We start from the raw sequence: 57,671 nt of genomic DNA on the forward strand, positions 1-57,671 counted from the left end.
ACGACGGGCTATTTGCAATCCGTCGAGCAGATTCAGAACATCCCACTGAAGACCGTCAGCAGCGTTCCCGTACGCGTGGCCGACGTGGCCACGGTACAGATGACGGGGGAAACCCGGCTGGGTATTTTTGATCTGAACGGGCAGGGCGAAGCAGTAGGCGGGATCGTGGTGATGCGCTACGGTGAAAACGCCGACGAGGTCATTGGCAACGTCAAAAAGAAGATGGAAGAGGTCGCGAAAGGCCTGCCTGAAGGGGTGAAATTCAACATTGTCTACGACCGTAGCGGGCTGATTCAGGAGTCGGTCGCGTCCATTCAGCACACACTGATTGAAGAAATGCTTGTCGTCTCGCTGGTTGTCATTCTGTTTCTGCTACACTGGCGGTCGGCCGTCAGTATCATCATTCAAATTCCCATTACCATCGCCACGAGCTTTATTCTGCTCAACGCCTTCGACATTTCCTCAAACATCATGTCGCTGACAGGCATTGCGCTGGCAATTGGTGTGATTGTCGATAACGGCATCATCATGGCCGAGAATGCTTACAAGAATTTAGCCGTTCGGCAGGCTGAACTAACGGCTGATCGTACCGGGAAGCAGGCAGATACGCCAACAGGCCCGGTCAACGACACGACATCGGCCACAAACGGCAATGGGCAAAGTGACTACATCAATGGACAGTCGGCCCCTGAACCCACCCCACAAACGCGCTAATATCATGTGGAAAAAGATAAAAAGTTGGTTCGGTTACGGCCCTAAAAACTATGTAGAGATCCCTGACGAAGAACGGCTGGCAATTATTGAACGGTCGAGCATTCAGGTGTCAAGGGGCGTATTTTATTCGACCATCATCATCATTACCTCATTTTTACCAGTATTTCTCCTGACCGGCCAGGAAGGCAAGTTGTTTCACCCGCTGGCCTGGACGAAGACGTTTATCCTGCTTGTTGATGCGTTTTTAGTCGTTACACTGGCCCCTGTGATGCTGTCGCTGTTCATGAAAGGCCGTTTCAAAGATGACCATGCCAACCCCATTAACCGCTTTCTGGAACGGATTTATGAGCCCATTATCCGCTGGGTAATGCGCTGGCGCAAGACGACCATCGGTATTAACCTGCTGGCACTGGCCATCAGCATACCCATGTTGATGAGCCTCGGCTCGGAGTTCATGCCGCCCCTGGATGAGCAGTCGATTCTATTTATGCCCGTGACCCTGCCCGACGTATCGAACGCCGAAGCCAAGCGGATTTTGCAGGTGCAGGACAAACTCATCAAATCGGTCCCGGAAGTGGCTAAAGTGCTGGGCAAGGCGGGGCGGGCCTCGACAGCGACCGATAACTCACCCATCAGCATGATTGAAACCATTATCATGCTTAAGCCCAAGGCCCAATGGCGGGAAGGCATTACTAAGAAAGACCTCATTAACGAACTGGACGCCAAACTCCAGATTCCGGGCGTGGTCAACGGCTGGACGCAGCCTATCATCAACCGGATCAATATGCTGTCCACAGGTATCCGTACCGACGTAGGCATTAAGGTACACGGGCAGTCACTCGACAGTATCTATGCTGTTTCGGAACAGGTTAAAGCTGCTTTGAACGGAGTGCCCGGCGTAAAAGACCTGTACGTTGAGCCCGTGACGGGCGGCAAGTACTTAACCGTTGATGTGAACCGGGAGGCTCTGGGCCGCTACGGGCTGAATGTGGATGACGTCAATAACGTGGTCGAATCGGCCATCGGCGGTTCTCCCATCGGGCAGACTATCGAAGGTCGTCGCCGGTTTTCCATCAATGTACGGCTGGCGCAGGATTACCGGAACAGCGTCGAGCGCATCCGGCGCATTCCAATTGCCACGGCAGCTTTTGGTACGGTTCCACTTTCGGCGGTAGCCACGGTCAAGTTTGAGAACGGCCCACCAATGATTACGTCGGATAACGCGCTGCTTAGGGGTGCGGTCATGTTCAACGTGCGCGACCGCGATCTGGGCGGCACCGTTGAGGAAGCTATTGCCAAAGTGAACCGTGAATTGAAGTTACCTAATGGTTATTTTCTGGAGTGGAGCGGGCAATATGAAAACCTCATTCGGGGCCGACAAACCCTGCTGCTCATTGCGCCCATCGTACTGGTAGTCATATTTCTTTCCCTGTACTTAGCCTTTGGCTCAGCGCGGGAAGCGTTTCTGAGTCTCATTACCATTCCCTTCGCGCTGATCGGCGGGGCCTACATGGTGTACTTCTACGGCGTAAATCTATCGGTAGCCGTAGCGGTGGGATTCATTGCCCTGTTTGGCATTGCGGTTGAAACGGGCGTAGTGATGGTTATTTACCTCAATGACGCCATGAAACAACTTGTAGCCAAGCGGGGAAACTCCCGCGAAACCATCAGTCGGGAGGAACTTCGGGAGTACGTGATCAATGGTGCAGCCAAGCGGTTAAGGCCCAAAATCATGACCGTTTCGGTAGCCCTGTTTGGTCTGGTGCCGGTGCTGTGGGCGGCTGGTGTGGGCAGCGACGTAATGTTACCGATTGTCCTGCCGATGATTGGAGGGGTACTGACCTCTTCCACACATATACTGCTCGTCACCCCCCTCATCTTCTTGATGACCAAGGAGTATGAATTACGCAAATTTGGTAAACTCGACGTATTAGATGCATCGCATTAACCCCATACCGATTCTTTGTCTATTGCTGGCGGGTCAGGGCTACGCTCAGACAGTCGTGCAACCGGTACCGGCTCCCCGAAGGGGCCAGAATGAGACCGACCCCGCCGTGCGACGGACCGTGCCGGTGCTGCCGCTGGATAGTGTGCTGATCCGCATTGACCAGCGTAACCCCCTGCTGAAACCTTTCGGAAGCCGGGCCGCTGCTGCCCGTGCCTACGCCGAGGGAGCCCGTAGCTGGATGGCCCCGATGGTCGGCGTAGGTACGTTCATGGCCCCTTATCCGGCGCAGATGATTATGGACGAGCGCGACAAAGGCTTTGGCATGGTCTCCGTCGAGCAGGACATTCCAAACCGGGCCAAGCAGCGGGCCACACAGGTCTTTCAGCAGTCGAAAGCCGCCGTTGAGGAAGCTGGACGGGGCGTAACGCTCAACCGGCTGCGCTCGGATGCCAAACAACTCTACTTCGATTGGCTCATACTGGAAAAACGGCGGACTGTACTGACCGAAAACCGGCATATTCTGCAACTGATGAAAAAGCTGGCCGACATCCGCTACCCCTACCAGCAGGGCAGCTTAGGTAACATCTACAAAGCGGAAGGACGGCTCTACGAGCTGGACAACATGGTGACGATGACCTTGGCCGACATCGAGCGCAAACGCATTGGGTTGAACACGTTGATGAACCGGCCCACAACCGAGGCATTCCGACCGGATACCACCCTTCGGCCGACTGAACCGCAGCAGGCCCTGCCCACCACGGAAGACATTGGCCAGGTACGTTCCGACATCCGGCGCATGGACCGGCAGATTTTGAGTATGCAGGCGGGCATCGAAGCGCAGAAGGCGCAGGCCCGCCCCGACTTTCGCATCCGCTTCGATCACATGCAGCCCTTCGCCGGGGTCAAGAGCATGATGCCCACCCAGTTTACGCTGATGGGTATGATTTCGATTCCGGTTGTGCCTTGGGCCTCACGGATGTACAAAGCCGAAATTAAAGGCATGCAGCAGGATATCGAAGCTATGCGCTATGAGCGGGTAGGAATGCTCAACGAAACGCAGGGCATGGTCGCCCAGATGCTGAATGACATACGGAACATGCGAACGCAGGTAGACACCTACGAACGACGGGTAATTCCCACCCTGCGCAAAAATTACGACACCCAGCTGATTGCCTACGAACAGAACAAAGGCGAATTACCCGTCGTCATTGATGCCTGGGAAACACTAAATATGACGCAGATGGATTACTTGACGCGCCTACAGGACTATTACCGAATGATTGTGAGCTATGAACGGGAACTGGAGAAATAACAGGCAATTGGGGTCAATGGCCCGGTTACTGGTGCTAGCATTAATACTCCTTGCGAGCTGCAAAACCGGCAATGACAAGAACGAATCCTACCGCTCCGGCGGACCGGCAACCGGTGGGCACACGGGGCACAACCAGGCTGCTGAAGAAATTGCTTATACCTGTCCGATGCACCCGCAAATAGTGCGGGACCAACCCGGTACCTGCCCGATTTGCGGCATGGATTTGGTCAAAAAGGTGAGCGCGGGGGGTGATAGCCTGGTCGTTGATGCCGACCTGAACGCGTTGCTGCAATCAACCGACTCGGTCGTAGTCGCCAACATCGCCACGGTTCATCCCGAACGGCGTGATGAAGCCGTTTCGGTGCAGGCCAACGGGATCGTGACGTATGATACGCGTCGACTCTACACCATTCCTGCCCGGTTTGGTGGGCGGGTGGAGAAGCTGTACGTACGTTTCAATTACCAGCCGATTCGCAAAGGGCAAAAACTGCTCGAACTCTATAGTCCCGATATTGTAACGGCTCAGCGCGAACTGCTTTACCTGCTCGATGCCGACGCGGATAACGCGCCATTGATTGCGTCAGCGAAGCAAAAACTTCGGCTACTGGGTGTCACAGACGGGCAAATTACCGACCTCGTCCGTACGCGCAAGCCCAGTTACTCACTGGCCGTGTTTAGCCCTTACGACGGCTACGTCGTAGAGGAGTCAACCGGTTCACCATCGGCAGCCACGCCCGCATCGGGTGGCATGGCAACTGGCGGGTCGAGTACAGGCATGGGCAGCGGTGGGGGCATGAACGGCGGAGGAGCTACGGCGGGAACGGATGAAGTCACGTTCTCCACACCGAATCAGGCACCGGTTAGTGGTGCTGTCGCTGGGTCGCTGTTGCTTCGGGAAGGACAGTACGTCCAAACCGGTCAAACTCTGTTCCGGGTGGTCAATGCCAGCCGCCTGTGGGCTGAGTTCCGGCTATATGCCCGCGATGCTGCCGGAATCAAACCCGGCGATGCGTTGACCATCTCGTTTGATCAAACGGGCCAGCCACCATACCCGGCGCGGGTAAGTTTCGTAGTCCCCTTCGTGGAAAAAGGGACCCCCTTTGTTACCGTGCGGGCTTACCTGCCGGGTAGTAATTCGGTACGGGTAGGTCAACTGGCCCGGGCAGACATCCGTCGGGGTACCACGGGGCGGCATGCCGGCGATGAGCTTTGGTTACCCGCAACGGCCGTGCTTGATCTAGGCAATGAGCAGGTTGCGTTCGTGCAGCAGGAAAGGCTGGGAGTTTTTAGACCCATCCGTGTCCAGACAGGGGCTCAGGCAGGTGGGTTCGTGGCCATCAGAAGTGGCGTGACGAAAGAACAGGCCGTGGCCCGGAATGCCCAGTTTTTAATTGATAGTGAAAGCTTCGTTAACGTAGCGCAGGCTACCCAATAATATGATACGACGATGGCTGTATGGTTCGGCGGGGCTATTGATACTGCTCAATGCTTCCTGCAAGTCGGGAGGTACGTCCTCGACTAAAGGGGATGATTCGACGCAAATTGCCGCCAGCGACCCTGATCATTCAGGACATAATCACGGCCCTGACGGGGAGGTAGGTACAACCTATACCTGCCCCATGCACCCACAAATTGTGCAGTCGGCACCGGGTACGTGTCCTATTTGCAGCATGGACCTGGTCGCTGTGGGTAAAACGGGTACAAAAGCCGGTGAGCGGTCCGACGCATCGGTTATGCTTAGCCCCAGTCAGATGCAGTTGGCCAATGTGACGGTGCAACCGGTATCGTCGGGCAGCATCGGTAACAGCACCGTCCTGAACGCCCGGTTAGCGGCCGATCAGCAGCAAACGGATGTCATCAGCAGCCGCGTGGCTGGCCGAATTGAGAAGCTGTACATAAAGGAAACCGGCCAGACCATCCGTAAGGGTCAGGTACTGTACGAAATCTACAGCGAACCCCTGCTTACCCAGCAGCAGGAATATTTGATCGCTTTGCAACAGGAGCAGGAAATAGGCAACGGCGAAGCGTCGAACGCATCCGGGCGGTATAGTCAGTTTCGCCAGGCCGCCGAGCAGAAGCTCCGGCTCTACGGCATGACCGCTGAACAGATTGCCGTATTAGGCCGAACCAGGAAGGTCCAGCCCCGTATTCCGTTCGTGGCTCCGGCAGGGGGTACTGTTACCGAGATTGCGGCTACTGAAGGGCAATACGTCGGTGAAGGGGCCTTGCTCTACCGGCTGGTTAATCTCGGCCAGCTCTGGGTCGAGGCTGAGTTATACGCCGGTGAAGCGAAGTACGTTAAAGTCGGCGACCGGGTATCCGTTCAGGTAGTGGGTTACGAAGGGGATTTGACGGCACGGGTTGCGTTCATTAACCCCGAATACCAGGCGGGTAGTCAGGTGCTTATCATGCGAGCTGTCCTGGCAAATCCGGGCGGGCGGTATCAACCCGGTCAACAGGCTCAGGTGCTGCTCCGGCATGGCGTACAGCGCGGGCTGACGCTGCCCGTAGATGCGGTCGTGCGGGGGGGTGAGGGCGCGGTCGTGTTTGTGAAGACCGGGCCGGGTACATTTCAGCCGCGCCGGGTGCAAACCGGCACTGAAACGGATCAACGCGTGGCCATCACCAAAGGTCTAAACGGCGACGAGACCATAGCTATGTCAGGGGCCTACCTGCTCTATAGTGAGTTGATTCTTAAAAAAGGAGTGAACCCGTTTACAAAACAGGCAGACGAAGCGGGCGTTAAATCGACACCAAACGCCGAGACAAACCCAGCACCGGTTGCCAGTCGCCGGGCGGAATCAACCTCAGTCAGCCAGTCCGGAGAGCCGGTACCAGATCCCTCGTCTGGCAAACCAACGGGTAGTGGTGCACCTGACGCCTTCAAAAAGCAGTTAACGGGTGTGTATGAAGCCTCGTTAAAATTGACTGAAGCGTTGATAGTCTCTAATAGTGGAAGCACAAAAGTTGCAGCAACCGGGGTCGAAAAGGCCCTTTCAGGGGTGGACATGAAGCAGATAACCGGTCAGGCCCATACCGACTGGATGACGTACCTGAATGCCATGAACGCGGCTCTGAAAACGATTCGTGGTACGGGCGATCTAGGCAAGCAACGCACGGCCTATGCTCAGTTTGAGGACGGTTTGTACCGAAGCGTGAAGACGTTTGGCATTACGGATAAACCAGTGTACCGCCAATACTGCCCGATGGCTCTGAATAACAAGGGCAGTTACTGGCTCAGCGACAAGAAGCCCATCCGCAACCCCTATTTCGGTGATCAGATGCTGACCTGCGGAGAAACGAAGGAAGAAATTAATTAATCAGTTACGTCAGACCACTTGCTTAAAAGCAATTTCTATGGCTCTACCTCTATCCATCCGTGCATCCCGGTTTCAGTCACTAAACAGGAAACTCAGACGCTTTCCCGCCAAACTGGTCAAGCTGGTAATAGGCAAAGGGGCCCGATGGTATTATCGCCGATTGGGGTGTCAGTTTTTAGATAAACCACAAACAGCCTATCAGCTTGAACCGTATCAACGTCTTACTTACCCTGCTAACACACTGTCCCTGTCGGAGATCACTGACTTGAGCAATCCTGCGAAGGTGTATTTCACTGCCATTCAGTCAGCAACAGAATCCGTCTCTGTGTGGCTTTTAGGACAGTTCAACGGAGCGCTTCGGCAACTTCCGTATGGTGGCATCCGCAGTCGGAAGTTTATTTTTTGTACGGATATCGACACGGATGACTTCTTTCGAAACGTCCTTCACCGAAAAAAGCGCCAACAAGTCAGCACTACGACCTTGATTGCTCCCTGGAGTCATTACTTGGATGGTATTGTCTGGGGCGGCTATTTTGACTTCGTGATGTTAGTGGCGGGAAAGTTATGCCGGATAAAAGAAGCCATTCCTGAAACTACGTTTAATGAAGCAATCGTAGCTTACCCATTATTTAACACCGCCTACGAGCGTGAGTATCTTTCCTTAATGGGTATAGATCCGGCCCGTATCGTGGACACCCGCACGACGCAGGTACGTTTTGAGCAATGTGTGCTGGCGAATACCGGCCACTGGTTTTATCCAAACAAGGCAGACATCGACGCGCTCCGCAAACACATCTTATCAAAACTCCCTGCACCAACTGGAAAACGCAGTCGGGTGTACATTAGCCGCACGGGTCGTCGCCGGGTGATCAACGAGCCTGATTTGATAGACTTGCTGCGACGCTATAACATTGAGGTGATCGAAGACAAGCCACGTTCAGTAGCTGAACAAGTAGCTATCTACCAAAACGCCGAATTTATAATTGGCCCTCACGGGGCCTCGTTTGTCAATATCCTCTGGTGCCAACCTGGTACTCATCTGTTCGAGTTGTTCGCTCCGACCTATTTCCCCGATTTTTACCGAAACATAGCTGAGCAACTTGGCCTATACTATTCGGCCTACTTTCAAGGCTCGGCAGCAACGGGGGGTTGGGCTGAAGGATTAGAAGACGATATGTATGTGCCGATGGATGAGCTGGAGCGGTGTTTGGAAAAACTTTTACTCACCAAATAGCTTTCGCTCATCACGTAACGATGACCGCTCAATCGGCGCTGGTTATTCAATTCAGAAAAGTGTGTAATTAAGAGCAAGAATTCTGCAATGCCTCTATGCTAGAGAATACGGCTTAATCAGTTTTATACCCCCTGTAACACAAAAGTAGCAATTAGACTGACAATTTGCTTTTAAACTGCATTTTTGCTTCATTTGTGTAAAATATAGCCTTTAAAGCCATGCTAATTGAATTCAAGGTCTCGAACTTCCGTTCGATCAGATCTGAACAAGTCTTCACAATGTTGGCAGAGAGCGGCAAGAGTAAATCTGACAATACATTTACCATAGCGTTGGCTGATGGTACCGAAGAGCGGCTACTACGGTCAGCCGTAATTTATGGTGCAAATGCATCGGGGAAGTCCAACTTCATTAGAGCGTTCCATGCCCTAAGCTACTTTGTCAGTAAATCATCAAGTTTTAAAATTGACAAATCAATCGAATGCTACGAGCCCTTTGAACTTGATTTAGTGTATCAAAATGCACCAGTTGAGTTTGAAATCAGTTTCGTAAATAAAGACTTAGTTAAATATAAATACGCTTTAAAGTATGATCGCAAAATGGTCTTATTTGAAAAGTTAGATTTTTACCCAAATGGTAGACAATCAAATTTATTTGAACGAAATAGTAGCCCCGATGAATACGATGAAGTAGAGCTTGGCAAAAGCTTGAAAGAGAAAAGAATATCAAGAAAGGTATTTAAGAATCAATCTTTTTTGTCGCGGTTTGGCTCGAATGAACCACACAGCCAATTAACCCCTATTTATCGTTATTTGGCAGATATGAATGTTTGGAATGCAACAAATAAATTAAGACTTGAAACGCTAAAAAAAGAGATTGCTGAATATCTTCATGAGCCAGGTCACGAAGCATTCGCTAAGAGGTTAAGTAAATTGATAATGATTGCTGACACGAAAATTGAGCAGGTTTCGGTAAAAGTAGCGACCGAAAGTGATTTCGATTTTCCTGAATTTTTACCTGATAACTTAAAGCAAAAAATTGTAGAAGATAATAGAATAAAGGCGTTTGCTACACATCTATTATATAATGGAGCAAAAGAAGTAGGCAAAAAGGAATTACCCTTTGAAGAAGAATCACAAGGCACAAATGTATTATTCGCTTTGGGTGGGTTAATTCTTCAAACCCTTGAAAAAGGTGGCTTGATAATCGTGGATGAGCTGGATAATAGCTTACATCCAAAATTATCTAAGTTTCTTGTTCGCTTATTTAATAGTCCTATCACGAATACACTTAATGCTCAATTAGTATTTGCCTCTCATGAGGTAACCTTATTAGACAAAGACAATCTTCGCAAAGATCAGATTTGGTTTACAGCTAAAGATAAATACGGGGAAACAGAATTGTACTCTGCCAATGATTTTGAGGGAGTTAGAGACGATACTCCATTTGACAAGTGGTATAATAGTGGCAAGTTTGGTGGTGATCCAAAAATAAAAGAAGTTGAATTTATCTTCGGCAATGACTAAGAAAAAACGGACTCTTGCCACATCTATATTCATTGCTTGCGAGGGCAGAAACACAGAACCTATTTATTTTGAACGTATTAAAGAGCAAGTTGAGGAGGATGGAATTCTTGCAATAACTATATATCCTGATCGTGAAGAAGAGAATCCTAAAACTGACGCTATCGGATTAATTAAAGAGGCTCAAAGTCGGCTTGACGACTTTGATGAAGTCTGGGCTGTTTTTGACAAAGACGGTTATACAAAGCATAAAGAAGCATTTGAAGAAGCTAATAAAATAATAAATGGCAAAAAAATCAACGTAGCTTTTTCTAGTATCGCTTTTGAGCAGTGGGTTTTATTACACTTCGAAAAATGTTCAACTGCTTTCGGTAAATCTGAGAATATTGTCCATAAGCTTAATGCTGACAATTATTTTCAGGATTATAGCAAGAAGGCTAATGTGGATATATATCCAGTGATAAAGGATAAAACAAACTCAGCTATAGAAAATACTGCTTGGTTAAGAAATGAGCTGCACGATCAACTATCAGTGAATTCGCTTTACGAGCTTACATGCTACACTGACGTAGATGTACTTGTAAAGAGATTACTTGGGATTGAAACATCTATCATTTGGGCTTCGTTGAATTCAACAATAACCGTCGATACTCTGTCAATTTCACCGAGATTGAATAATAACAGCTTAATTCTTGAAATTACAAACACAGGTCAGTCTTCCTACTTGATTAATCCAAACAATCTGGCAGATATTATTCATGCTTTTGACAATTACAATAATAGAGTTAATTTAAATATTATTGCCACTGTCTTGATTGTACCTGGAGCAACCGAGGAATGCACAGTTTTGCTTCCAACAGATAACAGCGCCGAACACTGTTATTTCAATCACTGTCAGTGCAAACTCCGATTACCATTGAGTTAGTAAAGAGCACCAATTATTCTTTATCAGTAGAAAGACTCCGTTTCAGTAACTGCGCGTTCAGGGCCACAATCACCGTACTAGCACTCATTAATACGGCACCGAGGGCCGGACTAAGTACGAAATTGGGATATAGTACCCCAGCCGCTAACGGAACTGCAATCACATTGTAGCCCGTCGCCCAGAAAAGGTTCTGAATCATCTTGCGGTAAGTAGCCTTTCCAAAATCAACCAGGTTAGTAATGTCAGTGGGTTTGCTATTGACTAAGATAATATCAGCGGTTTCGGCGGCTACGTCGGTGCCGGAACCTACGGCAATGCCTACGTTGGCCTGCGCCAAGGCAGGAGCATCATTGACACCGTCGCCGGTCATGGCTACGAACTGGCCCTTTGCCTGTAAGTCCTTCACGATGGTTACTTTCTGGTCAGGCAACACCTCGGCAAATACTCCGTCCAATCCCAGTTCTTTGGCAACAGCATCGGCTACTTTCTGATTATCGCCGGTGGCCATATAGACCTTGATACCCGACTCCTGCAAGCGTCGAACGGCTTCTTTAGAATCATCGCGTATACGATCAGCTAAGGCTACGTATCCCGTAAGTTGATCGTTTATCAGAACGAAGATTACCGTTTCGGCTTCGCTGCCAGTGGCATCCGGGGGCAGTTTGATACCTTTCTCCTTCAGATAGCCAGGGCTGACAACCACAACCGATTTTCCGTTCACTGAAGCCGTAACGCCCTTACCCGTAATGGATTGAAAGTTGCTGATGGATGGCAAATCCAATTTCCTTTTCTGAGCCTCACGAACAATGCCTTGGGCAATCGGGTGTTGTGACTGTTGTTCCAGAGCGGCTGTCATACCTAACAAGGTTGTCTCGTCCATGTCTGCCGACAACACCTTGACGCGTGTAACGCCAAATTCGCCTTCGGTCAGCGTACCGGTTTTGTCGAAAACCATCGCGGTAATTTTGCGGGCTTCCTCAAAGGCAGTCCGGTTGCGAATAAGTAGTCCCTTTTGGGCTGAAATGGATGTGGAGATGGCAACTATCAGCGGAATAGCCACGCCCAAGGCATGGGGGCAGGCTGTCACCATTACCGTAACCATCCGCTCGACAGCAAAAGCTACGTCTTTACCCAGCAAAAGCCAGGTTACAAGGGTAATTATCCCCACCGACAGGGATACAATGGTTAGCCAGCCCGCTGCGCGGTCAGCCAGTGTCTGGGTTTGTGATTTGGCATTCTGAGCCTCCTCAACCATTTTAACCACTTTGTTGAGGTAGCTGTCTTCCCCCCGATGGGTGACCTTAATTTTGAGCGACCCTTCTCCGTTGACCGCCCCGGCGATAACCGTATCGCGCAGCGCTTTCTGTACGGGTACACTTTCACCCGTTAACATACTCTCATTGACCGCACTATCCCCCTCAACTACCTCACCATCAGTCGGAATACGTTCTCCGGGTCGAACCAGCACTACGTCGCCAATAGCCAGTGACGTGACGTTTACGTCGCTGATGGCATCTCCATTCACCTTGTGGGCATCAGAAGGCAACATCTGTACAATCAACTCCAATGAGTGTGAGGCTCCGGCTACCGATTTCATCTCGAAATAATGTCCCAGCAGCATGATATCAATCAGCGTGGCCAGCTCAAAGAAGAAATCCATACCACTCAACCACCCCATCGATACTACGACGCTATAGACATAGGCCGTGGTGATGGCTACGGCAACGAGCGTCATCATGCCCAACTGCCGATTCCTCAATTCGCCTATCATACCCGTTAGGAATGGCCAGCCGCCGTAGCCATAAATGATGGACGCAAGCAACAGCACCACCCCATTCCGAAAGGGGAAGTCAAGGGTGTAACCAGTCAGGTCGCGAAACATCATTGACAGGAGGACAACCGGCACCGATAAGGCGAGACAAATCCAGAACCGGCGTAAAAAATCGGCGATCATGGCTCCATGATCATGCCCCCGCATCGGCGGACCGACGTGTCCACCATGACCGCCCTGCTTACCATGTCCCATCTTAGAATGATCCATCTGGGCGTGATCCATCGACTCATGTTCCATCCCTATGCCGCCCTGATGTTGTTCAGGACTGTCGGGTCCACTCTGGCCATCGTGCCCAATATGTTGCAGTGCTTTCTGTTCAGCGGGTGATTCGGCAGCAGACGCTACGGGGTTTGTTGCCGGTACGTGGTCATGCGTGGGATTGGCAGGCGACCCACTTGCCTGATGGTCGATAGCTATGGGGGCTGGTTCATCATGGGCTTTCATTACATGAAATGAACCGACCAGCGAAACTAATTGCTGTATGTCGGCAACAGAAAGATGTTGTTCAGCCGTAAGCAAAGCTTCGGGTGGGTCAACGGTTAGCCGGGCGTCGATGATACCGGGCTGACCAATCAAACGGTTTTGGATGGCTTCGGCCTGCTCGTTGGTCGTTAATCCGTGTATCATATACCGGTGCTGATGCGTCATATTCCTGTTTCCGTTAGCATTCGTTGTGTATTCTGAAAGCGCAAAACACGCAAGCTCATCAACTTAACTCGCTGTAAGCTAAAAAGGGCCGTACTACAAAAATTCTGCAAGGCAAGTCCCGAATTTTGCAAGCCCTGGCATCATTCATACCCATAGCTTTGTTTGTTAGTGTATAGAGTATAGTACGTTTATTTCCAGGAGTGCGGTGACAGGGTAAGTAGTCAGACCGGTATTTAATCGTTCGACGGACCTGTGAGATATAGCCCGATAGAGATGGAGCCAACAATAATAAAAGCGATTCAACCCGACGACCAGAACGCCGGTAACGCGGAACACCAGACAAGTTTGCTACGAATTCGGGGCATGGTGTGCGCCCGTTGCATTGATGTCGTTCAAAGCCAACTAACTCATGCTGGTTTCGATGTCCTTACTGTTCAGTTAGGAAAGGTCACACTTCGAGACGCTTTGACGTCGAATGACATTGAGCGCATCCAGACTGTTTTATCGAAGCAGGGATTTAGTCTTCTGGAGGATCAACAGAAAATGACCGTTCACCAGCGAGCCAAAACCTTTGTTGATTCTTATTTCGCACAGGCGACTGACCTTAGCGAAAGCAACATCGGATCCGCACCGGCGGACCGGCCGAACCGCCGTCTATCAACCCAGATTCAGGACGCGCTGGGTCTGGATTATGACACCATCAGCGGTCAGTTTACAAAAACAGAGGGCATCACGCTGGAACGGTATATTATCCTCCGGCGAATCGACAAGGTGAAAGAATGGCTGGTGTACTCAGATGAGACCCTCACTGAGATTGCCCACCGCACGGGTTACAGCAGTGTGCAACACCTTTCCAACCAGTTTCGGCAGCAGACCGGCTTGACTCCTTCCTATTTCCGTCAGGTACGTCAACAGAAGCAAGTATTGCAGCAGGGGACTCTGTAAGCAGCAACCGATAGGCCGGTGGTTGTTCATCTTTAGGTATCTCCTAAAATCTCACAAGCGGTCGGGGTAATTGTATAACGTAATGGGTGGTAAGCCTGGCGACCTTTGTCCTATAAATTGACGAAACGATGATGACCCAACCCATTACTGCCCATGCAAAATCCGTAACTACGGGTGAGCTAACTCGCCAAACGTTTCCAGTGCTGGAGATGACCTGTGCAGCTTGTGCCGTCAGTGTCGAGTCCATGCTTAGCAATACACCCGGCATTGCAAAAGCGGCCGTCAACTACGCCAACCAGTTGGCTTCGGTCGAGTATGATGCTAAACTGATTACCCCAGCCGGGATGCAGCAGGTACTGCAATCTATTGGCTACGATTTAGTGGTGGATGTGGATGATCCTCAGCAGGTACAACAGGAAGCGCAACAGCGACAGTACGAATCACTGAAAAAACGAACCTTATGGGCCGGAATTCTATCCGTTCCAGTGGTTGTGCTGGGCATGTTCTTTATGGACTTACCGTACGTCAACTGGGTCATGATGGCCCTTTCGGCTCCGGTCGTGTTTTGGCTTGGTCGGTCCTACTTTGTGAATGCCTGGAAGCAGGCCCGTTATGGCAAAACAAACATGGATACGCTGGTAGCGCTGTCAACAGGCATCGCCTTTCTGTTTAGTGCCTTCAATACATTAAATCCTCAGTTCTGGCATAGCCGGGGTTTGCACCCGCACGTTTATTTTGAAGCTGCTGCAGTGGTGATCGCTTTCATCTCGCTGGGCAAGCTGCTTGAAGAACGGGCCAAATCGAATACCTCGTCGGCTATCAAGAAGCTGATGGGTCTCCAACCAAAGACAGTGCGAATCGTCGAGGACGGGGCCGGGCCGGATTCGGTCGAACGCGATATCCCCATCGTACAAGTGCGCGTCGGTCAGCTCATCGTCGTGCGACCGGGTGAGCGGATTCCGGTAGATGGGGTTGTTGAGTCCGGGGAATCGTATGTAGATGAAAGTATGATTTCGGGTGAAGCGGTTCCGGTAGTAAAACGAACCGGGGAACCCGTTTTTGCCGGGACTATCAATCAAAAAGGGGCATTCCGCTTCACAGCTCAAAAGGTGGGTGGTGAAACCGTGCTGGCGCAAATTATCCGCATGGTGCAGGAAGCACAGGGGAGCAAGGCCCCGGTGCAAAAATTAGTCGATAAGATTGCCGGTATCTTCGTGCCCGTAGTGATCGGCATCGCTCTACTAACATTCGGAGCCTGGATGCTCTTTGGTGGTGAAAACGCCTTCACCCACGCGCTGTTAACCTCTGTGACAGTACTGGTCATTGCATGTCCCTGTGCGCTGGGGCTGGCTACTCCTACAGCCATCATGGTCGGTGTTGGTAAAGGGGCCGATAACAACATCCTCATCAAAGACGCGGAAAGTCTGGAACTCGGCTACAAAGTCAACGCCGTTGTGCTGGACAAAACCGGCACCATTACCGAGGGTAAACCGACCGTAACGGATCTGGCCTGGCAGATAAGCGACGATGAGATAGCCAATGTAATGTCGGTGCTCTACGCCCTGGAAGCACAGTCTGAACACCCGCTGGCCGATGCAGTAGTTGAACGGTTACGCAGCGGTAAGGTAACCGGAACAACCCTGAACGAATTTGAGAGTTTGACCGGTAGGGGAGTTGTAGGCCGGGTTGAAGCCATAACCTACATGGTCGGCAACGCCCGACTGCTGGCAGAACGGGCGGTTACGGTGAGCCCCGCCATTAAACAGGTAGCCGAGAGCTGGCAGGAAGCGGCCAAAACGGTGGTGTATTTCGCTGACCAAACACGCATTCTGGCCGTGTTAGCCATTGCCGATCCGGTCAAAGAAACCGCCCGCGAAGCGATTCATACCCTCAAAAAGCAAGGCATTGCTGTTTACATGATGACCGGCGATAACAAACAGACAGCCGGGGCGGTTGCCAAAGCGGTTGGGCTTAAGGACTTTCGAGCGGAGGCTCTACCCGCCGATAAAGCTGAATTCGTCAAACAACTACAGGCACAGGGTAAAGTCGTCGCCATGATCGGCGATGGTATCAACGATTCACAGGCACTGGCGCAGGCTGATGTCAGCATCGCGATGGGACGCGGTTCTGATATCGCGATGAATGTAGCCAAGATGACGCTTATTACCTCCGACCTGAATAGTGTACCCAAGGCTTTGCAACTATCCCGTAAAACCGTGCAGACCATCCGGCAAAATTTATTCTGGGCCTTCATCTATAACCTGATTGGGATTCCCATTGCAGCCGGGCTGTTATACCCAGTGAACGGCTTTCTGTTGAACCCAATGATTGCCGGGGCAGCCATGGCGCTCAGCTCCGTGTCAGTGGTTACCAACAGCCTGCGGCTTCGGGCGACTAAGCTGTAATGAACGAAAGGAACAGTTTATTGATCTGTGCATTAGTCTGTAATGAAAGCGATTTCCTTTTTGTTGAAGAAGGCCTGCACTAGCTTTGGATCGCTTTTCAGGTATTCGACTTCGTCAAGAACTGCTACCGACAAGTCTTTAAGATTTTTGAAGACTTGATTCTTCAAACCACGCTTTAACTGACTCCAGACTAGCTCGACGGGGTTGAGTTGGGGGCTATAAGCCGGTAAACGTTCCAGATGAATCCGTCCTGGACGTTCTTTCAAAAAGGCTTTTACCACTGCACTCCGATGGATCGCTGCCCCATCCCAGATAATAATCATGTCCCGTTTCCGATAACGCCCGCACAGTTTTTTAAGGAACCACACGATGTCTTCACTGGTGAAGGCCTGGTCTTGACCCGCTACATAGATACGACCGTTAGGAGCAATTGCAGCAATCAAACTCAAATGAGCACGACCTGCTTGCTCAACTAATACCGGGGTCTGCCCACAAGGGGCCCACGTGTGGGCTAGTAAAGGCAGTAAATAGCATGCTGACTCATCGACATATAAAATAACTCGCTCTTCCTCTTTAGCTTTTTTTGAGTTCGGGCAAGCGCTCGTCTCGCCATTAAGTCACGGCTTGCGGGTCTTGCTGCTGAGCTTTCCGCTGCGGCTTTTGTCGACTCCAACCGACCTTCTTTAAAATACGGCCTATCTGGGAAGGATCATAACTGACGCCAAAGAGCTTTTTAACTACTTCATTGACCCGGGGACGTGTCCAGACGGCCCCGCTAAAACCGTGATGCTCGGCTCCTTTATGGAGTTCGGTTACGAGTTGGCTGAGCTGTTCGACCGATAAACGGGTTGGGGCTCCTGTTCGTTTACCTTCCTGTAGGGCTGTCACTCCTTGCTCTCGGTATTTTTTCAGGGTTCGACTTACCCAGGGCTGCGTTAGACCAAATGCCTGAGCAATTGCTAGTTGCTGCCAACCCGCCTGGCTGAGTTCAACACAGCGTCGGCGAAGTAGTTCGTAATCGGATTGTTTGTAGTTCGCCATACCAGCAAAAGTACCTTACATAACGAACTTACTCACGCATCAATAACAAGACATATACCAATTAATAACAACGAATATGGAAACGCTGAATTTTAAGACAAACATTAAGTGTAGTGGTTGCGTGGCAACGGTAACGCCTTTTCTCAACGACATCGAACAACTCGATGGATGGAATGTAGACACCGGCAGCCCGGATAAGATTCTAACCGTGCAGACAACGGACAACCGCATTGGTGAGGAGGTTCGAAAAGCAGTCGAACGGGCAGGCTATAAAGCAGAACCAATACCACGGCCCTGATTTCCAAAAGTTTTGCAAGCACATAGACTGAATTTTGTAAGCTGTCTGGCCATCCGGTCAGACAGCTTATGTGTTTACTAGGTAACTGATCCAATGCGGACAAGCCATAGTAAATTAAAATTAACGTTATGAAATTTTTTGTATGTCTATTCCTGAGTTGCTGGGCAGTTCTGCCTGCTCGATCTCAGCATCATCAGTCAATGCCTGGTATGCCCGGCACATCTGATACCATCAAATCCACCTCCACCGTCTCCCCGTCAAAAGCGTCTGCGGCCCGACAAATGGACCATAGCCAAATGAATCATGGTACCATGAAAAACATGGTCGGCATGAACCAGGCCATGGGTGATTCGACCCCGATGGCTGGCATGATGACCCATTCGTTTTCGCGGAATTTGCCCATGAACCGTAATGGGTCGGGTACGTCCTGGCACCCGGACAACACGCCCATGTACGCCTACATGAGTCACGGCAAAAAGTGGAGCTATATGGCTCACTACAGCCTGTTTTTGCGCTATAACAGTCAGAACACGAATAATCGGGATAAGCGAGGTAGTGGTCGGCAGTTCGATGCGCCAAACTGGTTTATGGGTATGGCACAACGGCAAGTTGGTCAGCACGGTCTACTGCTGATTCGAGTTATGGTGTCATTGGATGCCCTGACAGTCGGTAATAGTGGCTATCCCCTTCTGTTCCAGTCGGGCGAATCCTACAAAGGGCAACCCCTGATTGACCGGCAGCATCCTCATGATTTATTCTCTGAGTTATCTGTTGGCTATACCCATGCCTTCAATCGGGACGTCGACCTGTACGGATACGTAGGTTACCCGGGCGAACCAGCTTTGGGACCACCGGCCTTTATGCACCGGATCTCCACATTCAACAACCCCGATGCACCTTTAGGACATCACTGGGAAGATGCCACCCACATTCTCTTTGGCGTAGCTACAGTGGGTTTCCGCTATAAATGGGTGAAGCTGGAAACGTCCCGATTCACAGGCCGTGAACCGGATGAACAACGGCTTAACTTTGATAAACCCCGATTTGACAGCTACTCCTACCGCCTGTCGGTAAACCCGTCTCCTGCCTTAGCGCTACAATTTTCCCAGGGCTACATTAAAAGCCCGGAAGATCTGCATCCTGAAGATAACACTACCCGTACAACAGCGTCAATACTGCACAGTGTACCACTGGGAAGCCGGGCAGATCATTACATTAGCTCAGCCTTTGTGTGGGGGCTAAACAAGTCGCATGGCAACGGGGAACAAGCCTTCCTGGCTGAAAGTAGTTTGCAAATGGGCCGCACCGCCTTCTACGGCCGCTACGAAAACGTTGGTAAGTCGCCCGAAGAAATCGGGCTCCAGGCCGAGATTCCCAACCAGCGTGTGTTAGTTAACAACGCGTTGACGCTGGGGATGAACTACCGGGTTGTTCAATATGCCAGCACCGATGTCGTTCTGGGCGCACAGGTAACAGGCAATATGCCGGAACAGGCACTGCAACCCTACTACGGTAAGTTTCCGCTCTCGGGCGAAGTCTATCTGCGCCTTACACCCTCGGTGATGGTGATGAATGCGATGCGGGGCATGGGTGGCATGAACCACAAAATGAAGTAAACGTAACAGGACCGGCGAAGAGGTCTAATCATAATACGGCCAACTTGCCGGTAAACGCACAAAGACAAAGGCCCAACCTATCTAAAGTGGGTTGGGCCTTTGTCTTTAAGTGTAAAAATTAGCCTTTCAAAGAGTTCTCCAGCTTTTTTAATTCACCGATCTCCTTAGTTTGCTGTGTAATGACATTACTAGCCAGCATTTTCATGGTCGAGGTTTTACCTTCTTTTAGAAATGCACGGGCCATGTCAACGCCTTGCTGGTGATGCTGGGCCATCATACTGGCAAAGTCGTGGTCAACTTTTCCAGTCATCGAGTGCGTTCCGCTATGCATCACCTCCATACCTGTCTTGCCTAATTTCGACGAGGACGCCATTGGCTTGTGGCTACTCAGGAACTGATTAAGTTCCTTGATTTCCTTCTGATTAGTAGCCTTAATCCGGGTTGCCAAAGCCTTTACCTGCGCGTTAGTCCCCTGTTTGATCTCCAGATCAGCCATCTCGACTGCCGATTGGTGATGCATTTTGAGCATCATGGCAAAATCATGGTCAGGATCACCCGTCATTTTCATGCTCATCATCTGGTTCATGCCCGATTGCATGGACTTCATCATTGCATTTACGGGATTCTGAGCCAGCGTTGGTTGAGTAAGCAGGAGCGCTACACCCAGTCCCGCTGCAATGAATTTATTCGTTTTAATCCGTTTTCGTTAGTTAGAGATAAATGATACATCACAACTCCTCAATAGGGCTTGTTGGTGATAAGCCAATCCTGAAACTGACTAATTTCGGCCTTTTGCTCAGCAATGATTTTCTGAGCCATCTGTCGCATGCTCTCAACCGTACCGTAGTTTAATTCAGTCTGTGCCATATCGAGAGCACTCTGATGGTGATCGATCATTAGAGCAACAAAGTCTACATCAGACCGGCCCGTCAGGATACGGGTATCCTGCGCTTTCATCATTTTATCCATATCCTGCATAGCCATCATGTCGAAGGACTGGCCAGCCCCTGATGCTATTGGCTGGTGGCTGCTAAGAAACTGGGCAAATTGGGCTTTTTCTGCCGTCTGGGAGGTAACGATGTTTTGTGCCATCGTTTTTATTGTTTGATCAGTACCACTCTTGAGTTCCTGATTAGCCATGTCAATGGCACCCTGATGGTGCATTTGCATCATCATCGCAAAGTCATGATCGGCATCTCCCGTCATTTTCATGGCATTCATCTGCGTCATGTTGGCATGCATGATCTGCTGGTAAACATTGGCATCATGTTCCTGTGGCGTTATACCCTCACTATTTTTAGTACAGGCGGTCATAGCTCCCACCATCAACACGAAGAAGCCAGCTAGTTTAAATACGTTACTTTTCATTGCGTTGAGATATGCGTTTGTTCCTCTATATAACTTGTGGTTATTGACCTGAGTTTTTACAAGATTACCCCTATAGACTTATAGAATTTACGGGTCTCAACAAGTCGTTGTCATTCGAATTAGTTGCGGTCACTTGTTTATCTGCCTTTCATCCATCAACTTAGTCACCTGACTTATTGCTTTACCCCCCAACATGCTTGCTGACTCCTTTACCCGCCTGATTGACGACTACAAACAAAACCCGAATCTGATTTACCAAAGTTGGTTTCTGCATAATGAAGACCGTCTGAAAGCCTTTCGCTCGATTCGGCGTGGCGTCTTACAAGTCATCAGCGACATTAAAGACGGTTCGTTTCCCAATGATTTCAAAGGCAGTTCTCTTGAGTTTGTGCTTACCTGCATTACCGAGCAGAAACAGGTATTTGAAGGCGCGTCGCATCCTTTCTACTGGAAACCAAAGCTGCGTATTCCAGATATTTATGAGAATCAGGACCATAAGCGATATTTCGGCCAGTTTCTGGAATGCTGCCTGAAAGCCACCAAACCCGAAACCATCGTCAACGAAATTCACAAACTGGATGCGTATAAGATCAAAGGCCTGGGGCCGGCCGTGGCCAGTATTCTTTATTTCCTGCATCCAACTTGGGTCCCCCCTTTTAATACGGCGATCATCAATGGCTATAACCGACTATTTAATGAGCGTCGGAATCTAGGATCGTGGTCGGAATACCTGGCCATTCGCGAAAAGATGCTGACGGTAAACAACGAGTACCGGTCTGTGCTGTCAAACGACCTGGGTGCCCTGGCGGGTTTGTTATTTGAGATTGGAGCGGGTAATCTACTGGTACCCGGACTGGCCGATCAACCGGCCGTTGATCGGGAAAAGCTTCAGAAACAGATAGAAAAACGACACAAAGGTGTCGTTGATGAACAACAGGAAGAACATACGCACAGCGAGATGCAGTATCACCTGCTAACCATCGGTCGGGCCCTGGGCTATGACGTGGCCGCTGCCCGAAATGACATGTCCCGTCACTATAATGGACATTCGTTTTCCTTCCTGAGTTTACCTGCTCTACCTCCCCTACCGGTCTCGGCTGAAACGAGCCAGACCATCAGTCTGATTGACATTGTTTGGTTAGAAAAAGGCAGCGGTCGGATTATTTGTGCCTTCGAGGTAGAGAAAAGTACCTCCATTTACTCCGGCATTCTTCGATTGACTGATTTAGTATGCTCCTTACCTGATCATGCTACGACGCTCTATCTGGTCGTTCCCGACAGCAGACGGAAAGAAGTTGAGATGCAGTTAACCCGGCCTTCTATCAGACAGACCAATACACCAATTCGTTACATTCTGATGTCGGAGTTGCGTACTCACTGTGATGCGTTGTGCAGGTTTGGGGACAGCCACCGGGTACTGGAAAAAATTGCGCGAATGATCTAGGATGGCAATTTTTATATAACTATAACATCTTTCTTGGAACCCCCTGGCTTGTTGCCATAACTAGGGTGAGTTTATCAGAAAACAGTAGGGTGTAAAACGGATTGAACTGATCAATTAGTTTTATTACTTTTTGGGCATCATACTTCGACGGGTGAATGAATAGCCTCTGAACTTATGAACGCGTAACTTCTCGAATTAAACTGGTTAAATCAGTTTCGGACATTCTTGATTTGATACGAATTCGAATCAGTTTTTGACCAGCTTTGGCCATTATTTTATCCTTCATTCGGTCTTTTACTTGTTGTTCTTTACTGTCGTGATAAATGCTGTCAATCTCTAACAGTTTAAAGGGCTTGAACGAGTTCTCTGCGTCAAATACAACACAATCTACCAGGGCTTTAAAAAAGTAATTGCGCTCACTTTGATCTAAGAAGGGCTTAACCTGTTCAAAATCTACCAAGGCAGAAACGGCTACATTTGGGAATACCAGGTAAGTACTATACACCTCTCGAACTGCTCTGTAGAACTCATATTCCTGGCCAGATTTAAACAGGCTGATCGTGCTGTCCACAGGCTCAATTTCATTATTCACGGTAACCTCAATCGTTCGCTGTTGGGAATGCTCGACTACTTTCGGTTGCGTACGCTCATGCTCCCGAAGCAGCTCGACGCTAATGGGCAGATTCGGGTACTGTTTGGCATAGCGTAGAGCCGATTGGACCTGCGTTGAGCGATAGCCCAGTATAATCCGTTCGGCTAATTGCTCCACATCGTTGGCTGATAGCGTAAAGTGGAAATTCGGGCCTGTATGGAGCAAGTGAAATTGCTCTAGGTAAAATAGATAGTCAGGATCTTGCTTAAAACTGCTTCCTTCAATCAATTCCCGTACGAATTGACTTTCAAGAATATTTCTCGTTATATCGTCTTGGCGGATTTGGTCATACGTCACATTATCTTTAAATAATGCGATTAGGGCATTCCAATCTCGCTGCTGAAGAAGTTTAAATGTTCTTTCTCGGTCGTAACGCATCTTGTATTTTACGTTTTTGGGTGGCGAATATACAAGTTTGCGCCAAGTAAAAATTTGAGTCGGAGAGATTCTCATATGCATATACATACACTCATCCATAAATTATACATATGAAAAGTTTCCAGTTCACCATCCCTTCCGTTTTAGACTGTGAAACAGGTGAGGAAATTTTCACAAAACCCTTCTTCAATCAGGATGAAGCAACAATTTTTGAAATTCGTAGAGAATTAGAAGATGCCATTCGCAATCGACGCGGGCCAAAATACAAATGCTACCATTGTGGTCAGCTCATCAAAATTCGGGGTAAGGCGGAGAACGAAACGAAACTTAAACGAATGCACTTTGCCCACCAGTGGGACAGTGAAGAATGCCCTATCAAAACAAATCAGGCATTAAGTCGTCAACAGCTTCAAGCTCTTAAATACAATGGACAGAAGGAAAGCGAGCTACACCGCCGGACTAAAGATCTAGTAGCAGCCTCCTTAGAAATGAACCGCGTATTGGACAAAGGGGTGAGTGAAGTGGCTACTGAAGTTGTACGACGGGACGCAACAGGTCTAATGACCTGGCGCAAACCTGATGTCAGTGCGGTATATAAGTCGAAACAGCTCGTTTTTGAGATTCAGCTGTCAACCACATTTTTAAGTGTCATTGCTGATCGGGAATACTTTTATCAGCAAAACCAGACGTTCATTATCTGGATATTTAAATCTTTCTCCGACGACCTGGATAAACAGAGGTTTACAGAAAAGGACGTATTTTATTGTAACAATCAGAATGCATTCGTATTTGACAGTGAAGCCATTGAAGAATCAAACCGCCAGCGAGATCTAGTATTAAAGTGCCTGTATCGGGAGCCCTATCGAATGGGTCAACACATAGCGTATCAATGGCGGCAACAATTAGTAAGTCTGCACGATTTAACCTTTGAGGAGGACACTTTTAAAGCATTTTTCTTTAACGTTGCGGGGGCGGCCAACAGTATAAGCCAAGAAATAGAGGACGAAGATCGAAAGAAGTGGCACCAACAACGCGAGCTGGAGCGACGCCAGGAAGAATATGAACAACGTCAGCAAGTGTATGAAGCGCGACTTGAGGAAGGATTTTCCGCTGCCCGTTCAGCCGTTCGGCAGGTGTTAAATGAAGTTCATTCTTATCCCGAAAAACGCAGTCCTTTACTAAGCGAGTTTGCCGTATTTTCAAAAAACACGTATAGCCACTTATTCGATTTATTTGGCCAACAGCAGGGCTATCAGCCAACCGATCAGGAGAAAGCGTTTTTGAAGATACTCTTTGAACGTGAGCGAGCGAGTCGTTCTCATCTGGAAAGGTCTGATTTACTCACCTGCTTATGCCTGACCACATGCTTAGCGAAATTGAGAACCCCGCAGAAGACATACCGGTTAAAGAAGGTTTATGGGGCAGTATTCGCCATTTTATCGCTTAAATTGAATTGTGTGGTCGGTCAGAAATTCACTAAGCTTATTCAGGTAGCTCACACCGCAGTAACGGGAGACTACGCACACTTATTCATCAAAGCGTTAGAGAAATATTATAATTCAGAATGTAACCAACAGGACGTTCAATCAGGTGGTAAGCTGGCGAACAAGATAGCTGCATTTCAGCAAAGGAACAGTCAGCCTGATCACAGCTACAACGATATTTTCCGATTGCTGTTCCCTGACCTTTTCACCCAGTAAGCAGCCAAGTTATTTCTTTAGCTTCGATTCTTATGTGGTCCGACTAATGCCTTTAACCTAGTATGCTGTAGTGATTATATCGAGGGTTAATTCAAGAACATACATTCACTTGACATGGCTCTATAATTCATATTTGGAACGCCTGTATAAGCCATAAAGATTGTTTTGGGCGATTCAAGTGGTTGACTCCTTATCGTCTGTCAAGGGTTTACCACACTCGACGTGAAAGGCATAATCTTCTGCGCTTAAGTTCATCCGTAAAAATTCATCCATACCCATATCATGACGTTCGAGTACATACCGCCGAAAAGGAAAGCTGCGCTTGGCTTCATCAAGACCCCTTTCTCGCTCCCCCCGACGCATTCCTTCATGTGGTAGACCTTCCAGATACTCCTCAAAGTAAACAGCTAGCAATTCGTGGGACGACCGACTTTCGTTCTGACTTATTACCTGTTGCTCCAACCAATCAAGTAAATCCTCGGTGGAGGCTACCGTTTCAGTAGTTATTTCTGAGTTTGGTTGACCGAACACCGCTAATTCTTTTACCCGATTGTAATAGCAATATGTGGCGTTACCAATTCGAAACATGCGAGCCATATAATCCCGCTGCCCCTCGGGCATATTAGCCAGCGCTTCAGCCTGCTGTATATTGTATTTCTCTATAGGATGACGCATATTTATTCGTAGCCAGGCGGTTGTTTTAATTTACCAGGTTCATCATAAATAGTGCTATCTGTTTCGCTTTGATAGTAAATAGTACTGTCGGTCTTACTTTGGGGTAACTCGCCGAAGTGTATGCGCTTGACTCTATAAATCTGAGCATACTCCAGTTTAATACGTTCCCTTTCGGCAGGCAGTTGGATTTTGAGAATTACATCGAATAGAATGCCGTCTTCTACAAATTCAGGCCTCCATAGCGCATCATAATTTAGAAAAAGTGGCGTATGATACCACCGGGTTACCGTTCGGTCGGTTGGTAGCTGAATGTCAAAATAGTTTGTATATATCCAATAAAAGCATTCGCTGTCTTTGATATCTTCCACCATTTTCTGTAGCAGATGCGGTAATTGGTCCATTGTCTCTACCATCTGTTCAGTACATTCATTATAGTTTTCATAGAATAAATATCGCCTTATGCTACTGCCAAAGTAAGCAATAATTTTTACGAGTCGTATTCACTTAACAACCAATATGTCTTGCCAGCGCGTAGTATAACAGGGCGATACCCACTGTTGCTTTGTTTTCCAGGTGGGGTCGTACCCCTGAACGGCTAAACGTACCTTGTCCTTGCCGTGCCGATGATTTAGTCGATCTACTACCCGATATAGTTTGACAAGCCGCTCGTCACGTGCGTCACAAAAAATGGATGGCTGCCGGTGACTATCAGGTACAAAGTCCGAAAGCATTACACCTACCTTTTGATACGCATAGCCAAATTTAAAGATTGACTTCAGGGCGGCAAGAGCATAAGTAGCGAGTTCAGCGTTGCTCGATGTCGGGTGCGGAAGTTTTAGATTTCTGCTTCCATAATACTGTTTAGCCATTTCGCCATTTGAGGAACGCCGGAATCTATTCGTATGAAGGAATACAGTCAGTGTACCAGCCGCTGACTCCTGCTTGCGGAGTTTCTGAGCTGCGCGGGCCAAATGAGTAGTCAATCCCTGAGCTATAGTCTCATAATCTGGCACTAACCGGCCGAAGCTGGGTGCTGAACAAATGGCTTTTTTCGCTGGAGCCTCTACTTCGATCAGCTTGCAGGGCAGGCCTCTTAACTCATATGCTAACCGGAGACCATTTACTGTAAGGTGCTGATTGATCCAGTCATCGGGTGCATCACGAAACTGAGCGGCCGTACGAATGTCATTACGTCGCAATAAACTAGCATAACGTGAACCAACGCCCCATAGGTCGGCTACTTTAAACTCATGAAGTACATCATCAATCTTGTCAGCGGTGTTGAGATGCAAAACGCCTTCATGCTCTTCCATTCGCTTGGCAAAAAAATTAGCGACTTTACATAAGGTTTTCGTAGGTGCCAGGCCAATCGAAACAGGGATGCGATGCCACTGCGTTATAGTCTGCCGTAACTCCCGCCCAAACTGGTTAAGATTTGGATAGATTGATTCGTAACCGGTGAGGTTCATAAAGGCCTCGTCAATAGAATAGATCTCAACCTCCTCAACAAAGCGCCCGATGGTAGCCATGATACGGGCCGACATATCCCCGTAAAGAGTGTAATTGGATGAGAAAACTTTGATATCGTGCTGCTGCCGTAATTCTTCTAATTGAAAATACGGCGTACCCATTTTTATGCCCAGGGCCTTTGCCTCGTTTGAGCGGGCTATTACGCAACCATCATTATTCGATAACACAACAACTATTTGATTTTCAAGCGAATAATTAAAGCTCCGTTCACAGGAAACATACATATTATTCACGTCGATCAGCCCTATCATATTCAATTACTTACTTTTTCTGGATCACGTATGTGACTACTCCGACTACCCGAAGTTCGTCACCCGAGCGGACTGGTATTGGTTGATAAGACTGGTTTGATGAGTGTAATGCCAATTTCCTTTTCTGGCCAACGATGCGCTTCAAAGCGTATTCGTTGTTTAACCAGGCGACGACAATGGATTTAGGGGCCGGTATTTTCGACGAGTCGAAGATGATGATATCGCCCCGATCAATACGGTCGCCAAGCATACTGTTACTGCCGACGCGTGCAAAATAGGTAGCTTCTTGATTCTGGATAAAACGCTGGTTTAGATCAGCAACCGGCTCGATGGAGTATTCCTGTATCGAGCGCCGATTAGTATCTGGAATTGTAGATCGAACAACAAAGGTGACAACGCCGAAAATCTCGAAGTCATCTCCCGGATGTATATAAATGGGATCGAAGGCTGAGTTCGAGGGTAACAGTACTTTCATCTTTTCGACAAACTGAAGTTGTCGAATAAGCGTGTCTTCATTCAGCCGAGCTACCACCAGCCTTCCGGCAACCAGTGATCTCCTTGTATCAAAGATGATTATATCTCCCTTCTCAATACGATCATCAAGGAGGCCATCGTCATTCATTGATAAGAGGTATGTATCATCTGGATTGGTGATACATAGATCATTGACATTACAGACGCGCTCCAGAAAATTTTCGGCAGGGCTGGGGAAACTCGCTTGGACATAATAACTGAAGAACGGAATCTGATACCGGTCTTTGATATGTACCTGCACACAACCGATTGGTAAAGATCGGGTTTCGATTACGCTCATAGCCGTATGTTATAAGTAAAATATATAACAAGCGGCTATAATATAGTTTTGTTATTACGAATGCAAATTTTTGTTTACAACGAATAATTTCATTGATCGAGAAGATGCAATAACCGACTCATAGCGCTCTGCTTTTCAGCCTCACCGAGCCCGTAAAAATGAACAGAATTATTGACCATTCGAACACCGTCCCAACGTCCCATACTATCTCGGTAAATGACGCTGTAACCCGACAGATCGCCTACCTCAGCACGGATTTCTGCTAATACATAATCAATGTCGTTCGTGACGCTCCTATTGCCAAGATCGAGATCAATGATCGCAATTATGTTTCCTTCAACGGTATACGTATAGTCGGCGGCAAATGGCCTATTTGTGGTTTTACGATTCATTCCAGGGACGGATTATCTACAATTTACACGGATGCCGAAATAATTTAGTTGATCGCGGAACTGCTCACAATTTAACTTGCGGTGGCTCAGCACAGCTTGCCTAAGCTGTTGCTTCGTGTATCGGCCTCCCGGAGTCAAGCCATTTGCTTCACAAAAATCAACCAGTGCTTCGTTTGAAAAACGACTTCCAGTTCCTACTCTGAGTACGACTCCCGCTTGTTCTTCCTGTATACGGGTGGTTAATCTTTGCCTCAGTTCAACAATCGCCTTTTCTACAGTAATCCCAAAGCCGATGTCTCCCCAACAGACTATAGCATAATCCCAAATCGCATCGATTAGCAACCGTTTGTATAATGTCGCCTGGCCAATCCGATGTGCAACCACTACAGTTAAGTACCCATTTTGCTGAATAGTGGCGATGGCTTTATTCTCATCCAACTGATAGTTGATCTTAAAGAAACGGCCGACTGTTCTGATCAGCCAGTCCCCTGACCACTTGTCAACGAGTATGCTTCTGACTAGTCTTCCCCATTCAGCTTTACCCTGGTAAAAATGGACGACCGCTTGCGCGCGATCAACCGTAAGCCGGAAATCACCAACAATCGCGTAAGTGTTGGGAGGTTCGTTTGTCTGTAAATTATATAGAGAAGTCTCCTGCTGCATAAATCGAAATCGACGCATAGGGCAAATCAAAATACAGCTTAACGTCGATCGGCCTAAGGCTGCCCCGCCAAATATACGCCATTTGGTGCAAGAGATAGACGGGTGACGGGCGTATGAACGGAGTAGGGATAGTCGTTTTCTATTTTGTCCGCCCTTAGATGCACCAATCATCGGTATCCGATCATGGTCACAATGGGAAGCCAGGATAGACAACAGGCAGTTGGTTTCGTGCGGACTTAATTTGTCCGGCAACATGGTAATCATTCGACATGCCCGGTGTAACGTCCCGGAGCCGGACAAATAAGCAATCGGCGGCTTATTCCTGACTTACTCGCAGTAAACCGATCAGCAGCAAAAATGCGATCAACAATCCGCCAAAAGCATAATTGGATGCAAGTACATGAACTCCCTTTGTGAACCAGTCGCACAGTTCAGTAAGCTGGTTATTGACAAAGAAATAAGGACGACTAATGAACTCGGCTAGAATAATCTCCATCGGGTTTATTCAACTGATTGTAGCATACTAACCCCTATTTTATTTTTAAGCCACGCTGCTCATGCCAACCTGATCGGCAATAACTCGTGCTTCAGCAAAAGCCTGATTAAAATAGCCGTTACGGTAATCTACCATGAGTTGATTGGGGCTGCTGTAAGCATATGTGATGTCCACATGACCCAACCACGTTAGACTCGCTGTCTGCTCTGCTTGATTGAAGCTACCAATGTCGTGGCCGTTTGTCAATAGGATGCTGACTATTTCAGACACTGGCACCTCGTTATCAGGGTACGTTTCGTAAACAATACCCATACTTCCTGCGGGATTAGGGCCAAAAGATTCAGTTATCCGAACTATATGGCCAACATGGTAGGCCTGGACTGTTTTTTCGTCTGATTTCATGTTTTTCATGTTGAGGACAACGACTAATTGATTTTCAAAAATATGTATTTCACATTAAACTTAACAATTATAATATAAAATACATATTAGACAAGCCAAAACCTGTATCTGTTGGTCAGTCCTCATCAGGCTCATCTAAAGGCAAGCTTTCATCATCGAGCATAGACAGATTTGCCTGCGCAGATGCAAGAGAAGTAAAACCTAAAAATTCCACCTGGTCAGTTAAGTCTGACTGCGTCCAGGCCGACGCTTTCAGCCTCCCCTCCTGCGTTACCCGATGCCAGAGGGCACACCCATATATAATGTGACCAGTCGTCCTAAGGCGAAAGGCAGGCGGTAGTGGTTCCGTGTAGAGCGCTTCATCATCGCAATAGGCAGCATCAGAACAGTCGTCTGTACCGATTGATTGTTGTCCGGCAATTGTAAGCCGACGAGCCCCAATTTGTCGACAAACGTCGACCAGCGAATCGTCTATGTCAACAGGATATACCTTTTCCAGATAAGGGTCAATTTTCAACAGCTCAGTCATCTTTGATAAGGAGTTAAAATCACGGCCGTCTTAGCAGAAAGACGGCCGTGATCATTTACCATGAAAACACATAAATTGGCGCAGGCGTGTAGGCTATTGGGCCTAGAAACTCAACTTCGCCAGTTACCTTCACGAGAGTTGCGTCGGGAGTTACCGTATCACCCTCCCCATTACTACCCGTCCATACCCCATTACCGTAAATAATCTGTCCGGTAGAACGCAGTCTGAAAGCTACCTGGTAAGGATCATCAGGGAGAAGGTCATTGCAGAAAATACCGTCTCCATCAGGTTGGCGGGCCGTATAATCTATGGTGTCACAATCAATCCACTCATACAACTGCTCTAATGAGCCATCATGTGAAACCGAACGTACCTGCTTATTTGTAGCGTCGATCAGAAATACCGGTACAGGTTGCTGAGGAGAGGGAACGGGTTTCGTTGCCATTAGTAAGTGCCCGCTATAACATGACGGAGCCGCACAGAATCAATAAAAAGTAAAGAAGAGCTGGACACTGTTGTCCAGCTCAAATCGCGTTAGGCCAATGCAGTCTGTTCGGTTGCCTTTTCCTGCAATTCGCTTTGCTCTGGTTCGGGAAGCAGATCCACAAAGGGGTTGAATACGTTTTTAGCTACCTGCGTTTTACCGGTCTCGGTCAGCGTCTCACGCCGGTACAGGTTAATTGTCTGCACGTAATCAGTCATTTCCTGCGTAATAGCTTTATCAGCGGGTTTGTAAGTAAATGACGCGATGTAGTATATGCCTTTGGGCTGTATTTTGTTATTCTCCCGCTTATCCGCGTTCACCGTCAGCACCACCTCGTTGAGTTTGATACGGTTATACACCAAGGGGGTTATAAGTCGCTCCAGGTTAGCTACGCTATAACCATGAAACAAAATTTCTGATACGCAATCGGCCTCGTCAATGAAGAACAATTCAGCCCATTTTTTCAGTCCTTGACCTAAAATATCATCCGAAAAGATACGCCAGGCGATGGGCTGAAACGACAGCGATGAACCTAGCTTTTCGATATTGTTCTCATCATAATGAATGGAGAACTTGCCCTCTTTGGCGTCGAATCGGTACTGTTTGGGATTACCTGGAATGTACAGGTATTTGTCTACAACTTCACCCGTTTCAGTATCAACAATCTGAAAGGGACCGACCGGCGATCCGGCAATAGAGGAATTCGCTAACGCTTGCATTGTCTTTGCCCGAAGTAACACGTCGGTGCCGCGCAATAAGAACACTATAAAGATACAGCTAAATAGGCATAAGACAAGGCTATCTACCTGTTAAACAGCAACATAAGCCAACCCTCCGCTCCCTTTCGTTCGCCGGGTTATTCTTGCATTAAATCAGCCTTCTTTGCCAGCTCCAACCGTAAAAGCTTCAGGCCATAGCTAATGGTCAGTTTGTCAAGCTTAGATAGGCTCACTTCCTCCGAAGCAACGTTGATGCGGTCAATGAGGTCACTTACTAATCGCTCATACTGTTCGTGCTCAACGTACCTACTCTGCATGTCCATTTGTTGCTCAGCATCCATGTTTTATTTAGTCAAGCATTGGCATCAAGTCAATGGCTGTCAATCTGGTTATCAAGTAATTACATTAATTTTTGTGGCGTAGCTTTAGAAGGTGTGTTCCTCAAAGTGGGTTGAGACCGCACAATATTTGCTTTTTGCGTTTGAAGTTCTTCGTTCCAATCCTTTGCAAAGGGACGTTTGACAACCAGTTTGTCGGTTAGACCCCGCCATTCGATGGCCAGTTTTTCAATTCGCGTCAGCATAGGGCGGTGGTTGGGCAAGTGAATGGTCAGCAAACTATGGTTTCCCTGATGCATAATAGCATCCGCCGTCGCTCGATTCATGTCCGGTGTGTACCCTTTGTTTAAGGTTGTCAACACTTTTTCTTGTAGTGATTCAAGGTGCACCTGCCGTTTTGCAACTTCATCCGGTAACCCATATACGTCAATAGACAAGATGTTACTGTTCTTATTGTGACTGATACTTAACTGGTGATTCGCCTGCTCAATAGATTGGCCTGGAACTTGAAGTCGGCCGACCCAACCAATATTGAACCGAATACCGCTGTTATCGTTATCGTGTCCCAGAATTACTTGCTCCGGCTTAACCCGGTCAATTAATCGTTGTACGGTCAGGGGCTGAAGTGAAGAAGGTTGACCACCAGTAGCCACATAGACCCGGTCGTAGGGTTCTTTCGGTGGGTGAAGCTGGTGATACGATAAGGCATCAATCGGACTTTCACAAATCAGCATTTCTTTGGGTTGATGGCCTTTGGGCAGATTAGACACCCAGATACTCTCAAGGCGTTCGCCCCAAGTATGCCCATTAACTAAACCCGTTGAACTGTCGTTTTTCAGCAAAATGGCCGTAATGCCCTGTTCACTCTCCATTGGGAATACTGTGTTGATAACCGTTTCCCCTGTTTTCTTACTAATGAACGTTTTGTTGAAAATTTTGCCGATAAACGCCCGGTGGCCAATTGTATCGACCGTCAAGCCTCGCTTTTCCATGAGATAATCCGTGTTCGTCAGTGGATCAAGCCTGAAATAATGAGACATCGCCTTACTCCGGCTCGTGTCAGCAGGCGGTTGACTTTCAACCATATCGGTAGAACGGCTTTTAGCGAGGTGTGACAAATCACCGGTATACCGACCTATAAATTCGTGAAGCTGCTGCCAGCCTTCCCGCGTTGCCGTGTCGATATGTAGTTTGTCAATCACATAATCAACAATTGTCCCCCGGTCACGGCTATCCTCAGGGTTGTAATAAAAATATTCGTTTGTTTTTTGATTGTTGCCGATGATGAGCTTTCGACCTTCGGCGTTTTCGAGTACTGGCCAACGCCGTGTCGATTTTCGCCGATCCTTCGAGAAACCCTCTGTCTCCAGGAACTGCACCAGGTCAATCTGCTGCTTATAGTCGGATAACTGCGGCTTAGTGGTTAGCATAAATGTATTTCAGTTAATTAAAACGTTGAGAGAAGCAGCTTAGGGGTTTGCTGTAAGTGCCCGTCGGGCTCAATGCGGATTTGCTGTTTTTCTCTTATCCGTATTGTGTTTTCCGCTGGTGTTAGGCGCGGTGTTCGAACCGTTTCTTTCGGGTATACCATTTGGGATGTGGTCGAAACGCAGGCCTCGGCTTGCCGCTGATACACGCACGTGGGCCGAAAAAGCTGTGCCGGCTTTACTCGTCATGTTATCGAGCCGAACGGCCTTTCCTTCGATCAGCCGCTGTTTTTGCAAGCCATTAAGTGTTACGCCTTTCAAATGGGACATCCGCTCAATTTTTGGTCGGATCACATCCGCCCGAAGTACGGTCAGTGTCTTAGTGTCTTTATCTACACCAATGAAGCCAGTGAACTTTTGGCCGCTCTGCTTGTCGACTAGTTCGGCAACCCGGCCCATATCGCCATACTTATGGAGGTTTGCTTTATCCTTATCGGAGAAGGTATGCCCCAGGTAACTTTCTTTGAGTGTCAACTTGTGCTGGACGTCCTGAAGCACAAGTTGCGGGCCGTTCTCTGGCGTATTCAGCACATACAGCTTTCCAATGCTGCCATCTCCTGTTTTGACGACATCCGTTTTTTGCCCATTAAGCAATCGCTTTGCGTTCTCCCCAGTTAGCTCGACATCAAACTGACGAGTAGCCTGCTTGAGCAGTGAATCTGGGTATCGAGTCTCTCCAACTACTGGTTGGAATTGACGATTTACTACTGACTTCTCACCTAGTGGTGACCCAACCATCGACTCGCTTGAAACAGGGCTTGACAGTCGCAGATCCACTAGCTGACCTGTTCCCGATGAGTTATCGGGGATAGAAACGACCCTAGGTGATTCCCCTGTATTGAAAACCGTTATGTGAAATTGACCATCAGCATAGCCGTAGCCAACTAGTGGCATATTCGGGTCGTAATGCCTGTAGAGTATGGTTTCAGGCGTTTTTATAGCTTCCCGATAACCCAACCGATACAGATTCATCTCTGTAGGGTAATTGTGGTCACCAACCAAGAGTACAGGCTTTTGCCAGCTTATGGCTCTCACTGCTGGGAAAAAAAGAGGTTCATCTCGACGGTACTTCTCGTCGATCAGTTCGACAGCCGATTGGTCATTGAAAATGTATATGTCAATACCCTGTTCCTTTTGTGTGTCAAAAGGTTTGGATTGGCTTATCGTAGACCGAACTGACGAGGAGAGAGTACAGTACACGTCTAGCTGGCGATCATTTGTTAAACGGTGGTACAAATGCTGCGTATGAGACGTATTCCCAAATCTAAGTTCGATAGAAGCTGGTTGAGTAGTTGAATCTATCTCCAACACATACTGGATTGACCCCTCCACAGGGTCGTCACTCGCAAGTTGCTGCCGAATCTCTTTAATAAAGGCCTCCCCTACCAAACCAAGCATCTGCTGTGCTATTGAACCCCATCCTTGTGTGGTCGCTATCGGGCTAATCTGCATACAACTACATTATTAGTTTACCCTATTTTGGGACCTTTCTGTTTTTTTGCTTTCTTGGGTTTAGCCTCCTCCCCTACTGGCTTCGGCGCGTCCTGCTTTTTCTGTTTGGCTGGTTTGGGTACTTCGACCCGTTGTGCGGCTGCCTGCTTTACTTCTTCCTTTGGCTGAATCGTTTTCTTCCCGCCCGCTCCATCTCCTTTGAGTTGGTGTACGGGTTTGGTCAAATCTTGGGCTGTCTTCTGATCGACCGTTTGTTTGACCGCGTTATCTGGGATTTTAGCGAATGTGAGCGAGCGTTTGGCGGCCGAAACCTGCACATAAGCGTTGAAGGTTTGACCGTTGTTACCAGTCATTCCTTCCAGCTTGATAGCCCGCCCCTGCTCTAAGTTTTTTTGCTGCGGTTTAGTCAGTGTTACCCCTTTGATCGTCTGCGGTATGTGAAGGCGCTCAGCCCGGAGGACAGTCAGGCTTTTCGTGTCTTTATCAACCCCAATGTATCCCACGAACGGCTTGCCCGTCATTTTGTCGGTCAGGTCCACCCGCTTTCCCATCTCCCCGTTTTTCTTTAGATTTTGCTTGTCCCGAGATGTCAGCTCATAGCCAAGAAATTCTTTGGGTAACAGCAATTGCTTACGCTCCGGCTGTATACCTACAATTGGCCCATTGTCTGGCGTATTGACGATGTACAGTTTCCCGGATATTTGAAAGGGTTTACCTTCCTCACCCGCCTGCGTCAGCTTCATCAACCCGGTCTTTCGGCCGTTGAGCAAATCATCAAGGTGGCCTGCTTTTTCTAAATCCTGCCGGGTTACCCCAACCTTTTCGAATTGAGGGGCAACTTCCGCCCACTGGTAGCGAGTTGGCCGACCCATTACGGGTACCTCTACGCCCGGTGTGTTTGTCTCGTTCATGGATACAACTTGAGTCTGATTATTTACGATTGATTGAGTAGTCGATTGTAGAGATATGCCGGCAGTTATGGTTGCTCCATCGGGCGCTGGCATACGTTCCATCGCCTTATTGACCGATTGGCTTTCAGCAGACAGATGCCTCTCGGTCATGGCTGGCACCGCAGCAACTAAGCTGTTGTGCCCTTGGGAGATCTGGGCGTTTATAGGTTGGGGGAATTGAGCGTCTGTCTTGTCGACAGTTCCCAGCCGTCCCCCCCCCTGAGACGGTTTTGGGGAAGAATCCGGTTGACGTGCTATTTCATAGGGCTCCCGGTTGTCAGGCGTTGCTTTTGCTGGCGCAATCCAGTCACTTACGGACTGCCGCAACCGTTGCCAGGCGGTTAAAGAGGGGCCTGATTCCTGGAGTAACTGATATGGTGGGGTCTCAACAGGTTTGATTTTTTCAGAAACAGCTCCCTGCATTGGCTGAAGAAGGTCATTGCTCTGGAGCTGGCCTTTCAATTCTTTATGTTGACGTTCCAGATCGGTTATAAATCGGCTCATCTGCTCATGGTTAAGCTGAGCATTGTGCAGGAAATTGGCCAGGAAACCCCCATTGATATCCAAGTGTAAAGTCACTGGACTTACCTGGCTTCGCAGTTGTGATGGGTTCAGATCGCCTACCTCTACGTTGTCACTACGCGTTTCGGTTTGGGATAGTCGGCCGGGCGTATCTACCACCTCTATACGGTACGTCTCTTTTGGATCGATGAACGAAAGTGGCAAACCCTTTACCTTTTCATGGATCTCCCACAGGTAGTCAGTAAGTTTAGTACGGTCGCTATCAGGTGCTGTTTGGGTACGTTCTTCGATCCGTTTAGCCAAATCCGCTTTTTTAAGCGTCTTGTTATACAAGCATCGGGTAATCTCCTCATCTGACAGTAAACCATCGTTGGCCAAGTACCCCCTCAACTGCTCATATTGTGCGGGCAGCACTAGCTGGTATTGTTGGGTTTCTAATCGCTCAAATTCCTGTAGTTGTGTAGCCTCTAAGCGGGTGTTTTCATTGGGTTTAGTCTCCACCGTGCTCTCGGCAATAGGCATCGGTTCCATATATATTTTGTGTTGTTTCAGACAAAATTATTGATTTTATATATTATTCATATAATTTTATTATAATTAATTTATTATATATATTATCTATGAATTTAATGACCCTTGGAGTAAGTACGACTCTCTTACTGATGTGTGTGAAGACGCTTCAGGCGCAGGTTGTTTTCTCTTCCCCTACCTGGTCCTTGGATACGTCAACAGCCCAACACGGTCAAGTCAGCTTTCGAGTTAGTTGCTTCGAATCAACGATAAACTTGCCGCATGAGGCTTCATTTAAACCGGTTGTGACTAAACCGGACATAGACTCGCTACTGTCTTGTTTTGCAGACAGCATTTTTAAGGGGTGGAATGCTCCTAAACTTTCTTTGGGCAACCGTACACACCAGTTACAGTTTATTCCAGCTATACCACCCCTACGATTATTGTCCTGGCAGGATTACCGCGTTACCAGTAAGTTCGGCTGGCGTACTCATCCAATTCGCGGAAATAGTAGCCACCATAATGGTATGGACATAGCTCAACCAGCAGGCACACCGGTTTATGCAACTGCTTTTGGCGTTGTAAAATGGGTAAAGTGGGAAGTGGATGGATTAGGACTAGCCGTCTGTATAAAGCACCCAACGGGTTACGAGTCCATCTATGGACATCTTTCTACCCATGCAGTCCGAGAGAGGGATATTATCCAACGAGGAGCGGTAATTGGACAGGTAGGCAGTACGGGGCGCTCTACGGGACCGCACTTACACTATGCAATACTATTTCAGGGTAAGCCTGTTGATCCAGATCAGTATTGTTTTTTGTGGACCAAGCTAGCCCGCATAGATTCATCCCAGACCCAACAGCATCGGTTGATCGGGCCAGGTGTATTTCCAAAAGGTGCAGAAAGTATAATTGAGCGGGATTGAGCAACAATTATTATTCTGGCTTTTGCTCAACCTTACTGATTTCTTCCATGAACTGATGGAGTAGGGCAAGGCGTTGGGCCTCACGCTGGTCATTAATACGTTGACGCTTGATTACTTCATTACTAAACATAGGTACGTTCGGATCTTCCTCCTGCTCGGGGTTGAAAAGCCATTCGTAACTTACTTTGTGACGTTTTACGTAGTAGAGTGCAATCAGCGTGAACATTTCACGCGAGACTTTCAGCCCATTTTCTAAACGATAGGTTAGATTTTGCGTGGTACCAAACTCATCAGCGAGTTCCTGTTGGCTCATTTTCAGGAACTCGCGTACTTTGGCCATACGCCGGGCTACAAGTGCTGCATAAGCTTCATTTTCCTTTTCTAATTGTTCCATTCCTGGTATAATACGGTCGTTACTCATCTTTAGGTTGCAGGTTTTCGACCAGGTGTTTCAATGCTGGGTCATTGGTCAGCCGCTCAATTTCGGCTTGAATTAACGCAGAAATATCCTTTTTCACCCCGTTGTAATTTGTCTCCAACATATAACTTAGTTGATGGTCAGAGATTTGGTCAAATTCAACACCTGGCGGAATGGGTTTTACTCGCTCTAATTCGGCTATCATCGCTGGCTCTACCAGTAGTCGGGCATGAAATATTTTCTGCTTGATAGCCTCATCGAAGTTATCAGCCACAGCTCCGACAAAATGCCCCTGCGATAAATTCGAGATTTTAGACTCGGGGATAACCGAATCCATATTTTCGGAAATAGACAAGTTGGTATCTCGCTCTGTAAACGAGAGTGAGTGGCGAATCTGTTTGTTTTTCCCAAAGCGGCTTGACATTGTTTTTGCCGTTTCGCCCAGCACCTGACCCGAAAACACATTTCCGATCGTGTTAAAGATGGTGGTAGCTTCCTTATCTCCGTAATCACGTTTTAACTGACTTAGATCCTGTAAGCCCAGGCAGGTGGATACCTTGTTACTCCGTGCGGTCGCAATCAGATTATCTAATCCCCGGAAATAAATAGTGGGCAACTCGTCGATGATCAAAGACGACTTCAACCGACCTTTCTTATTGACGAGCTTGATTAGCCTGGCGTTGAAGAGACCAAGTGCAGCTCCATAAACTTCCTGGCGTTCCGGGTTATTGCCTACACACAGCACTTTGGGATCATCCGGGTTGTTAATGTCCAGGCTAAAATCATTACCCGTCATTACCCAATAAAGAGCCGGGCTGGAGAGTCGGGAAAGTGGTATACGTGCCGAAGCAATTTGGCCTTCCAACTGCTCGTAGGCCTCATTTCTGAGAGCGCTGGCAAACGGCTTAAGCAAGTTTTCAATCTCGGGTTCCGATTGTAGGATCGGGAAGAGTTCGCGGTATTCAGCCCCGGCAAATTCAATGACATGGGGAAACGTACAGTAACGCTGACCGTCGTCAGGCAACCCCTGCTGCGCCAAACCTCTCAATCGACGCTCATCATACTTTTTAAGGTACCAGATAACGGCCGTCAGAAAGTTCATTGGCGACTCTACGAAGAAATCGCCTTGTTTCTGAATCCATGATTTATTTAGGTTTAACAGAATCGTCCGGGCTGCTTCCTGTGCATCAATAATATCAGACATCAGTTCCGGCAATAGCGGGTTGCACCGATTAGAGCGCCGGGGATCGTCAAAGTTGATGACGTAGAATGTCGGCATCCGTTTAAACGCCCGGCGGTTTTTCTGTAAGTAATGGTACGCGATATTCGACAGATCAGGAAATTTGTAATCGTAGATGTACATGGTAAACCCTTTCTCTAGATGCTGCCGTATGAAGTTATTCACCACGGCAAACGACTTCCCTGATCCAGGCGTACCCATAACCAACGTTGCCCGAAACGGATTGACCACGTTTACCCACCCCTTCCGAATCTTCTTCTTTACGTGGTATTCCGATGGAATATTGACCGAATATTCATTCTGTTTTAGCCCTGCCTCCTGCTCAAATGACTCGTTTTCGTCATTGAAAGCATCTTCTCCAATCTGAACACTCAAAATCTGGTTGGCGTAACTGCCCGCTTTGATCAGGAGCAAAAAGCCGATCAGGGTCGTCATCAAATAGACTCCATTCCGTGTTTCAGCTGATAGCCAGAATACCCGAAGGAGCTTTCCATTTAACAACAACAATGCCCCACCAACTATACCTGCTCGTGCAACGTGTGCCCAGGTTACGTTTAGCTGCTTACGCGTTTTGTTACCAAACGTCCATATTCCTAGGAGTAACAAAGCAGCTATCTTGGAGTAAATAGGATGAGAAAAAAGGTGGGTTGCCCGGTCTATACTTAGGATGAACCGGTCTAGCAGGGCAAAGCTGAAACCTAGTGATTGTAACGTATCGTAGCAAAAAAAGTACAGATGAAATCCAATTAATGCTAACGACATAAACAGGAGCATATTCAGTATGCCCCTATACTCTTTATCCTGCGTTCCCATTTGACGTTGACTTAGCGAAGAATTCTGAATAGACCTGTTTTCGCCGCTAATATATGATATATATTATTTTCATCAACGCAATGCCTCCCAACGTTCAAATAAGCTCTAATTGATTATTGGCAAGCCATGTTCCATATATATAATATATTATTTGCTTACATACGACGTATCTTCCGCTGCTTATTTTTTTTCTGATTTTTCTTAATCGGACCTTGAAGCTGCTCCTCAGCAATTGGTTTTTCTGTCAGTCCTCCAGTCTGATTCTGCACTTTTGATTTGTTCGTTTTCTTTTCGGTATCCTCCTTAGCCCCTGTGTTATCAATTGGGGCTATCGCTAATCCCTTCGTTCTAATTACCTGCCGTTTCTGAGTTCCTGTCCTGTTTATCGTAGTTTGTGCCCGACTATCAGTCATCTGGTTATTTTGACTTACCGATTCAGGCTTTCCTATTGGTTTCCGCTCTGTCATTTGGGAGAAGCTTTTCAATAATTCTTGTCTGGTATAGTCCTTTTCTAACTCGGTTTCGTGCACAACCACCTTGGCCCGACTATTTATGTAGAGGTAAGACCCCTCCGTTTCTTGTACCCCGATGCCAACTTGGCGCAAAGACTGTTTGTAGTCATGTTCGGTCAAGGTTCGGTAAGTTGCTAGTCGCTTTCGAAGCAGGGTTTCTACTGTTTTGCACTCTCTTTTATGACGATCTGCCTGATTCGAGAAAAGATCTGTCAACCTAGCCTGTGTTGGGCGGCTTGGCAGACTACTCGCTTTTATAGGTCTATTGTTAGCTCCCTCAGGGTTAATATGCTGGTATGTTATTCCAGATTGACTACGGCCCGCTTTGGTATTCATTGTGATGCCTTCACTCCCCAAATACTTTTTGAAGCTATTCACAGATCCAAAGGAATACGTATCCAGTATCTTCTTTACTTTATCGGCAATAGTCTGCCTGGTTGATTGTGGATCAACCCCTGCCCCCTCTCCTATCCTATGTGGCTCTTGAGACAGCGATGCGCGTTCGGCTTGCACTAACTCGTAAATCGTTTCAAGTCGACGGCGTATTTTTTGCAACCGGTTCTTGATGAATTTGTCACTGATTTTATTCCCATTTGCATCCACCGCTACGGTTACTATATGGATATGGGGATGTTGAGTATCATGATGCTGGTACATCAGGTAAGGTTGTTTACCAAAACCTGTTTCGCTCATCACCTTCTCTCCTATCACTTTCAACTGATCGGCCCTCAGTACCTCCGTTGGATGAAAGGCGATCGCTAAATGCACTGATGGCTTTTGGATTCCAGGGTTTAGACGAGCGTATTGTTCGAGTAATTGAAGCCTGAATTGATGGTGTTTCTGGGCTATCTCATTATTAGGATAATTGGCTATTTGGATACGTTCAGCATGTCCCTGTTCTACTTTCTGCTCATTGTAGCGGACTGCTCCCGCGACATCTTTTCCGGTTAAGATTCGTATAACCATGTTGTGATTTGTTCGATGGTTGTCTGAATCCTCAAGAGTTCCTCGCTAATTTTTGTCTTAACTATCGACTGATCGCTCTCCTTTCGCTCTTCGATCAGGTCTGTGATAACCTGCAATTGGCGTCCCCTTTCCTGCAAATTGATGATGATTGTCAGTAGCAATTCGTCTGGCTTTAGTCCTTTCGTTTGCTTTTCCGATAAGAGTAACTGTTTAAGAAACTGGGCAAATGGGAGCTTCTTTCCAGCTTTTATTTGTAGGTATCTTGCCTGTATACGGCTGTTTTCAACGGGAGTCACCCAGCAGTTAAGCTTAACTGTCGATCTTTCTGAGTCGATTTTCGCAGGTCTTCCACCTTTATTCCTGGCAATTCTTATATCTTCCACCTTATGTTGTACGCTGCGTACAGTTGACTTTCAACTTGTTTTTCATTCAAGTTCGATCGAGAATGAAAGCAGGGCAGTTTCGCGGGTAGCAAAACACATCTTGCAATTACACGCCTAATGGGTGTTATATATGCAGGTGGCCAATGCAAAGATGTCTCTATTTTCTCTTATATCAAAGTGCTGGAGTGATACTTACTGTCCGCTTTTCCGAACGCCTGAACGTAGCTCCTTTGCTTACACCCAATTTTTTTATGGTTTAAATAACGATCCAATTTAATCAAAAAATTACCTCTAAACGCTTGTATATTAGATACTTGTATGTAACATTTATGATAACATTGCATTATCATACTACTATGTCATTGCTTTTTAAGTGCACATGCTATCTTATCATAAAATCATAATATTACTTTATGATAGAATTACTTTTTTATTTTACTATAAAATTATAATATATTATTATTAGTTTATTAATTTAAATTTTTATCATTTAATAATATTATGAGTTTATAATTTTAATAGTTTACATAAATAAAATAATATTTTAACTATTAATTAACGTACTTACTAATAATTGTACTTAATAAAGAAAAATTGTATTTAATAAAGAACTTAGCTAGTAAATACAGTATAAAGTAATTATTTCTCATAAAATTGCACTAAATCCAAAAATGCACTTTCAAGATGGCAAAACTGATTTCCGTATGTACCCAGAAGGGAGGGGTCGGTAAAACGACATTAACTATGCTGCTGGCCACCTACTACCATACTACCGTAGGAAAACCTGTAACCGTGATTGATGCTGACTTTCCTCAACACTCCTTTGATGCAACACGCCGATCTGAGTTGGCAAGCATACAGAACGACGAGGAGATTCAAAGTTTATATGTTACGCTTTATCCCGAGATGAACCGTGAGCTGTACAAGGTTTACAAAGGTTCACTCGAAGAATTAGCGATGTTCCTTACAGATCTGAAGGGTAGGGGAGAAGATGAACTGGTTTTCATCGACATGCCAGGAACGATGAACGTGAAAGGATTCGACCGGGTGGCATCGCAGTTGGATTACGTAATACTCCCGATGGAAGCGGATAAAATGAGCTTTACAGCCGGACTGCAAACATTGGATCTCTTTGACCGCTTCAGGGAAGCAAAGGGAGCAGACTACCAGTTATTCATGCTGTGGAACAAGTACAAGAAATCTGAAAATCCGAGCTTGATGCAAGGCATAGAAAATATAGTACGGGAACGAGGGAATGTACAGATACTTGAACACCGAGTAACTGACTCTGTAACCTGGAAACGGGAACGGTCAACGCTTTTTCCAAGCGACAAGGTTAAGCACCTGGTAGGGGAATTGAATCAGTTACTCAACATCAATCAACCAGTAGGATAAGCCATGGCTAAAAATAAGAAAACCTTAGACGACGCATCCCTTCGGGCGATGGCTAACCTGGCTACGTCTTCATCTGACCTAAGTAAGCTTCAAGAAAATTATGGCTGGAATGCAGAGGAAACTGTTACACCCGAACCGAAACCAGAAGCACCCACATTGGAGGCATCAACACCACCAGTAGAACAGTTGGCAAACGAACCAGTAAAAGAAACGCCGGTAGTGTCAGCGGTAGAGGAGTCCATCCAGCCGCAAACAGAGGTTCCAAATAAAGGGCAAAAGGAACCTGCGGCTTCAGGTAAAAAGGTTGATAAATACACAAATACGTATCTGCAACCAATTAAAGGATTTGAGCGCCCAACGAAGGTGGCTTACGTATCGAAACGCTCACACTCATATATTGCTTTTCTCCAGCGATACGCCGATCTGACAGGCAGTAAGGTATCCATGCAGGAAATCATGGAGAATATATTCCGGCAGCACTTCATGGATAACAAGGCTGAAATAGAGATGATGCGAATAACGTTGCAACAAAAAGAAGCCGAATTACACGAATGATAACAGTATGGATCAGTGCATCCCTGCTAGCTCTGACGGGCTGGCAGGGTTACCGTTTAGGAAAAGAATATGGATGGTGGGGACGAAGCCCTATTGCATCTAAAAAGAGGCAGGTGGTTGAGTTACCCTCGCCCGAAATCAACGTTTCAAGAGAAGATGGCTTAGGCCGTTCAAGAACCGACTTTGGGAGGTTATTGGATGGCTTCACCCCAACAGTCGGACAGGCAGCTGAGAAGGAGTATGGAAGCCTCAATGAAGAAGTAGAGAAACCGATTATTGAGCCCGCCACAACTCTGATGACAGATGGAACAGTAAACGAAAATGAGTACCCTGACGAAACCGATCAGATACCAGAAACTTGTGATTGGATGGATGAGGAAGCAATCTCATTAGTAGACGTCGAAGGCACTGAAGAGCCAGAAAGTGAACAGGCATTTGTGCCAATGAACGAATACGTAAATCGGGTACGTACAGTTCAACGGAAGATGACGCAGTTGAACAAACGGCGAAATGCAGATACAGACTTTGTAAAGGATGAATTAAAGATGTTGATCGATACGTATCACCTTGAGAATGACCAGGCATTAGATTGGCTATTCCAACAGCATAAACCGACCTCTCAACCTGATTATGGCTCGCTCTTCGATCAACTAGAAAGCTTGACAGCCTAAAAAATTTTGCCCCAATTAAAATACTATATATATTAGCGTCGTATTTTTAATATGTTAAACATATGAGAAGGGCAACTTTGTACAGTTTGAGTATGATAACCCTCTTTCTGTTGAGTCAAAAGCTTCTTGCCCAGGATGAATTAAAACAGGCAGTTGAGGGAGCAACGACGCAACTAACGAACGCTAAGGCAGGAGCGATCCAACTTGGTAAAGGGGTTGCAGCCATCGTAGGGGTAGTGGGGGCCATTGCTGTTTACAGCAAATGGTCTAATGGAGAGGGTGACGTACGGAAGGCCAGTGCTTCCTGGCTTGGTGGCTTATTGTTCATAGCCATCGCATTTGTAATTCTTGAATCCATCTAGACGTAAAACAGGGTAACAATGCAAAATCGCTTTAACCAATCGAAGGGTTCTAACGCGGCCCAACTCATCGCGTTAATCGTGGCAGGCATATTGGTAGCTCATATCGCACCTGGCCAGGGATTAAGTACACAAGGGTTAAGTACAGCAGCAACCCAGGTAAAGGGAGCGTTCACTGTAGTAACCAATTTGATGTACGCAGTTTGTGCCATCATAGGCATTGTTGGTGCCATTTCGGTGTATAGCAAGTGGTCAAACGGAGATCCTGATACCCGAAAAGCAGCAGCCTCGTGGTTTGGGGCGCTCATTTTTGCAGGCTTAGTCGTAGTGACACTTTCAGCCGTTTTCGGAGCCTAGCATGTTTCGTGTTAATAAAGGGGTGGATAGACCTCCTCAAGTACTCGGCATTAGAGGAATGAACTTCCTGATGGTGTTAGGAGGGGCAGCCGTTGGTCTGTTAGTTGTAAGTACGTTCATTATGATCGTCACAGGTTGGTCAGGACTGATCTGTTATGGTACTTATCTGGTTGGGCTAGTGGTCCTCTACGGACAACTGGTACGAATCTCCCGGCTGCATGGAGAGCGAGGTATGGCCCGAACACAAGGGCGAGGCAGACAGCCTAAATTGATTATGGTTAGAAGTTCGGGGGTGTATAAACAACTGAGGCATGAACCTAAAAAGTAAAGCCATTCATGAAGTATTTCCCCTAAGAGCCATTGAGCAGGATTGCCTCATTTCGGTTCACGGCGATTTGACGGTTTGTTTTGCCGTCAGCTTGCCAGAAATATTTACACTGAATGCAAGCTTCGATGGGGTAGGAGAGGGGCGTGTCGAGCAGGGTGACTACATCACCCTGTGCAACGTATGGACCAAAGCATTAGGTGTACTACCAAGTTATACTATCCTGCACAAGCAGGATTGGTTCGTAGAGGAAAATTACCAGACGTCAGGTGAAGGAGCAGGCAGTAAGCAACGTACCTTCCTGGACCGAGCCAGTGAACGGCATTTCAATGAGCGGCCTTACCTTCACCACGAGTGCTACCTTTATTTAACCAAAACGCATCCTGAACGGCGGGACGTGAGTGCGGTTAAAACATCGCTAGCGCGTGGTCGTCTGGTACCAAAGGAAGTTGGCGATAAGCACAAAGTTGAGGAGTTCTTTAACAGTGTTGAGCAGTTCAGTTCGATTCTAGAAAGTAGCCGGTTGATTGGCCTTCGTCGGCTTCGATCTGCTGAGTTGGCCGGTACCAGTGAAAAAGCTGGCTTATTAGAGCGTTATATGAGCTTGTCGCTCCGCGATGAGGTGGTTACGCTGGCGGATCTGGAGATGGATGAGGAATTACGGGTTGGGGGTAAATACGCTAAATTCTATACAATCTCAGATATTGATGATCTGCCTGAGTGGGTGCACACCAACAACCGGGTTGAGGCTCTATCTACAGAAAGGTCGAATGTATCCGTAAGTTATGCGGCTCCGATTTCGCTCATGCTTCCCTGTAATCACATCTATAACCAGTACATTTTCATTGAAGATAAGCAAGCGGCTTTCCCAAAATTGGAGCAACGGGCTACGCAAATGCGATCGCTGGCCAACTTCGGTAAGGATAACGAAGTAAATGCCATGCTGTTGAACCAGTACTTGAGTTACGCGGCCGAGACTGGATACACACCAGTCCGTTCGCATTTCAACATTCAGGTTTGGACAGAAGACAGGAGCCGTTTACCGGTTCTGCGTAATCTAGTCTCTTCAGCAATCGCCAAGTTGGGCGTTCGACCACGTGAAAATACGAAAGACGCGTTGGGGCTATTCTGGGCAGGTATACCAGGTAACGCGGCCGATCTTCCGAGTGAAGACAAATATTGGTCGTTTATTCCTCAATCGGTTTGCCTCCTTAATCAGGAGACAAACTACTATGATTCAGTATCGCATTACGGGGTGAAGCTCGTCGAACGAATGAGCGGGAAGCCGTTGCTGGTCGACTTGTCTGATCACCCAATGAACAAAGGGTGGGTAACGAACCGGAACAAGTTCATACTTGGCCCATCGGGAAGCGGAAAATCGTTTTTCACCAACCACGCGCTGCGAAGTTTTCACGTTCAAGGCAGCCATGCGGTCATTGTTGATGTTGGCCACTCCTACCGCGGACTATGTGAAATGCTGGGTGGACTTTATCTGACCTACTCGGAAGAAGAGCCCATCAACTTCAATCCGTTCTTCATCGAAAACCGAATGCTACCCGACGTCGAGAAGAAGGAAGCAATAAAGGTATTGCTACAAACGCTTTGGAAACGAAGCGATGAACGGCAAACGATGTCAGAATACACGGCGCTTTCGGATGCGGTAACGCAGTATTTTGAGAGCTACTTATCCAATAACCCGGATGTATTTCCCTGTTTCAACTCATTCTACGAGTTCATGCAAACGGATTTTCCGCGTTACCTGGAAGAACACAAAGTGCAAATTGGTTATTTTGACTACGATAACTTCATATATGTACTGAGACCTTTTTATAAGGGTGGCGAATACCAGGAGCTTCTCAATAGCCAGGCGAATCTGGATCTGCTGAACATTCCGTTTATCGTCTTCGAGTTAGACAACATCAAGGATCACCCGATCCTGTTCCCGGTGGTGACCATTATCATCATGGATACCTTCATCTCAAAAATGAGAAAGCTGAGTGGGATTCGGAAGATCATTCTCATCGAAGAAGCCTGGAAAGCTATCATGAAAGATGGGATGGCGGAGTATATCAAATACCTCTACAAAACGGTACGGAAATTTTTCGGGGAAGCCTGGATCGTAACCCAAGAAGTAGACGACATTATTGGTAACAAGATTGTTAAAGACTCGATCATCAACAATGCCGACACCAAAATCTTGCTCGACCAGCGCAAGTACCGCAATAAGTTCTCCCATGTAAAGGATTTACTGGCCCTGACGGATAAGGAAAAAGATCTTTGCCTGTCACTAAACCGGGACCTAGACCCGAAACGAAAATACAAAGAGGTCTTTATTTCTTGGGGAGGACAAGAATCAAAAGTATATGGCGTCGAAGTATCGACCGAGGAGTACCTGGCCTATTCTACCGAGCAAACTGAAAAAATGCGGCTCGAAGAAAAGGTAGCGGCTTACGGCGGTAACTACGATTTGGCCCTGCGCGACTACGCCGAAGAAGTTAAGTCCGGCACCCTCGTTAGTCGCTAAATCCGCGAATCTCTTTCTGTACTGAAGTGATGCAGTCTGTCAACAAACTGCTCTTGACCAGCCTTTGCCTTTTTGGTGGACTAAACCCCATTCAGGCGGGTGTCAGGGGCGTACCAAATGACTTACATTTTACACCAATAGTGGCCGAAGTGGACACCACAAATCCGGGGCAACATGGGCCACCAGGCCAGTCTTTGCTTGGTGGCTTGGGGGATGATCTATCTAGTGAAATCGAGGGTATCATTGGCGAAACTGAAAACTCTATTATGCAGGGTATTCAGGATGAACTCACCGAATTGCTCGGTAATGCCCTGGGTCAGCTGTTAGACGTGTCGCCGATTTCGGCTGTCAAGTCGCTCCAGTCAATGGTGAAGGACGGCTTATCCAAGCAGCAGAAGATCGAATACCAAAACTACAAGGTCGACTATGCCTGGAAAAAAGCACACACAGAGCTTTCACCTGCTTTTGCTACTTACTATCGGGAGCTAAATCTCAACCAGCTGACCGATGCCATTGAGGCCAGTAAGAAAGCGGCTGACAAATTTCTGAATACGTCAGCATTTACAGCTAAAGAAGCAGCAGCGATGCGACAGGCGCTACAGGGTGTTGCGGAGACGGGGGATCTGGAAGCTGAGGTTAAAACGATTATTAACCTGGGCAGTAAACCGGTATGGATGTCAGAAGGGGAGCGGCTATCAGCGCTGAACGCAGTACGAACGGATCTCTACGACCGCATCAAACGGATGAACCAAACATTGGCTCTAATCCGAGCAACCTATCAATTCCGATCTCGGGAAATAGCTAAAAACGCGTATCGGCAGGGATTGTACAAGCAAAATTCAACGCTTAACCGGACAGTGGGTACCCGCTCCACTACCTACCAGACTCGATGAAAAAGCGAACACTTTACTTGGTATGGCTCGGCTTAGTTACCGGTACTGCCTACGCACAGATGCCTTCTGCCAATGCAATACCAACAGGTAACCGGGGTAGCAACGTCATTCAGTCGGAGATTGACCAACTATTACGCGTATCGGAAAGCGATATAATGGCAGGTCTGAAAGATGCGGGACTCGACTACGGTGAATTGATAAAAGAGAAGGTTATGGACGAGGTGGTGAAAGGGATAGCCGATGCAACCGTACTCGCTCCTATCGCTACCGAGATCATGGAGTTGTACCAGAAACAGAAGAATAAGGACCTAGCTAAAGCCATCGAGAAACTGAAAAGAACTTGGAAAGATGGTCAGGAGCGGATCAACAAGGTTCGTTATCAGGACTTCAAAGTTAAATATGCCTATCAGCAGGCGATGAACAAAGCCCCGTTGGACGTAATGCGAGGCACTCGTCGCGAGGCTATTGATGAGTCAGTAAAAGCGTTGTGGACAGATGGGCTGCCCGTCGCCATTACAATCACAGATCCCGTTAATGCCCGGTTGATGAAAGAGGAGATCGATGCGCGCTATCCAGCCGATCAGGACATCGGCTGGACCGTGTTAGCCTCAGCTCGCTCGGCGTTGCTGGCTGACGACAAAACGCTTAATGCTAAAATGAACCTCGTGGAAAAGCAGGGACAAACGGCTTATCTATCTCCAGCAGATCGGCTTCGGCTGCTTCGCGAAATTGATAAGGAAAGCAAAGCCCGTCGCACAACGCTCTTGGCTATGGACAAAATCACGTCGCAGGGGCTGGACTATTACAAATACAAACGCAATCGAAAAGCGTACCAGACCAAATACCTACGGACTCAATCCTACCGATAACTCTAAACTGTATGCAAGCAATTCTGCTGGTTTCGCCCGTATTGGAAACATCCATTGACGAGGTATTTACCCAGTTTTCGGATGGATTTGGAGCCCTGGTTGCCTTTGGACAGGCCATTGGCTTCATCGGTGCACTTTGCTACGTGTTTTACCGAATCTGGGGGCACATGGCGCGCGCCGAACCCATTGATGTATATCCGCTGCTCCGTCCTTTCGCCCTGGCGTTATGTCTGCTGAGTTATCCCCTGCTGGTCAAAGGCATGGTGGGTATAGGGCGACTTTTGGATAAAGGCACCAGCTCCATGGTGGCCAGTCAAAAAGCGGAAGTTGAGCGATTGAATCAGGTCAAGAAAGCGAAGGTCAAAGAGAATTGGGACAAGATCCTCATTCCGCCCGGCGAAGATGGGGAAATCGGTACTTGGGATGTCGTTAAAACAGTATTTGGCCCCACAGGTAGCGGTAACAGTTTGGTAGGAAATGCCGTGAGCGGGGTAATGCAGTACTATTTTGATCAGTTTCTAAGTTGGCTGGGTGAAATTTTTTATGACCTGGCGGCTATCTATATCAAACTGATCAGCACATTCTTTCTGATTGTCCTGGCCCTCACGGGTCCGATTACCTTTGGACTGGCCACCTTCGAATGGTTCTATTCAGGTTTAGCAGCCTGGTTTTCGCGCCTGATTCATATCCTGCTGTACATCCCGCTACTTAACATTCTGGGGGCCATTCTGGAGACGATCCATATCTCCATGCTGAATCAGGATCTTGCCGTTTTTGATGAGCAGCTTCGGTCCGGAAATACTGGTATGGGTTCGTCAGATTGGGGGCTGATTATATTCTACTTCATTGGAGCAGGGGCATACCTATCTATTCCCAAAATAGCCTCTTACATTATCGAATCCACCGGGGTGGGCGATGCCATCAGTTCGGCTACGCAACCGACAGCAATGGTCGCCGGGGCCAGCACAGGGCAGGCAGCTGGGGCTGGAGCAGCCTCACTAGGCAGAACCGTTGCCAACGCTTTCTCATCATCAAAATCGCAACCGACGTCAAACAGCATCTAACATGAACGGACAATTTCGTTACCTGACCAATTTAGAAACATCCTTCCGAATGGTGCGCTGGCTGGCCATCATAGCCGTTGTTGGAAGCCTAGCTTTCGCGCTGGGCGTAGCCTACTGGGCCTTCGCTGAGGTATCAGCCAGTCGTCAAAAAGTATATGTCCTCGACAATGGAAAGTCTATTATGGTGGCCCTGGCTCAGGAGCAGAATATCAACCGGCCTGCAGAAGCAAAGGATCACATAAAAACATTCCATCGGCTCTTTTTCACGCTGGAGCCCGACGAGAAACAAGTGGAAGGTAATATCCGAGAAGCCACCTACCTCGGCGACCGTTCGGTTGTCAGGCTGTATCAGGATCTTCAGGAAGCGGGATATTATGGACAGTTGATTCAGGGCAACGTACACCAGAAGGTAGAGATTGATAAAGTCGAGGTCAATTTCAGTCAATCGCCCTATCGAGTGGTGACCAGCGGACGGCAACTGCTGATCCGTGCGAACAACATTACCATCCGAAAATTAGTGACGGAATGCTACCTCATTGATGTGGCCAGGACGGACAATAATCCACATGGTTTCATGATTGAGCGATTCAAAGTAGTGCAGAATCAGGACATCGAAACGGTTCAGCGATCCAATCAGAATACGAATTTATGAACAAGTCACACCGCGCTTACTGGCTACTACCGGCTCACTGGCGATTGTGGCGTAGAAACGTGATCCGAAGGATAAGAGGGTGGGAAAGTAAACCTGTTCGTCAACGAAAATGGCACGTGCTGGGCGCTTTTTTTACCCTATTGATACTGGGCGGGTGGTCAGTTAGTATGAATCTGACGCACAAGCCACATGTCTTGCTTTATACTTCCTCTAAAGGGAAGCCGTCAAACTCGAAGGTATCTAATCATTCAGAAACCCAACGTGTAACTCATGAACCTTACCGATCCGACTCAACCCGAAATTTACATTGAGAATCCGTTACCTACGGATACACCTGATCCTTCCGAAGCGCCTGCGGCACGCAAATCGTTTCAGGAAGTCTTGAAAGATAAACGATTTTGGATGACAGCGCCCGTTCTGCTAATCGCTCTTGGATCGACTGCCTATTTTCTCATTGCCGGAACAGAAGGTGAACAAAAACCTCTCATCAATAATGTAAACGCAACGATTCCGAACGCACAAACAGACAGCGTACCTAAGTCTAAGTTGGAACTGCAGGCAGCTGAACAGCGACAGGGGTTAAGTAGGCAGCCCACTGTAAACGGTATGCAAACAGGTGTTGTCTCTGCTCTACCTGAAGCAGCGCCCTCAACGGGTTTACCGGCTACGCTTGATCCCTACCTATATAAACAAAAAAAGATGCCCGAAGCAACTGATCCGGAATTTGCCGCGATGGACTCGCTGTATAACCCTTCGCCCCCTCCACTTCAAAACAGAACAGTTGGGAGATCTCGTTCAACCAATCGAGTTCGGGCTGTTTCCACTGGTTATACAGAAACGGCACTACCGGATGAATTTGACGACGCGACCCTACCCAGACGGGATGTGCAGAAACAAGTAGACGACAGACAGCGACTTCTGGCTTTATTAACAGAGTACAAGCGGGATAAAGAAGCCAAAGCGGCGATTTCCCGGGAAGGAGAGCGGCCCCGTAAGGCGGAGTCTGGAGCTGTCGTCTCTACGCTGGGCGAAACCACCAATCGACGACTGAATGGTTTCTATGGACTCTACACATCGGACCAGAAGGGGCAGCAGGAATCGGCTTTAACGGAAGACCTGGGCACCATCCGGGCGGTCATTCATCACGACCAGCAGATAAGCGATGGAGGGCGGGTACAGCTACGTCTATTGGAACCGGTAACGCTTCGCGGTATTCTCATACCTGCCAACACATTAATTTTTGGGACGGGTAGTTTTGGGACAGAACGTGTGAGTATCACGCTGAGTAATCTTCAGTACGAAGGACACATATTTCCAATCAAGCTAACTGTTCACGACATGGACGGAATGCCTGGCGTATTTGTGCCGAACGTACTGGCCGCGCAGGAAGGAAAACAAATCCTGGGGCAGACGATTAGCGGAGCTAACTACAATCTAAGTGGTGCTTCAGCCACCAGCGCCAAAGCTGCTGCGACAATGGCCGGCATATCGGCTGCACAATCGGGGCTATCTGGTGCCCGAAGTGTTCTTCAACGTAAGATTGTCCAGCAGAAAGCTACGCTGAAAGGAAACTATTATGTACTGCTCAAATGAGTTTAGCCAGGTAATTACTGAAACGTATGAAACGACTTATTTTTTCTGTTAGTGCGCTCCTCATCCTGTCGGGTCCGTCCATAGCGCAACGTAAACCAACGTATATCAAGCGGACGTATACGAAGTTGCTAACCAAGCGGGATGTACCTGCCCGATCTCCCGTCCCTGATAGCCCTCCATTATTGGTTCAACAACAAGCGGTAAGTAAGCCTGACAGCACCGTTCGTGCCGGAAGTAGTTCCGCCATTAACTCTCCTGAAATAAAGCTGGTGTCGGCTTCAGGGGCTCCGCGCACGTCTCCGGAAGCCCTTATACAACCTCAGCATGTTATACGCTCGTACTACGTGGATTTAGCGTACAACAAAACAGTGTCGATCATCTTCCCAACAGCGGTACGGTCAGTCGACCTGGGAAGCCGCAGCATCATGGCCGACAAAGCGGCCGACGTTGAGAACGTACTGAAAGTAAAAGCTTCACAAATCGGCTTCAACGAGACCAACTTTTCGGTGATGACGACCGACGGTAAGTTCTATAGCTTTGTGGTTAATTACAATGAAACGCCAGCAGTCCTGGCCCTCAATCTAGCAGGTGCTGTAAATTCGAAACCAGTAAACCATAGCAACCAGGTTAACTTAAACGATCACACCCAATCCGTAAATGGAAGTGATGACCGGGAAGGAACCATTCAATTTGCCGGGGTTAAAGCAACGCAGTCAGACATTGTTTATGCCAGCGATCGAATCCTTCGAAATCGGGGGCGGGGCAATCGCGGAGCTGAGGCCAACAAAATGGAAGCTCGTTTGCGTGGCCTATATGTGAAGGAGAACGTGCTTTACTACCGACTGGCCATTGAAAACGAATCAAATCTCAACTACGATATTGATTTTGTGCGTTACTTCATTGTAGATGGCAAAACAGCTAAACTGACGTCCCGTCAGGAAATTGAGCTACAACCAATCTATGTGCACAACGAAGCTATCACGACGGTACGAGGGCATCAGAAAATTGAGCGAGTGTATGCCTTCCAGCGGTTCACCATCCCAAACAATAAGCAGTTGCTCATTATGATTGGTGAACAGAATGGGGGGCGGGAGCTGTCCTTTCAAGTACAAAACAAGGATATCATGAAGGCACGACCATTATAGGGCACCTACTATCAAAAAAAGTAAAGCTCCGTTTTAGGCGGAGCTTTTTTCATTTATTCTATTCCTCACCGACGCCCTTGCTGTTGGCGCAGCTGCTGATTCATTTGGTCAATATCACGTTGCAACTTATTGATGCGCTGCCGTTGTCGCTGCTGCACAAAGCCGCGAATGAAGAAAAACAGAAAGAAAACTACGAATCCCACTACCATCGCTCACACTCCTTTCTACCCGCCAAACGGATTTAAGTCTATTTAGCCGAAAGGTATAGTAAAGTGTAATGTTTGTCAAGTGGTAGCAGCGTGCAAACCTAATTATTAAGTAGACCCCTGCTCCCTGCTGTATGTGCATTTATTTGATGTGTAGGTTATTTCGTTATTTGTATGCGGTTGATTTACTAATGCTTATTTCATTAGTTGTGAATGCGCCGTAGAATTTCCGAAAGTATGTGGCCGGGCTAACGCCCGGCCACACTCGTGTTAAGCCGCAACCACATCCTGCTCAATCTCTTCAGGTACGTCATTTAGTACATAATTGACGGCTTTCTGAGCCTGACCCGATGCCCGGAAAATCAGCGTTTTATCGCTCTTTAAAGCCGACAGCCAATTTTGCAGGTACGCGGCTGCATTGGTCAAGAGCCGCTTGTCTGTCAGATCAAGGCCGCAATTGCTGGCCAGATAACAGGCTCCGATTTCGGCTGTTAATTCTTCTTTGGCGTATAACTCCCCACCAAACCCGTCAGAATGGACTAACTCCTCCCGGTTCAGCCGGTCGCGGTGTCCAGTTGAGTGAATCAGTTCATGAAACAATACGCAGTAATACGCTTCGAGGCAATCAAAAGCAGTAGGTCGGGGCATATTGACGACATCAAGCAACGGGCTGTAATAGGCACGGGCGGGATCAATATGCACAATTTCGGGTGCATTTGAATAAGCTGCATATACGGCATCACAGGCATTGTAGCTATACACTTCGTCAAGGACATCGGGTGTTTTCAACTCTGGCAAATCAATGGTTACCCCTTCTACGTCGGCCACGTTGAAAACAAAATAATGCTTGAGGAGAGGAACGCCCACCTTTTTAGTTTTTGTCTCGCCCTTGGTGTTCGTTACTTCCTTTTCTTTTTCCAGAACGCTCCAGAAAACAACTAGATTACCCCGCGCACCTTTGCGAATATTACCGCCTAACTCTGTTGCCTGTTTGAACGTCAGAAAATAGGGGCGTTCATAGCTAGCGCACCCTAGCAGTACGCTGTTTATGCCTGTATAGGGGCGTTTGCTAATGTAATTTTGGGCAACTTCTACCCGGCCATCTTGCAGGATACCCCACCGTTTACGCCAGGGGATAAAGCCTTTTTCAAGTTCAGAAACGATGAGGTCAGTAACACGGGCGTATAGGTCGGACGCGGCCCCGGTCTTGCTGCCCCGCTGTGCGGAAGCCTTTGCATTTTGCATTATACTCGCCCGAAGTAACACGTCGGTGCCGCGCAATGGGAACACTATAAAGATACGAAAACAGCGCTACCTATACAAGATAATTACCTGATCTTTAGCCCTTTATATTAAATATCTGCACCCTTTCATCAACTACTTTTGTAGTGAATTCTTGTGTGCACTAAACGTGCAATATCGTGGTTCGTGAAGGTGAGCGTGTTGGCAGGTTATCGCCCATAGGCGATGTCCTGCTTCCAATTAGTTCGTTCGGCACACAGCCCGACAATAGGAGGGAGGGGAGCCGAACGAACCTTGTAGAGCAAATTTTGTATGTAGGCCGGGCATGCCCGGCCTACTATGTTACTTTTCTTACTCTGCCAATACCGCTTCGACTTCTGGCTCTGATTCGGCCAACATGGCTTCCTGTAGTTCGGCAATCTCCGTTTCCAACTGAGAAAATTTTTCGCTGTTGCGAAACGGTTCATTAACCTTTTGCAGAAAAGCCGCTTCATCGGCTCGGGCTCGTTCAATTCGTTGCTGACATTGCGTGGGTAAGTGCGCAGCATGAGCCACCGACTGGCGTAGCGACTGAAACAAGCCGGGACCGCTCATTACTTCGCCCCGCAAACTGCTTCCCCATTGGTAGACAAATACGTACTCGTTCCGAAATGAAAATGGGTCCTGCCGAATCTCGCCGGTCAATGTCAGTGGTAACCCGTTTACCGTAACGATTGCCTGAGGTGTCAACCGACGTTTTAGCTGGCCGCGCATTTTGTCCAACAGGTGTTGCACCGGGCCACCAAACTTTTCGGCATAGGTTTCGCCCTCAATTATTACCTCATTCACCCGATACTGTTCTTCATCTATGACAAACCGGGTTTTCAGTATAGCACTCTCTGCCTGGAGCGTTGGCAGTAGTGGCACCTGCACTGACAACGTACGCCGGGCGCGTTCTACCTGCATCTGAGCATCCAAAACGCCCCGTTGCCAGTTCTTACGAGCGGTCAGCAATCGAGATAAATCAAGTTGTTTGGCAGCATAGGCTAAGGCATACTGACTGCCCGA

The 57,671-nt window shown here is 47.8% G+C and carries 55 protein-coding genes (1 of these 55 running past the window's edge); 29 read left to right on the plus strand and 26 right to left on the minus strand.

Annotation, left to right across the window (positions count from 1 at the left end):
• The 8 genes from ACAW75_RS23285 to ACAW75_RS23320 form a co-directional block, all read left to right on the plus strand.
• Positions 1-714: efflux RND transporter permease subunit (locus ACAW75_RS23285; RefSeq protein ID WP_370731173.1), on the plus strand; the 714-nt coding region annotated here is incomplete at its 5' end.
• Positions 715-718: 4 nt separating this feature from the next.
• Entirely contained in the window at positions 719-2,662 is a 1,944-nt protein-coding gene (locus tag ACAW75_RS23290; protein ID WP_370731174.1) for an efflux RND transporter permease subunit, read from the plus strand.
• Positions 2,649-3,974, plus strand: a complete 1,326-nt coding sequence (locus ACAW75_RS23295; RefSeq protein ID WP_370731175.1) for a TolC family protein — start codon at positions 2,649-2,651, stop codon at positions 3,972-3,974. The genes ACAW75_RS23290 and ACAW75_RS23295 overlap by 14 nt, the downstream gene beginning before the upstream one ends.
• Positions 3,952-5,409: a heavy metal-binding domain-containing protein gene (locus tag ACAW75_RS23300; protein WP_370731176.1), complete on the plus strand. Its 1,458-nt coding sequence runs from the start codon at positions 3,952-3,954 to the stop codon at positions 5,407-5,409. The genes ACAW75_RS23295 and ACAW75_RS23300 overlap by 23 nt, the downstream gene beginning before the upstream one ends.
• Position 5,410: 1 nt before the next feature.
• The gene (locus ACAW75_RS23305; protein WP_370731177.1) at positions 5,411-7,294 is read left to right on the plus strand and encodes an efflux RND transporter periplasmic adaptor subunit; all 1,884 of its coding nucleotides are present in this window, start codon (positions 5,411-5,413) and stop codon (positions 7,292-7,294) included.
• A gap of 37 nt (positions 7,295-7,331) precedes the next feature.
• Positions 7,332-8,528 (plus strand): glycosyltransferase family 61 protein, encoded by a 1,197-nt coding sequence (locus ACAW75_RS23310; RefSeq protein ID WP_370731178.1) that lies wholly within the window; start codon positions 7,332-7,334, stop codon positions 8,526-8,528.
• A gap of 218 nt (positions 8,529-8,746) precedes the next feature.
• Positions 8,747-10,051 (plus strand): AAA family ATPase, encoded by a 1,305-nt coding sequence (locus ACAW75_RS23315; protein ID WP_370731179.1) that lies wholly within the window; start codon positions 8,747-8,749, stop codon positions 10,049-10,051.
• A complete protein-coding gene (locus ACAW75_RS23320; protein WP_370731180.1) occupies positions 10,044-10,973 on the plus strand; it encodes an RloB family protein in 930 nt (309 codons plus the stop codon). The genes ACAW75_RS23315 and ACAW75_RS23320 overlap by 8 nt, the downstream gene beginning before the upstream one ends.
• Before the next feature lie 13 nt (positions 10,974-10,986).
• Here the strand turns inward: ACAW75_RS23320 and ACAW75_RS23325 are convergent, their stop codons facing one another.
• Entirely contained in the window at positions 10,987-13,251 is a 2,265-nt protein-coding gene (locus ACAW75_RS23325; RefSeq protein WP_370731287.1) for a heavy metal translocating P-type ATPase, read from the minus strand.
• A gap of 567 nt (positions 13,252-13,818) precedes the next feature.
• Here ACAW75_RS23325 and ACAW75_RS23330 point away from each other — a divergent pair.
• Both ACAW75_RS23330 and ACAW75_RS23335 read left to right on the plus strand, forming a co-directional pair.
• On the plus strand, positions 13,819-14,400 hold the full coding sequence (locus ACAW75_RS23330; protein ID WP_370731288.1) for a helix-turn-helix domain-containing protein: 582 nt from the start codon (positions 13,819-13,821) through the stop codon (positions 14,398-14,400).
• A 128-nt stretch (positions 14,401-14,528) separates the two neighbouring features.
• On the plus strand, positions 14,529-16,805 hold the full coding sequence (locus ACAW75_RS23335; RefSeq protein WP_370731181.1) for a heavy metal translocating P-type ATPase: 2,277 nt from the start codon (positions 14,529-14,531) through the stop codon (positions 16,803-16,805).
• A gap of 32 nt (positions 16,806-16,837) precedes the next feature.
• On the opposite strand, the gene ACAW75_RS23340 is transcribed toward ACAW75_RS23335, so the two are convergent.
• Both ACAW75_RS23340 and ACAW75_RS23345 read right to left on the minus strand, forming a co-directional pair.
• Complete coding sequence (locus tag ACAW75_RS23340; protein ID WP_370731289.1) at positions 16,838-17,362, minus strand: IS630 family transposase; 525 nt, start codon at positions 17,360-17,362, stop codon at positions 16,838-16,840.
• Between the two features lie 55 nt (positions 17,363-17,417).
• On the minus strand, positions 17,418-17,846 hold the full coding sequence (locus ACAW75_RS23345; RefSeq protein WP_370731182.1) for a helix-turn-helix domain-containing protein: 429 nt from the start codon (positions 17,844-17,846) through the stop codon (positions 17,418-17,420).
• A gap of 76 nt (positions 17,847-17,922) precedes the next feature.
• On the opposite strand from ACAW75_RS23345, the gene ACAW75_RS23350 reads away from it, so the two are divergent.
• The gene (locus ACAW75_RS23350) at positions 17,923-18,144 is read left to right on the plus strand and encodes a heavy-metal-associated domain-containing protein (RefSeq protein ID WP_370731183.1); all 222 of its coding nucleotides are present in this window, start codon (positions 17,923-17,925) and stop codon (positions 18,142-18,144) included.
• Between the two features lie 296 nt (positions 18,145-18,440).
• On the plus strand, positions 18,441-19,760 hold the full coding sequence (locus tag ACAW75_RS23355; protein WP_370731184.1) for a hypothetical protein: 1,320 nt from the start codon (positions 18,441-18,443) through the stop codon (positions 19,758-19,760).
• Between the two features lie 118 nt (positions 19,761-19,878).
• On the opposite strand, the gene ACAW75_RS23360 is transcribed toward ACAW75_RS23355, so the two are convergent.
• On the minus strand, positions 19,879-20,370 hold the full coding sequence (locus tag ACAW75_RS23360; RefSeq protein ID WP_370731185.1) for a DUF305 domain-containing protein: 492 nt from the start codon (positions 20,368-20,370) through the stop codon (positions 19,879-19,881).
• A gap of 128 nt (positions 20,371-20,498) precedes the next feature.
• Positions 20,499-21,128, minus strand: coding sequence for a DUF305 domain-containing protein (locus ACAW75_RS23365; RefSeq protein WP_370731186.1), 630 nt, complete (start codon positions 21,126-21,128; stop codon positions 20,499-20,501).
• Positions 21,129-21,321: 193 nt separating this feature from the next.
• Here ACAW75_RS23365 and ACAW75_RS23370 point away from each other — a divergent pair, with 193 nt between their 5' ends.
• A complete protein-coding gene (locus ACAW75_RS23370; protein WP_370731187.1) occupies positions 21,322-22,572 on the plus strand; it encodes a type II restriction enzyme NmeDI-related protein in 1,251 nt (416 codons plus the stop codon).
• A 172-nt stretch (positions 22,573-22,744) separates the two neighbouring features.
• Here ACAW75_RS23370 and ACAW75_RS23375 read toward each other — a convergent pair whose 3' ends face one another.
• Positions 22,745-23,602 (minus strand): DUF2726 domain-containing protein, encoded by an 858-nt coding sequence (locus ACAW75_RS23375; protein ID WP_370731188.1) that lies wholly within the window; start codon positions 23,600-23,602, stop codon positions 22,745-22,747.
• 110 nt (positions 23,603-23,712) lie between these two features.
• Here ACAW75_RS23375 and ACAW75_RS23380 point away from each other — a divergent pair, with 110 nt between their 5' ends.
• On the plus strand, positions 23,713-25,302 hold the full coding sequence (locus ACAW75_RS23380) for a DUF6035 family protein (protein WP_370731190.1): 1,590 nt from the start codon (positions 23,713-23,715) through the stop codon (positions 25,300-25,302).
• 174 nt (positions 25,303-25,476) lie between these two features.
• Here the strand turns inward: ACAW75_RS23380 and ACAW75_RS23385 are convergent, their stop codons facing one another.
• The 15 genes from ACAW75_RS23385 to ACAW75_RS23455 form a co-directional block, all read right to left on the minus strand.
• Complete coding sequence (locus ACAW75_RS23385) at positions 25,477-25,977, minus strand: hypothetical protein (protein WP_370731191.1); 501 nt, start codon at positions 25,975-25,977, stop codon at positions 25,477-25,479.
• Positions 25,978-25,979: 2 nt separating this feature from the next.
• Positions 25,980-26,378: a hypothetical protein gene (locus tag ACAW75_RS23390; RefSeq protein ID WP_370731192.1), complete on the minus strand. Its 399-nt coding sequence runs from the start codon at positions 26,376-26,378 to the stop codon at positions 25,980-25,982.
• Between the two features lie 99 nt (positions 26,379-26,477).
• Complete coding sequence (locus ACAW75_RS23395) at positions 26,478-27,758, minus strand: Y-family DNA polymerase (RefSeq protein ID WP_370731194.1); 1,281 nt, start codon at positions 27,756-27,758, stop codon at positions 26,478-26,480.
• 10 nt (positions 27,759-27,768) lie between these two features.
• A complete protein-coding gene (locus ACAW75_RS23400) occupies positions 27,769-28,572 on the minus strand; it encodes a LexA family protein (protein ID WP_370731195.1) in 804 nt (267 codons plus the stop codon).
• 89 nt (positions 28,573-28,661) lie between these two features.
• On the minus strand, positions 28,662-28,964 hold the full coding sequence (locus tag ACAW75_RS23405) for a hypothetical protein (protein ID WP_370731197.1): 303 nt from the start codon (positions 28,962-28,964) through the stop codon (positions 28,662-28,664).
• 12 nt (positions 28,965-28,976) lie between these two features.
• Positions 28,977-29,645 (minus strand): hypothetical protein, encoded by a 669-nt coding sequence (locus tag ACAW75_RS23410; RefSeq protein WP_370731198.1) that lies wholly within the window; start codon positions 29,643-29,645, stop codon positions 28,977-28,979.
• 298 nt (positions 29,646-29,943) lie between these two features.
• On the minus strand, positions 29,944-30,123 hold the full coding sequence (locus tag ACAW75_RS23415; protein ID WP_370731199.1) for a hypothetical protein: 180 nt from the start codon (positions 30,121-30,123) through the stop codon (positions 29,944-29,946).
• A 45-nt stretch (positions 30,124-30,168) separates the two neighbouring features.
• Positions 30,169-30,525, minus strand: coding sequence for a hypothetical protein (locus ACAW75_RS23420; protein ID WP_370731201.1), 357 nt, complete (start codon positions 30,523-30,525; stop codon positions 30,169-30,171).
• A gap of 115 nt (positions 30,526-30,640) precedes the next feature.
• Positions 30,641-31,054: a hypothetical protein gene (locus ACAW75_RS23425; protein ID WP_370731202.1), complete on the minus strand. Its 414-nt coding sequence runs from the start codon at positions 31,052-31,054 to the stop codon at positions 30,641-30,643.
• Positions 31,055-31,109: 55 nt separating this feature from the next.
• Positions 31,110-31,499: a DUF3846 domain-containing protein gene (locus ACAW75_RS23430; RefSeq protein ID WP_370731204.1), complete on the minus strand. Its 390-nt coding sequence runs from the start codon at positions 31,497-31,499 to the stop codon at positions 31,110-31,112.
• An 89-nt stretch (positions 31,500-31,588) separates the two neighbouring features.
• Entirely contained in the window at positions 31,589-32,257 is a 669-nt protein-coding gene (locus tag ACAW75_RS23435; protein WP_370731205.1) for a hypothetical protein, read from the minus strand.
• 137 nt (positions 32,258-32,394) lie between these two features.
• Positions 32,395-32,598, minus strand: coding sequence for a hypothetical protein (locus ACAW75_RS23440; protein WP_370731206.1), 204 nt, complete (start codon positions 32,596-32,598; stop codon positions 32,395-32,397).
• 59 nt (positions 32,599-32,657) lie between these two features.
• A complete protein-coding gene (locus ACAW75_RS23445; RefSeq protein ID WP_370731207.1) occupies positions 32,658-34,025 on the minus strand; it encodes a toprim domain-containing protein in 1,368 nt (455 codons plus the stop codon).
• Between the two features lie 69 nt (positions 34,026-34,094).
• Complete coding sequence (locus ACAW75_RS23450) at positions 34,095-35,534, minus strand: DUF3945 domain-containing protein (protein WP_370731208.1); 1,440 nt, start codon at positions 35,532-35,534, stop codon at positions 34,095-34,097.
• Between the two features lie 17 nt (positions 35,535-35,551).
• Positions 35,552-37,537 (minus strand): DUF3945 domain-containing protein, encoded by a 1,986-nt coding sequence (locus ACAW75_RS23455; protein WP_370731209.1) that lies wholly within the window; start codon positions 37,535-37,537, stop codon positions 35,552-35,554.
• 506 nt (positions 37,538-38,043) lie between these two features.
• Here ACAW75_RS23455 and ACAW75_RS23460 point away from each other — a divergent pair.
• Positions 38,044-38,442: a M23 family metallopeptidase gene (locus tag ACAW75_RS23460; RefSeq protein ID WP_370731290.1), complete on the plus strand. Its 399-nt coding sequence runs from the start codon at positions 38,044-38,046 to the stop codon at positions 38,440-38,442.
• A gap of 10 nt (positions 38,443-38,452) precedes the next feature.
• On the opposite strand, the gene ACAW75_RS23465 is transcribed toward ACAW75_RS23460, so the two are convergent.
• The 3 genes from ACAW75_RS23465 to ACAW75_RS23475 all read right to left on the minus strand — a co-directional run bounded on the left by ACAW75_RS23465 (position 38,453) and on the right by ACAW75_RS23475 (position 42,391).
• Positions 38,453-38,863: a helix-turn-helix domain-containing protein gene (locus ACAW75_RS23465; RefSeq protein ID WP_370731210.1), complete on the minus strand. Its 411-nt coding sequence runs from the start codon at positions 38,861-38,863 to the stop codon at positions 38,453-38,455.
• The gene (mobC, locus tag ACAW75_RS23470) at positions 38,856-40,913 is read right to left on the minus strand and encodes a conjugal transfer protein MobC (RefSeq protein WP_370731211.1); all 2,058 of its coding nucleotides are present in this window, start codon (positions 40,911-40,913) and stop codon (positions 38,856-38,858) included. The genes ACAW75_RS23465 and mobC overlap by 8 nt, the downstream gene beginning before the upstream one ends.
• 155 nt (positions 40,914-41,068) lie before the next feature.
• Complete coding sequence (locus ACAW75_RS23475; protein ID WP_370731212.1) at positions 41,069-42,391, minus strand: relaxase/mobilization nuclease domain-containing protein; 1,323 nt, start codon at positions 42,389-42,391, stop codon at positions 41,069-41,071.
• Positions 42,392-43,458: 1,067 nt separating this feature from the next.
• Here ACAW75_RS23475 and ACAW75_RS23480 point away from each other — a divergent pair.
• From ACAW75_RS23480 to ACAW75_RS23545, 14 genes are all read left to right on the plus strand, one after another.
• A complete protein-coding gene (locus ACAW75_RS23480; RefSeq protein ID WP_370731213.1) occupies positions 43,459-44,169 on the plus strand; it encodes a ParA family protein in 711 nt (236 codons plus the stop codon).
• Positions 44,170-44,172: 3 nt separating this feature from the next.
• Positions 44,173-44,724: a DUF3408 domain-containing protein gene (locus ACAW75_RS23485; protein WP_370731214.1), complete on the plus strand. Its 552-nt coding sequence runs from the start codon at positions 44,173-44,175 to the stop codon at positions 44,722-44,724.
• Entirely contained in the window at positions 44,721-45,395 is a 675-nt protein-coding gene (locus ACAW75_RS23490; RefSeq protein ID WP_370731215.1) for a hypothetical protein, read from the plus strand. The genes ACAW75_RS23485 and ACAW75_RS23490 overlap by 4 nt, the downstream gene beginning before the upstream one ends.
• A 92-nt stretch (positions 45,396-45,487) precedes the next feature.
• Positions 45,488-45,757: a DUF4134 family protein gene (locus ACAW75_RS23495; RefSeq protein ID WP_370731216.1), complete on the plus strand. Its 270-nt coding sequence runs from the start codon at positions 45,488-45,490 to the stop codon at positions 45,755-45,757.
• Between the two features lie 18 nt (positions 45,758-45,775).
• Positions 45,776-46,111: a DUF4134 domain-containing protein gene (locus ACAW75_RS23500; RefSeq protein WP_370731217.1), complete on the plus strand. Its 336-nt coding sequence runs from the start codon at positions 45,776-45,778 to the stop codon at positions 46,109-46,111.
• A 1-nt stretch (position 46,112) separates the two neighbouring features.
• Positions 46,113-46,439, plus strand: a complete 327-nt coding sequence (locus ACAW75_RS23505; RefSeq protein ID WP_370731218.1) for a DUF4133 domain-containing protein — start codon at positions 46,113-46,115, stop codon at positions 46,437-46,439.
• Positions 46,423-48,960, plus strand: coding sequence for a TraG family conjugative transposon ATPase (locus ACAW75_RS23510; RefSeq protein ID WP_370731219.1), 2,538 nt, complete (start codon positions 46,423-46,425; stop codon positions 48,958-48,960). Before ACAW75_RS23505 ends, ACAW75_RS23510 begins: the two co-directional genes overlap by 17 nt.
• Before the next feature lie 29 nt (positions 48,961-48,989).
• Positions 48,990-49,853 carry a hypothetical protein gene (locus tag ACAW75_RS23515; protein ID WP_370731291.1) on the plus strand — a complete coding sequence of 288 codons (864 nt, stop codon included), beginning with the start codon at positions 48,990-48,992 and terminating at the stop codon, positions 49,851-49,853.
• Positions 49,850-50,722, plus strand: coding sequence for a hypothetical protein (locus ACAW75_RS23520; RefSeq protein WP_370731220.1), 873 nt, complete (start codon positions 49,850-49,852; stop codon positions 50,720-50,722). Before ACAW75_RS23515 ends, ACAW75_RS23520 begins: the two co-directional genes overlap by 4 nt.
• 11 nt (positions 50,723-50,733) lie before the next feature.
• Positions 50,734-51,786, plus strand: coding sequence for a TraJ family protein (locus tag ACAW75_RS23525; protein WP_370731221.1), 1,053 nt, complete (start codon positions 50,734-50,736; stop codon positions 51,784-51,786).
• A gap of 1 nt (position 51,787) precedes the next feature.
• Positions 51,788-52,438, plus strand: coding sequence for a conjugative transposon protein TraK (gene traK, locus ACAW75_RS23530; protein ID WP_370731222.1), 651 nt, complete (start codon positions 51,788-51,790; stop codon positions 52,436-52,438).
• 270 nt (positions 52,439-52,708) lie between these two features.
• Entirely contained in the window at positions 52,709-54,031 is a 1,323-nt protein-coding gene (gene traM / locus ACAW75_RS23535; protein WP_370731223.1) for a conjugative transposon protein TraM, read from the plus strand.
• Positions 54,032-54,057: 26 nt separating this feature from the next.
• Complete coding sequence (gene traN / locus ACAW75_RS23540) at positions 54,058-55,176, plus strand: conjugative transposon protein TraN (RefSeq protein ID WP_370731224.1); 1,119 nt, start codon at positions 54,058-54,060, stop codon at positions 55,174-55,176.
• 83 nt (positions 55,177-55,259) lie between these two features.
• Complete coding sequence (locus tag ACAW75_RS23545; protein ID WP_370731225.1) at positions 55,260-55,421, plus strand: hypothetical protein; 162 nt, start codon at positions 55,260-55,262, stop codon at positions 55,419-55,421.
• 231 nt (positions 55,422-55,652) lie between these two features.
• Here ACAW75_RS23545 and ACAW75_RS23550 read toward each other — a convergent pair whose 3' ends face one another.
• The gene (locus ACAW75_RS23550; RefSeq protein WP_370731226.1) at positions 55,653-56,627 is read right to left on the minus strand and encodes an ArdC family protein; all 975 of its coding nucleotides are present in this window, start codon (positions 56,625-56,627) and stop codon (positions 55,653-55,655) included.
• Positions 56,628-56,975: 348 nt separating this feature from the next.
• Positions 56,976-57,671: the final stretch of a helicase-like domain-containing protein gene (locus ACAW75_RS23555; RefSeq protein WP_370731227.1), read on the minus strand. It continues 4,095 nt past the right edge of the window; only the last 696 of its 4,791 coding nucleotides appear in the window; the start codon falls outside the window, past its right edge; the stop codon is at positions 56,976-56,978.

The organism is Fibrella arboris, from assembly GCF_041321095.1.
GTDB lineage: Bacteria > Bacteroidota > Bacteroidia > Cytophagales > Spirosomataceae > Fibrella > Fibrella arboris.

Excerpts from the sequence above, each read along its gene's own strand:
- ACAW75_RS23290 (WP_370731174.1), top strand. The coding sequence starts at position 719 with ATGTGGAAAAAGATAAAAAGTTGGTTCGGTTACGGCCCTAAAAACTAT.
- ACAW75_RS23295 (WP_370731175.1), top strand. The coding sequence starts at position 2,649 with ATGCATCGCATTAACCCCATACCGATTCTTTGTCTATTGCTGGCGGGT.
- ACAW75_RS23300 (WP_370731176.1), top strand. The coding sequence starts at position 3,952 with ATGAACGGGAACTGGAGAAATAACAGGCAATTGGGGTCAATGGCCCGG.
- ACAW75_RS23305 (WP_370731177.1), top strand. The coding sequence starts at position 5,411 with ATGATACGACGATGGCTGTATGGTTCGGCGGGGCTATTGATACTGCTC.
- ACAW75_RS23310 (WP_370731178.1), top strand. The coding sequence starts at position 7,332 with ATGGCTCTACCTCTATCCATCCGTGCATCCCGGTTTCAGTCACTAAAC.
- ACAW75_RS23315 (WP_370731179.1), top strand. The coding sequence starts at position 8,747 with ATGCTAATTGAATTCAAGGTCTCGAACTTCCGTTCGATCAGATCTGAA.
- ACAW75_RS23320 (WP_370731180.1), top strand. The coding sequence starts at position 10,044 with ATGACTAAGAAAAAACGGACTCTTGCCACATCTATATTCATTGCTTGC.
- ACAW75_RS23325 (WP_370731287.1), bottom strand. The coding sequence starts at position 13,251 with ATGAAAGCCCATGATGAACCAGCCCCCATAGCTATCGACCATCAGGCA.
- ACAW75_RS23330 (WP_370731288.1), top strand. The coding sequence starts at position 13,819 with ATGGTGTGCGCCCGTTGCATTGATGTCGTTCAAAGCCAACTAACTCAT.
- ACAW75_RS23335 (WP_370731181.1), top strand. The coding sequence starts at position 14,529 with ATGATGACCCAACCCATTACTGCCCATGCAAAATCCGTAACTACGGGT.
- ACAW75_RS23345 (WP_370731182.1), bottom strand. The coding sequence starts at position 17,846 with ATGGCGAACTACAAACAATCCGATTACGAACTACTTCGCCGACGCTGT.
- ACAW75_RS23350 (WP_370731183.1), top strand. The coding sequence starts at position 17,923 with ATGGAAACGCTGAATTTTAAGACAAACATTAAGTGTAGTGGTTGCGTG.
- ACAW75_RS23355 (WP_370731184.1), top strand. The coding sequence starts at position 18,441 with ATGAATCATGGTACCATGAAAAACATGGTCGGCATGAACCAGGCCATG.
- ACAW75_RS23360 (WP_370731185.1), bottom strand. The coding sequence starts at position 20,370 with ATGATGAAGTCCATGCAATCGGGCATGAACCAGATGATGAGCATGAAA.
- ACAW75_RS23365 (WP_370731186.1), bottom strand. The coding sequence starts at position 21,128 with ATGAAAAGTAACGTATTTAAACTAGCTGGCTTCTTCGTGTTGATGGTG.
- ACAW75_RS23370 (WP_370731187.1), top strand. The coding sequence starts at position 21,322 with ATGCTTGCTGACTCCTTTACCCGCCTGATTGACGACTACAAACAAAAC.
- ACAW75_RS23375 (WP_370731188.1), bottom strand. The coding sequence starts at position 23,602 with ATGCGTTACGACCGAGAAAGAACATTTAAACTTCTTCAGCAGCGAGAT.
- ACAW75_RS23380 (WP_370731190.1), top strand. The coding sequence starts at position 23,713 with ATGAAAAGTTTCCAGTTCACCATCCCTTCCGTTTTAGACTGTGAAACA.
- ACAW75_RS23385 (WP_370731191.1), bottom strand. The coding sequence starts at position 25,977 with ATGCGTCATCCTATAGAGAAATACAATATACAGCAGGCTGAAGCGCTG.
- ACAW75_RS23390 (WP_370731192.1), bottom strand. The coding sequence starts at position 26,378 with ATGGACCAATTACCGCATCTGCTACAGAAAATGGTGGAAGATATCAAA.
- ACAW75_RS23395 (WP_370731194.1), bottom strand. The coding sequence starts at position 27,758 with ATGATAGGGCTGATCGACGTGAATAATATGTATGTTTCCTGTGAACGG.
- ACAW75_RS23400 (WP_370731195.1), bottom strand. The coding sequence starts at position 28,572 with ATGAGCGTAATCGAAACCCGATCTTTACCAATCGGTTGTGTGCAGGTA.
- ACAW75_RS23405 (WP_370731197.1), bottom strand. The coding sequence starts at position 28,964 with ATGAATCGTAAAACCACAAATAGGCCATTTGCCGCCGACTATACGTAT.
- ACAW75_RS23410 (WP_370731198.1), bottom strand. The coding sequence starts at position 29,645 with ATGCGTCGATTTCGATTTATGCAGCAGGAGACTTCTCTATATAATTTA.
- ACAW75_RS23415 (WP_370731199.1), bottom strand. The coding sequence starts at position 30,123 with ATGGAGATTATTCTAGCCGAGTTCATTAGTCGTCCTTATTTCTTTGTC.
- ACAW75_RS23420 (WP_370731201.1), bottom strand. The coding sequence starts at position 30,525 with ATGAAATCAGACGAAAAAACAGTCCAGGCCTACCATGTTGGCCATATA.
- ACAW75_RS23425 (WP_370731202.1), bottom strand. The coding sequence starts at position 31,054 with ATGACTGAGCTGTTGAAAATTGACCCTTATCTGGAAAAGGTATATCCT.
- ACAW75_RS23430 (WP_370731204.1), bottom strand. The coding sequence starts at position 31,499 with ATGGCAACGAAACCCGTTCCCTCTCCTCAGCAACCTGTACCGGTATTT.
- ACAW75_RS23435 (WP_370731205.1), bottom strand. The coding sequence starts at position 32,257 with ATGCAAGCGTTAGCGAATTCCTCTATTGCCGGATCGCCGGTCGGTCCC.
- ACAW75_RS23440 (WP_370731206.1), bottom strand. The coding sequence starts at position 32,598 with ATGGATGCTGAGCAACAAATGGACATGCAGAGTAGGTACGTTGAGCAC.
- ACAW75_RS23445 (WP_370731207.1), bottom strand. The coding sequence starts at position 34,025 with ATGCTAACCACTAAGCCGCAGTTATCCGACTATAAGCAGCAGATTGAC.
- ACAW75_RS23450 (WP_370731208.1), bottom strand. The coding sequence starts at position 35,534 with ATGCAGATTAGCCCGATAGCGACCACACAAGGATGGGGTTCAATAGCA.
- ACAW75_RS23455 (WP_370731209.1), bottom strand. The coding sequence starts at position 37,537 with ATGGAACCGATGCCTATTGCCGAGAGCACGGTGGAGACTAAACCCAAT.
- ACAW75_RS23460 (WP_370731290.1), top strand. The coding sequence starts at position 38,044 with ATGGACATAGCTCAACCAGCAGGCACACCGGTTTATGCAACTGCTTTT.
- ACAW75_RS23465 (WP_370731210.1), bottom strand. The coding sequence starts at position 38,863 with ATGAGTAACGACCGTATTATACCAGGAATGGAACAATTAGAAAAGGAA.
- mobC (WP_370731211.1), bottom strand. The coding sequence starts at position 40,913 with ATGGGAACGCAGGATAAAGAGTATAGGGGCATACTGAATATGCTCCTG.
- ACAW75_RS23475 (WP_370731212.1), bottom strand. The coding sequence starts at position 42,391 with ATGGTTATACGAATCTTAACCGGAAAAGATGTCGCGGGAGCAGTCCGC.
- ACAW75_RS23480 (WP_370731213.1), top strand. The coding sequence starts at position 43,459 with ATGGCAAAACTGATTTCCGTATGTACCCAGAAGGGAGGGGTCGGTAAA.
- ACAW75_RS23485 (WP_370731214.1), top strand. The coding sequence starts at position 44,173 with ATGGCTAAAAATAAGAAAACCTTAGACGACGCATCCCTTCGGGCGATG.
- ACAW75_RS23490 (WP_370731215.1), top strand. The coding sequence starts at position 44,721 with ATGATAACAGTATGGATCAGTGCATCCCTGCTAGCTCTGACGGGCTGG.
- ACAW75_RS23495 (WP_370731216.1), top strand. The coding sequence starts at position 45,488 with ATGATAACCCTCTTTCTGTTGAGTCAAAAGCTTCTTGCCCAGGATGAA.
- ACAW75_RS23500 (WP_370731217.1), top strand. The coding sequence starts at position 45,776 with ATGCAAAATCGCTTTAACCAATCGAAGGGTTCTAACGCGGCCCAACTC.
- ACAW75_RS23505 (WP_370731218.1), top strand. The coding sequence starts at position 46,113 with ATGTTTCGTGTTAATAAAGGGGTGGATAGACCTCCTCAAGTACTCGGC.
- ACAW75_RS23510 (WP_370731219.1), top strand. The coding sequence starts at position 46,423 with ATGAACCTAAAAAGTAAAGCCATTCATGAAGTATTTCCCCTAAGAGCC.
- ACAW75_RS23515 (WP_370731291.1), top strand. The coding sequence starts at position 48,990 with ATGCAGTCTGTCAACAAACTGCTCTTGACCAGCCTTTGCCTTTTTGGT.
- ACAW75_RS23520 (WP_370731220.1), top strand. The coding sequence starts at position 49,850 with ATGAAAAAGCGAACACTTTACTTGGTATGGCTCGGCTTAGTTACCGGT.
- ACAW75_RS23525 (WP_370731221.1), top strand. The coding sequence starts at position 50,734 with ATGCAAGCAATTCTGCTGGTTTCGCCCGTATTGGAAACATCCATTGAC.
- traK (WP_370731222.1), top strand. The coding sequence starts at position 51,788 with ATGAACGGACAATTTCGTTACCTGACCAATTTAGAAACATCCTTCCGA.
- traM (WP_370731223.1), top strand. The coding sequence starts at position 52,709 with ATGAACCTTACCGATCCGACTCAACCCGAAATTTACATTGAGAATCCG.
- traN (WP_370731224.1), top strand. The coding sequence starts at position 54,058 with ATGAAACGACTTATTTTTTCTGTTAGTGCGCTCCTCATCCTGTCGGGT.
- ACAW75_RS23550 (WP_370731226.1), bottom strand. The coding sequence starts at position 56,627 with ATGCAAAATGCAAAGGCTTCCGCACAGCGGGGCAGCAAGACCGGGGCC.